Genomic DNA, 54,766 nt, shown 5'->3' with positions numbered 1-54,766 from the left:
TCCCTGATCAGCTGGTACCAGCAGCAACGGCTGCTGAGCGAATTCGAAGCCATGCTGGTCATGGGCAGCTATCTGCTCGGCATGATCCCTGCGCTGATGTTCGGCGGCCCGCTGACTGACCGCTTCGGGCGAAAGCCCTTCACGCTGGCGGCCCTGGCATTCTCGGTGCTCGGATCCCTGGCCCTGATGGGCGGCTGGTACACCGAAGCGGGCCTGTACCTCGGACGCGTCTTCACCGGGCTGGGCATGGGGCTCGCCATGGTGGCAGTCACCAGCTGGGTCAAGCTGATCAGCCCCGGGCCGGCAGGCGCCACCCGGGCGGCGCTGTGCACCTCGGCCGGCTTCGCCATCGGCCCGGCGATCTCCGGCGCGATTGTCGGATCCAGCCAAAGCCCGGAACTCGCCTACGCTGTCCACGCGGTCGCCACGCTGGCCTGGTTGCTGCTGATGCTCACCGCCAAGGAGGAACAGCCAGCCGTCCTGCGCCAGGTGGATCCGGCGGATGCTGCCCCTGCCGCGCACCAGATGCGGACCAGCATGGCGAACATGAAGCGGTTCACCCGGCTGGTGCTGCCCGCAGCCCCCTGGGTCTTCGGGATGGCAGCCACGGGGTTCGCGGTGGTCCCCGCCCTGACCGCCGAACCGGGCCAATCCAGCCTGCTGTATTCCACGATCACCGTGCTGGTCACGATGGGCATGGGCGCAGCAATCCAGCCGCTGATCCGCCGTTTCAACGATGTCAGCCGGGTCGGCCTGCTGCTCTGGGGGCTGGGCGTCGCCTTGGCGGGCCTGTTGCTGATGCTGGTGGTTTCGCTGACCGGCTCCGAAGCCGTGGGCATGGCGGCATCGGTCGTGTCTGGCGCCGCGAACGGAATCCTGCTGGTCGCAGGGCTGAGCCAGGTGCTGGATCTGGCAGGTCCCGCGGATCTGGGCAAGCTGACCGGACGGTTCTACATGTGCTGCTTCATCGGCTTCACGTTCCCCACGCTGTTCGCCCTGTGGCGGCCGATGGCCCACCCGGCGCTGTTCATCGGGCTGCTCGCCATCTGCTGCGCCGCCTCCATGGTCCAGGTATTCAGGGCCCGGAAATACCTGCCCGGACGAATCCCCCAGCATGTAACAGACTAACGGCCAGGCACGCGGTGCCTGGCCGTTGTGAAAGATGCGGGCTTAGTGCTTTTCGCCGCTCAACTTCTTGAGCAGCTCGGTGGTGCGGAACGGAATGACGTCGCGCAGGATCATTGACGTCGAGGTGCGGGTGATGCCCGGGCAGAGGCGAATTTCCTCGCTGACCCGGTACAAGTCGTCGGGGTCCGTGGCGGCTACGCGGATCAGCAGGTCGGTATCGCCGGCAGGAGCCACGCACTCGAGGACTTCTGGGATTTGCCGCAGTCCCGCGATCGCCTCGTTCAGGCGGGCCTGGTCCAGCTCCGCGCTGACGAACGCGCTGACGCCGCGGCCCATGGCCGCCGGCAGAATACGCGCAGTATTCGGACGCAGGGCGCCGGAGTTCGCCAGCCGCTCCAAACGGGACTGCACGGTGCCTCGGGCCAGTCCAAGCTGCTGGGCGAGCATCATGATGGGAACACGCGGATCGGCATCGAGGGCCAGAAGGATACGTCGGTCGGTTTCATCGAGCTGATACGTATCCGAATTCATCTGTGGTCTCCTATGACGGCGTGTGCGTGAAGATCGCGAGTGCTACAAATAGATTTTAGTCAAAATGACCAGTATCTCCCAAGCGTGTTGCACGGACTGACCGGTTTGTTGCGTGCGCGGTGCTCGCAGGGGCAGCAACGGCATAAATTGTGGCGTAGGGAACACGTTATGCACAGGTTGCGTCGAATCAGATCTAACTTCAGCAAATGACAGTAATCTGATGCCATGAGGTTCTTGCGATTAGAAGACGTTGCCGAGGAGCTGAACGTCAAGCTTCCGCAGATCCGCGCGTTGATCAAGAGTGGAGAGCTGCCAGCCATCCAAATCGGAGGCAGGGGAGTGTGGCGCGTGGAACGCGAAAAGCTGGAGGAATACATCCAGACTCGCTATGCCCAAGCGCGCGAGGAAATCGAGAGGGAATCATAGCGGGCGCTCCGGCAGAGTCTTCGAGACGTATGCCGAAGCACCTGATTGCTAGTGCTCCTCTTCATTCATGAACGAATGCAGGGCATCGCGGACGAACGGTGCGTGCCCCTGATAGTTCTTGGCGAAGCGTTCATCAGCGACGTACATGTCGGCAAGTCCCAGCACGTACGCGCGCAACTGCGCCGGGTCGCCGGAAGCGGCCGGGGTGCCCGGTATGGACGCCAGCCACTGCACGTGCCGGGAAGCCAGCAGGCGTGCGGCGTCGCTGTCGGCGGAGATTCCGTCTTCGCCAGCCTGTACCCACGCGTGGTTCAGCTCCTTGACCTGTTCCATCATGTCGGCTCGCTCGGCGCCGCTCTTCGAGCGCCACCATTGATCGGAACGCTCGTAGGCTTCCGAGCCCCACCGGGCGACGACTTCTTCCTTGTATTGCTCGTTGAACCCTTCGAAGGCCGAATCGAGATTCACTGTTTCCCCTTTCGATAGTGCGCTAATGCTGTGGCGCAGGGCCTTGATCTGACGGTCTATGTTTTCCCGCTGCCGATCCAGGTCTTTGACATGGATTTCCAGCGCCTGGATCTGTTCCGTTTTGGAATCGAGCACCTCGGAGATGGTGTCCAGCCGCAGGCCCAATTGGCGCAGCAGCAGGATCCGTTGCAAGCGGACCAGCTCGTGCTGGCCATAATGCCGGTAGCCGTTGTCAGCCACGAATGCCGGACGAAGCAGGCCGATGTGGTCGTAGTGCCGCAAGGTTCTGCTGGTCACCCCGGTCGACTTGGCTACCTCGGAGATGCTGTAACTCGTGTCCGGGTGTTTCTCTCGGCGAATCTTATCCATATGGAAACGCTATAGGTTGACGTTACGTCAAGGTCAACACCGTTCGGAACGCACCTTCCGGGAGGGTTTTCGAGCAGTGCCGGCAAAGTGACGGATCGACGCAAACGAGATGGGCCGAGATTGATCATATTGATCAACCATGATGATGCGTATTGCACACCCTGACTGGTCTGTAGTTGAATAAACGTAGTTGAAGTCGTCAAGAGCTACCGCCGAGAACGACTTTCACCGGCACGTTCCAGACCAAAGTCATCTGTAACGTTGTCGTGCGCTTCGACCACCCGTATCGAACCATGGTGAATAGAATTCGCGAGCGGCTCGCAGGTATTCCACCCTTGAGGGAATGCCTCCGAGCCGCTCGTTTGTCCTGCCATTCCTGCTCCGGGGCTCGCGAAACGCTGGCCTGAAGCCCTACAGGTTGCCCTGAGCTCTGGAAGAATAAGTCCAGAGGAACACTTGGGGACTCGAAGGAGCAATGTTGAGATCAACCGCAGGCGTCTGGCAAAGCTGGTGGATGCAGCTGGTGGCCGGGCTGCTGATCGTGGCGTTCGCCGTCCTTCCGTGGCTGTGGATCGGCTACGAAGACCAAGCAATTCTTCCCTATGCTTCGAACGACGCACTCGGATTGCTGCTCGTCTTCTCCATGGCGACCCTGCTCAGCGCATTCTTCGCCCGCAGGGTTGGGTACGGCGGTACTAAATTCGCCGTGGTGACCGATGTCGGCATGGTGCTCGGGTTTATCGCGCTGGCATTCCAAGCGACGTACGCGCTCGAACCGGGACTATTCGATGGGGAGATCTCTGCGGACTCGGTGCGCCACCTGTATTTCCTTGGCACCCTGTTTGCCGTGTTCCAAGCGCTGTACTACCTGATCGTCAAGCTCAAGCTCATTGCAGCGGCCCCGCTGTTTGCGCTGATCGCCGTGGGCTTCAGCTACTGGCTGCAGGTCGTGGCTTCTCTGGTTTCCGGAGCGCAGTCCTACGCGCAATATCTCTGGTATGCCGGGCCGGTAGTCCTCGGCCTGGTGCTGGGAGTCCTGGGGTTCCTGAAGGCCGCCAATCTGCTGATCTGGATTCTCTCGCTCGTGATCCAGTGGATCACGCCTGCGCTGTTCGAGAGTGTCGCCGCGGTCGGCCAAGGCACGGAGCGCGGTGTCGGGAGCATTCTCGGCGCGCTCGTGAGCGGCACTTCCGATGCCCTAGTTAAGCAAGAATGGCAGATCCCTGTTCTGGTCAGCCTCGCTACTGCCATGCTGACGAGCGTCGTCTTGCTGATTGCCCGCAAGGTCAGGGGACGAAGGTACTAGCCGATCTCGTCGGATGATTATCTCCCTGCGCACCATGAATTACGGAAGGAACTAGCCATGAGCCAGAATACGTCGGATGCGAGCGATTCGGTGCTGATCGCCCGGACAATCCAGGACTATGCCGAACGGAATCCGATCAAGCCCGGCAAGTACGCCGCCAAGCGCATTTTCGCGGGGGAGAAGGCCCAGATCACCGAAATCGCCTTCGATGCAGGGGTGGAGCTTCCGGACCACATGGCGCGCACACCGATCATCGTCCAAGTGATCAGCGGCGAAGTTGATTTCACCGTTGGCGGCGCAACCTCCACGTTGGGCATCGGAGGCTCCATTTTCGTTGAAGCCAACGTCCTGCATGCGGTTTACGCCGCGCAGCAGGCGCGCATTACGGTCACGTTCCTGAGCAGCTAGGGTCAGGGACCCTGCAACCGGTGTCGGTGAGAGGCCCCGCGCGCTTTGAATAGAATGATTCCATGAGTGAGTTGCGCGAACGCGATCCGGATGAACTGGTTCAAGCGATCATCCTGCGGATCGACAAGGAAGATCCGTCCACCGAGGACGAGGGCCTCTCAGCAGTTGCCCGCGCAGCTGTCATCGCCTACCTCCGCTCGCCGCATGAACCTGAATGGCAGACCTGGTCGGAGCAGGCATTTGCCAAATCGGTGCGGCGCGCCAATCCCAAGATGTTCTCCAAGGTGCTGGAGGTGTTCCCCGAAGCGATGGTGAGCCAGGTCGGCAAGGCCCAAGCCGTGGGCCTGCCGCCGTTGCCGGCGAACGACCTGCCGAAACTCATCGCCAAACTACAGGTGTCCGGCACGCAACTGCCCAAGAGCAACGAGGTGCTGGTCGCGGAGGTCAATATCGGCATCAGAAAATCACTGCAGATGTCCACCGGCAAGGCTGCGGCGCAGAGCGCGCACGCGCTGTTCGCCTGGCTGACCGAGGAACAAGGCGAGCGCATCGAACGCTGGTTGTCCGCCCATGCGCCGGTCGGGATCCAGCACCTGTCCGATGAAGACTTCGAGCGGCTCCGCGCACAGGCCGCGGGGCCGGTGATCCAGGATGCAGGGCGAACGGAAATCGAGCCCGGTTCGGAAACCGCGTTTGTATACATCAAAACAACTAAGTGAATTTCGAGTGTGCAAATACTGTATTTTCTCTGGGTATGTCATTCTAGGAGTGGCAGCCGTAACTGGAGGACTACCGACGGGCAGCTGTCGTCCAGTTTCCGACCTCACCGATCAGTGAGGATCTGACCGAAAGAACCCAGATGCCCCGTCGCACTCGCGCGCTAGGCCTTGCCTTGGCGCTGTCACTATGCCTGAGCCCCGTGATCCCGGCCGCTGCCGCGCCGAGCATCGCTCCCGCCCAGGAAGTAGCACTTGCCGCCGCGGTCAAAACCGTCAGCAAGAAAACAATCCAGAACCTGAACCTGCGGCAGAGCGCCAGCGCTTCGTCCAAATCGCTGCTGGTGATTCCCAAGAACGCCACTGTTAAGGTCAGCGCCACGAGCAACGGATGGTCGAAAACCAGCTACGGCAACAAAACCGGCTGGGTCTCGGCAAAGTTCCTCACCAACGTTCCAGCAGCTTCCACCTCGAAGACCAAGACCTACCGCTACCTGAGCTCCTACCAGGTGCTGCGGCAGAGCCCGTCGTCCAAGGCGAAGTCGCTCGGAGCGCTGCAGCGCCGGACCAAGGTCGAGCGCCTGGGCACCTCAGGCTCCTGGACCAAGATCAAGTCCGGCAGCAAGACCGGATTCGTCCCCACGAACCAGCTCAAGAGCAGTGCGCCGGCTGTTGCCTACCGCTGGGCCAAGACCAAGCAGCCGATCTACAAGAGCACCTCGACGAGCTCCGCCAAGGTCGCCACCCTCGCCGCCGGCGCAAAGGTCCAGTGGCTGCGCAACTACGGCAGCTGGAGCTCGGTGTCGGTCTCGGGTAAGACCGGATGGATCCAGAGCAAGCACCTGGGCGCCACCGCACCGCTGAAGGTGATTGGTTCGCGCTGGAGCATCGATACCACCGTTGTCCGCGCGACCCCGTCGTCCAAGGCGAAGTCGCTGGGAAGCATCCCGGCTGGCCAGAAACTGAGTCTGTACTCGACCAGCGGCTCGTGGGCCAAGGTCAAGACCTCCAAGGGAATCGGTTGGGTGCCGGTCTCCGCGTTGGTGGCCACCGCCTACAAGCCGATCGCCAGCAAGTCCTACTGGGCCGGGGCGAATCTCGCCTTGAAGTCGGCGAACTCCTCTGGCAGCAAGAGTATGGGCAGCATCGCCAAGGGGCAGAAGGTCACCGCCATCGGCACCTCCAACGGCTGGACCCGGATCAAGTCCTCCAAGGGCACCGGCTGGGTGCCGTCGAAGAACCTGCTGGCCAAGGCCCCGGTGGTCGAAAAGGTCATCGGCTCGCGCTGGACCATCGACAAGACCGTCGTCCGCGCCACCGCCTCGACCAAGGCCAAGTCCCTGGGTACCGCCTACGCCGGCCAGAAGATGAGCCTGTATTCGACCAGCGGCTCGTGGTCGAAGGTCAAGACCGCCAAGGGCGCCGGATGGGTTCCCACCTCCTCGCTCGTCACCACGGCCTACACGCCGATCTCCAGCAAGTCCTACTGGGCCACCTCCGGCACCACGCTGCGCGCGTCGAACACCGGCAGCTCGAAGTCGCTGGGCTCCCTGGCAAAGGGCCAGAAGGTCACCGCCATCGGCTCCGCCAACGGCTGGACCCGCGTCAATTCCTCTAAGGGGACCGGCTGGGTTCCGGCAAAACACCTGAGCTCCAAGGCCCCGGTCGTGGACAAGGTCATCGGCACCCGTTGGAGCATGGACGCAACGGCGGTGCGCACCACGGCCTCGTCCTCCGCGAAGTCGCTGGGCACCATACCTGCCGGCCAGAAGCTCAGCCTCTACGCAACCAGCGGCTCGTGGTCGAAGGTCAAGACCTCCAAGGGCACCGGATGGGTTCCAACCTCCACGCTGACGAACTCGGCCTACGCCGTGATCGCCAGCAAGCCGTACTGGGCCACCACCAACGTGAACCAGCGCGTCGGAAACTCGGTGAACACCAAGTCATTGGGTGTGCTGTCCACGAATGAAAAGGTCACCGCCCTGGGTTCGGCCAACGGCTGGATCCGCGTGAAGAGCCGGCTCGGAACCGGCTGGGTGTCGGGAGCCTACCTCTCGGCATCCAAGCCGAGCCTGCCGCTGCCATCGGACCCGCCAGCCACTCCCAACGCCAGCTACCGCTGGACCACCGCCAGCGTCAACCTGCGCACCGGTGCGGGCACCCAGTACGCGTCCAAGGGCGTCGTGGCGCTGGGCGAAAAGGTCACCTACCTGAAGACCTCGAACGGCTGGGCCAACGTGGTCACCAGCCTGGGCAGCGGATGGATCAAGGACGACTACCTGAGCACCAAGGCCACCGTTTCGGTGCAGCCCGACACCCAGAAGGTGATCAACGCGGTCAAGGACCGCTTCGCAGACAGCATCAGCGCCATCTATACGTTGCGCAGCGGCTCGATCGGGCACAGCAGCGGCAAGGCCGCGGACTTGATGATCCGCAACTACAAGACCGCAACGGGCGTGGCCAACGGCGACAAGATCGCGCAGTTCCTGCTCGATAACCGCGACCAGTTGGGTGTCTCCTACCTGATCTGGCAGGACGAGATCTGGCTTCCAACCACCGGATGGACTGCCTACTCCACCTCCGGCAAGTACGGAAACCAGTTCACCGGCAACTGGAACGACACCACCCGCCACATGGACCACGTCCATGTCGAGGTCTACGGCAACGCCGCGAACAACAAGCCACTGGACCTCAGCGCCCTGCGTTAGCGGGCCTCGCAGCCCGCACGCTGGGGATGGAACGTGAACAGGTCCCGGAACGACGCCGCTTCAGCCGCGCGTTCCGGGGCCTGTTTTTCTTCTCTGGCTCCCTTGCCCGGGTGGCCTCGGTTCGCGTGGAGGGTTGCCAGTCAGCGCAGTCGAATTGAATGTTTGACCCCTCAAACATTATCCTATGAGGGGGTGAAACGTGAGCCCCTCTTTCGCGGCAACGAGGCCGTGCGAGCGCAGGGAAAAGGATTCGAGGGTTGTTGGTGAAAACTCACTCGCGCCGGCGGCGGGGCCAGGGCCTGCTGCGGCGCCTCGGGATTGTGCCGCTGATGCTGCTGTTTCTCGCGGGCTGCTCCGGCGGCACCGCCGCCGAACCGCAGCCAGTGGAGCCCGATGACCGACCGGTGGTCTTGACGACGTTCACGGTGCTGGCAGATATCGCGCAGAACGTGGCAGGGGAGCACCTGCGGGTGGAATCGGTGACCCGGCTGGGCGCCGAGATCCACGGCTACGAACCGACCCCGGACGACCTGCGCCGGGCCTCGCGTGCTGACCTGATCCTTGACAACGGGCTGAACCTCGAAGCGTGGTTCGCGCAATTCGTGGCCGACAACCCCGCCCCGCACGTCACGGTCAGTGACGGCGTCGAGGTCATCGACATCGCGGACGAGGAAGGCTCGGGGAAACCGAACCCGCACGCCTGGATGAGTCCGCTGAACGTGCAGAAATACGCCGGGCGCATTGCCGAGGCGTTCAGCGAGCTGGACCCGGAACACGCCTCTGACTACCGCGCCAACGCCGCGCAGTACCAGAGCAAGCTCCAGGCCGTGCATGACGAGCTGGCCGCCTCGCTCGCGCAGATCCCCGAATCCCACCGGACCCTGGTGACCTGCGAAGGCGCCTTCAGCTATCTGGCCCGCGATGTCGGGCTGACGGAGAAGTACCTGTGGGCGGTCAATGCGGAATCGCAGGCCACTCCGCGCAAGGTGGCCGCGGCCATCGACGCCGTGCGCGAACGGCAGGTGCCAGCGGTGTTCTGCGAATCCACGGTGTCGGACGCCGCCATGCAGCGGGTGGTGGAGTCCACCGACGCCGTCTACGGCGGGACGCTCTACGTCGACTCGCTGTCGGCCGCCGACGGGCCCGTGCCGACCTACCTCGACTTGATCACCCACGACACCCGCACCATCGCCCGCGCATTGAAGGGAGAGTTGCCATGAGCAGCCAAGCGGAGCATCCATGGGCCATCGACGTCCAGAACGCCACCGTCCACTACGGCCCGGTCCAGGCGCTCGACCACGCCACCGTGCAGCTGGGACGGGGTATGGTCTGCGGGCTGGTGGGCATGAACGGCTCCGGCAAGTCCACGCTTTTCAAGACGATCATGGGCCAGATCAAGCCGGATACCGGCAGCGTCCAGATCAATGGACAGGATCCGCAGCAGGCACGGAAGAAGGGCATGATCGGCTACGTCCCGCAGAACGAGGCGGTGGACTGGGACTTTCCCATCTCCGTGCGGGAGGTGGTGATGACCGGCCGCTACGGGCACATGGGCTTCACCCGCCGTCCGCGCAAGGCCGACCAGCGGGCGGTCGACGAAGCGCTGGATCGCGTCGAGCTGACAGCCTACGCCGGGCGGCAGATCGGCCAGCTCTCCGGCGGGCAGAAGAAACGCGCGTTCGTGGCCCGCGGCATCGCCCAGGAAGCCAGCATCATGCTGCTTGACGAGCCGTTCGCCGGCGTGGACAAGCGCAGCGAGGCGACCATCACCAAGCTGCTGCGGGACGTCGCGGACGACGGCGGAACGGTGCTGGTCTCCACCCATGACCTGCACGCGCTGCCCCAGCTGGCCGACGAAGCCATCCTGCTGATGCGCAGGGTGCTCATGCACGGGGACCCCACCCGCGTGCTGCAACCCGAAAACCTGGCCATGGCCTTCGGCCTGGACCCGATGAAACGAGGCGGACAGTGAACCTGATTGAACTGCTGGTCGAACCGCTGACCTACACCTTCATGCTCCGCGCGTTGGCCGTCACGATCATCGCCGCGGTGCTGTGCGCCATCCTGTCCTGCTGGCTGGTGCTCATCGGCTGGTCGCTGATGGGCGACGCCGTCTCCCATGCGGTGCTCCCAGGCGTCGTGCTGGCCTACATCGTCGGGGCTCCCTTCGCGCTGGGCGCCCTGGTGTTCGGCTTCCTCGCCGTCGCCCTGATCGGAGGAGTGCGCGATACCTCCAGGCTCAAGGAGGACGCCGCCATCGGCATCGTGTTCACCACGCTGTTCTCCTTCGGCCTGGTGCTGATCTCTGTGACGCCGAGCCAAGTGGATCTGAACCACATCATCTTCGGCAACCTGCTGGGCGTTTCAGCTGCGGACCTGTGGCAGGTGCTGATTATCGGTGCCATCACCTTCATGATCCTGATCCTCAAGCGCAAGGACTTCACCCTCTATGCGTTCGACCCCACCCATGCGCACGCTCTGGGCATGAACCCGAAGCTCATGGGCGCAGTGCTGCTGGGCCTGCTGGCCATGACCTCGGTGGTGGCGCTGCAGGCAGTCGGGGTGATCCTGGTGGTCGCCATGCTCATCATCCCGGGTGCCACCGCGTACCTGCTCACCGACCGCTTCGGCACCATGCTGGTGATCGCTCCCGTGCTGGCCGCGTCCGGCGGGGTGCTCGGCGTCTACGTGAGCTACTACCTGGACGCCTCCACCGGCGGCATGGTGGTGCTGGCGCAGGGTCTGATCTTTGTTGCGGTCTACCTCTTCAGCCCGCGCCAGGGCCTGGTCGCCTCGCGGCTGGCGATCCTTCGCCGGCGCAAGGCGCTGTCGACGGCCGGCTAGTTCGGCAAACGCACTGCGGGTGTCTACTCCCGCCCAGCACAACGCAGCACCGCCCCCGAACTCGTTCCAGTTCGGGGGCGGCGCTGCGTTGTTCCGGCAGGTGCCGACGGTTAGACGGCCAGCTTGCGGCGGATGAAACCGGAGGCCTGGTCGACCACGATGATCAGGATCAGCACGATGATGATGTGGGTCAGCATGGTGTCGAACTGGAAGGACTTGATGGCCTGGTTGATCAGCAGGCCGATGCCGCCGGCGCCGACGAGGCCCAGGACCAGCGAGGAGCGGACGTTGACGTCAAAGCGGTAGAGCAGCAGGCCGACGAACTGCGGGATGACCAGCGGCAGCGAGCCGTGGGTGATCTGCTGCAGGCGCGAGGCGCCCGCGGTGGCCAGCGCGTCCTGCGGGCCCTGGTCGGTTTCCTCCATGGACTCCGCCCAGAGCTTGCCCATCACGCCGGTGTTGTGGCAGATCAGCGCCAGCACGCCGGCGAACGGGCCCAGGCCCACGGCGGTCACGAAGATCAGCGCGAACACGATGTCCGGCACCGCGCGGAAGAAGGAGAGGATGGCGCGGGAGATCTGGTAGGCCACCGGGTGCGGGGAGGTGGTGCGCGAAGCCAGCACCGCCAGCAGCAGCGCGCTCGGGATGGACAGCGTGGTGCCCAGCAGGCCGATCCACAGGGTCACCAGCGTGGCGTCCAGGCCGGGCTTGATGACTTCTTCCCAGTCGAGGTTCGGCGGGAAGGCGCCGGAGACGAAGCGGGCCATGCCCTGCCAGCCGTCGACCAGCAGCGTCGGGTCGAAGTCGGTGCCGGCCACCGCGAGCAGGTGCAGCACCACGATCACGGCGGTGGCCGTGCCCCACAGCATGGCCTTGCGCCCGCGGTGCGGGTCGGCGGGAACTGGCAGCTTGGCCGGGGCCGGCGTGCGGACGGAAGCGGACTCCAAGGCGGTGTCCAGCGGGCGGGGAGGAGTCTGGATGCTCATGCCGCGTTCCTTTCGGGGGAGTAGAGGGTGTCGAGCACATTCTGGTTCAGGGAGGCGACCGGGCCGTCGAAGGTGATGCGCCCGTGCATTAGGCCGATCGCGCGGTCAGCGTGGCGCAGCGCCAAATCCGGCTGGTGCAGCACCGCGGCCACCGCCAGGTTCTCGTTGTGGGCCAGCTCGGCGAGCAGCTCCATGACGTGCTCGGCGGCGTTCGGATCCAGCGCGGAGACCGGCTCGTCGGCCAGCAGCACGCTGGCGCGCTGGCACAGGGCCCGGGCCACTGCAACGCGCTGCTGCTGTCCGCCGGAGAGGCGTCCCACGCGGTCCAGCGCACGGTCTGCCATGCCTACGCGTTCCAGGCAGCCCATGGCTTCCTCACGCAGTTCGCGGGAGAAGAACAGCGGGGAGACCGAGGCCAGCGAGTTGACGCGCGCCAGCGCTCCGGCGCAGACGTTGTCCAGCGCGGTGCGGCGCGGGACCAGATGGATCTTCTGGAAGACCATGGCGGCCTTGCTGCGGGCCAGCTGCAGCTGGCGTCCGCTGAACTCGGAGAGCTGGGCGCCCTCCAGCTCTATGCGCCCGGCATCCGGTTCGGCCAGCCCTGCCACGCATTTGAGCGTGGTTGACTTGCCCGAGCCGTTGGCGCCGAGGAAGGCAACCAGCTCGCCGCGCTTGACCTCGAAGTCCACGTCGTCCAGGACGCGGCGCCCGTTGTAGGACTTGGCCAGCGAGCTGACCTTCAGTGCTGCCTGTTCCATTTAGATGTCCTTCTCGGTCAGGCCCATTTCGGAGGCCAGGTCGAACAACGGCTTGTAGGTTTCCTTGGTGACTTCCAGCAGCGGTCCGGCCGGGTCCACGTCCAGGAACTTGCCGACCTGCTCGATGTCTTCCTTCGGCAGGTTCAGCAGGGCGTCCTTGACTGCCTTCTTCAGTTCCGGATCGGCGTCCGGGCGCACGGTGATCGGGTCGTTCGGGATCGGCTCGGAGGTCCAGACCTGGCGGAAGTCCTCCGGGTTGAAGGTGCCTTCGGCCTTGGCGGTGGCCAGCGTCTGGGTGTTGATCTGGGCCGCATCAACGGTCCCGTTGACCAGGGCCAGCAGCGCCTCGGGGTGGCCGCCGGCGTAGTTGATGTTCAGCTCGTCTTCCGGAATGCCCGCGGTCTTCAGCGCGTAGCGCGGGAGCACGTCGCCGGAGGTGGAACCGACCCCGCCCAGGGCCAGGTCCTTGCCGCGCAGGTCGTCCACGGTCTTGATGTCGGAGTCCTTCGGGACCCAGATGCCCGCGGTGTAGGTGCTCAGCTTGCCGTCGGCGGTGCCGAAGGAGACCATCGGCTCGGCGCCTGCCTGCTCGCTGGCGAACACGTAGCCGACCGGGCCGAACTGGCCCAGGTCCAGCTTGCCGTTGCGCATGGCCAGGACTTCTGCGGAGTAGTCCTCCACAACCTGGACCTCGACCTCGCAGCCGAGTTCGCGTTCCATGGCGTCGGCCAGCACTCCGTAGGCCGGTTCCAGCTTGGCCGGATCCTCGAACGGCTCGATGCCGAAGTTGATCGGGCCGTCGGCGCAGTAGGCCGGGGCGCCGGAGGCCTCGGTACTGGTGCTGCCGTTGGCCTCGGAAGCGCCGCAGGCGGTGGTGGCCAGCAGACCGACGGCGACAACTGCCAGGGGAAGTGCGCGGGAAAGCTTCATGGGGATGCTCCTGTATAAGAAAAGTCTGTTGCGAGTGGGGTGGTGCTTAGCGGGCCGCGGCAGCCAGCGGCTGTCGGGCGGTGAGACGGTCGGTGACATTGCGGTCCGCCAGGCCGAAGGACAGGGTCATGCCCACGCCTGCGGTCACCGAGACCACGGTGACGCCGGGGACGACGTCCGCGATCAGCAGCGGGCCGACTTCGCTGGAGGCGTAGACGCCCTGCCAGCGCTCTTCGATTTCCAGTGGGGTGTTCAGGATCTTCTCGATGCTCTGCAGCAGTGAGGTCGAAGTGGTCTCCTTCAGGAACGGGGGTTGGGTCAGGTCGTAGGTGTGCGAGTCGCCCAGCAGCAGCGAGCCGTCCGGCCGCTGGGTGAACATGACGTTGGCTTCCACCTCCAGCAGGTGGGGCTGGTTCTCGCGGACTTCCGCGCGCAGCTTGGCGGCGGAGGGGACCTCGGTGAACGCCTCGTAGCGCAGCATCGAGGTGGCGGTCAGCACCGCCGGGCCGAGGTCCAGCGGCTGGTCCGGGGTCGAACGTGCCATTTGCAGGGCGCAGCGGCGGACCTTGTGGTCTTCGGCCAGCTGCGGGAAGAGGTAGTCGACGTCATGGCCGACGCAGACGAACACCTGGTCCGCCTCGATGGGGCCGCGGCTGGTCTCGATGCGGGCGCGGCGGGCGGAGCCGGCGCCGAAGCCCAGTGCCGCGGTGTTCCACAGCACCGATCCGCGCTCCTGAGCATCCAGCCAGGCGGCCAGCTTCGCCACGGTGGTGCGCGGGTCGACGCGCAGGTCGTCGCGCAGCCGGGCGCCGCCGGCGATTCCCTCGGTGGTGTCTCGGCCGAGCACGCCGGCGACCTCGTCGGCGGAGAGCAGGGTGATCTGCCCGGACTCGCGCACCGCGGCCAGCTCGCTGAGCACCTGCAGCTCGGTGTAGGTCGCGGCCACCACGACGGCCCCGGCCTCGGCGGCCCAGAAGCCTGCGCGCCGGGAGTAGTCGAGCCATAGCGGACGGCCCGCCTGCGCGATGTCGTAGAGGTCGCCGGACTGCGCGGTGATGCAGGCGTGCCCGAAGTTGCGCACCGAAGCGCCGACGGAGCGGTGGTCGCGGTCGATGACGGTGACGGTGTAGCCGGCGTCCAGTGCGCGGGCTGCGTGGGCCAGGCCGATGATGCCTGCGCCGACCACCAGGACGTCGGTCTGGATCGGCTGGGAAGCGGTGGGGAGGGAAGTGTTTTCGTTCATCACGGAATTGATCATCCGTGGCCTGGCCGGGCGATTTCAAGCCAGATTGGCACTTGTTCAGACAAGTTTCCCGAGTGTTCAACTTGGTTAATTTTCGTTAACCTAAGCTTCACCCCGAAGCCGGAAAAACCACTGATTTCACGCCGGATCCACTTGTATGATCAAGTGGTGATCCAGAAAAAGAACCAACCCAAGCACCAGGTGCTGGCCGCGGATCTGCGTGAGCGGATCGCCTGCGGGCAATGGCTGGAAGGGGACCCGATTCCCAGCGAGACGGAGCTGTGCGCCCTGGCGAACGCTTCACGGGGCACCGTGCGCCACGCCCTGGCTACGCTGCGTTCCGAAGGTTTGATCGCAGGCGGCCAGGGCAAGCCCCCGGTCGTTGCCCATGCGGTGCGCTCGCAGTCCTTCAGCACCTTCATGTCCTTCACCGAATGGGCGCATTCGGTGGGACGCGTTCCCGGCCAGCGCACGCTGGAACTGGCGCGCCGCCCCGCCGGGGACGAAGCGGCCGGGCAGCTGGGGCTCGCCCCGGGCACGATGATCGTCCAGGTGCTGCGCCTGCGCCTGCTGGACGGCACCCCGGCAATGATCGAACGCACCAGCTTCGCCCCCGACGCCGGACGGCTGCTTTTCGACTTCGACACGGATTCCGGGTCGATCTTCAACTACCTGCGCGGGCAGGGTGTGGACCTGAGCCGCGGCAAGCACATCATCGATGCGGTGGCCGCCGACGGCGAGGACAGCAGGCTGTTGGAAGTGCCTGCCGGTACGCCGCTGCTGCGCGAACGGCGCATCACCTCATCCGGGTCAGGCGAGGTCAAGGAATATTCCGATGACCGCTACCTGCCCCACCTTGCAAATTTCACCATAGAAAACACCAGCGAGGAACGCGCGGCATTCACTCGCGCGCCAAGCATGGCTTTCCAGAGCTACTAACCCAACCCAAGGAGAAACACCGTGATTGAACTGATCGTTTGCGACATGGCCGGAACCACCATCGATGAGCACGCCGATGTCTACCGTGCGCTGGAGAACAGCGTGCGCGAAACCGGGGCGGAGGTCACTGCGCAGAACCTGCAGACCTGGATGGGCGCCGAGAAGCGCGAAGCCATCACCGCGTTGATCACCCTGGGCGGCGGCGTGCCCGAGAAGCAGCTGGTTGACGCCACCTTCGAGCGTTTCCGCGAGCTGCTGTTCTCCTACTACGAGCAGAATCCGCCGGTCGCGCTGCCGGGTGTTGTCGAAGCCTTCCGGAAGCTCTCCGCCCAGGGCGTCAAGATCGCCTTGACTACCGGGTTTTCCCGCGACGTCGCATCGGTGATCCTGCCGCAGCTGGGCTGGGCCGCAGGCGAGGGCGAACTGCTGGACGCAGTGGTCACCGCGGACGAAGTGGCCGCCGGCCGTCCGGCACCGTACATGATCCACCGCGTGATGGAACTGACTGGAATCCGCGACGTGCGCAAGGTAATCGCCGCCGGCGACACCGTCAACGACCTGCAGGCAGCCAAGAACGCCGGCGTCATCGCCGTGGGCGTGCTGACCGGCGAGCTGGGGCGCGAGGACCTCGAGGTCCACGAGCACGATGTGATCCTGGACGGCGTGGCCCAGCTTCCGCAGTTCATCGCCCAGCTGGAGGTCAAGGCCTAGACTTCGCCAGCCGGAGCGCGGCGGCCGGGGAACCATCTGCGGTTCCCCGGCCGCCGCTCCGCTAAGCTCGACCGATCACCGAGACCCAGACGGCGCTGGTGGCCCGCTGGCCCAGGCGCAGCGGGGCCCCGGTCTTGGGGGAGGCCACCTCGACGGTGTCGGAGAAGGCGTCTCCCGGCTGGATGGACAGCCGTGCGCCAACGGTGATCCCGTGGTCGGAGAAGTACTGCAGCAGCTGGGAATCGTCATCCGAGATCCGCTCGACCTGCACCTGCGAACCATCGGTGATTTCCGTGAGCGAGACCGCCTTCGGGATGCTGATCTGCCCTTCCGCGGTGGGGATGGGATCCCCGTGGGGGTCGCGGGATGGATGGCCGAGCAGCTCGTCGATCCGCGCGATCATGAAGTCGGAGACCGCGTGCTCCAGCTGTTCTGCCTCGTCGTGGACCTGGTCCCAGCGGTAGCCGAGCATCTGCACCAGGAAGGTCTCGATCAGGCGGTGCCTGCGCACCATGGTCACCGCGTAGTCGCGCCCCAGATCGGTGAGGTTCACCGCGCCGTAGGGGGCGTGGTCCAGCAGCCCCTGCTGGCGCAGCTTGGACAGGGCCCCGGAGACCGTCGAGAGCTTCATGCCCGCCTTGCCGGCGATGACGCTGGCGGTCACCGGCTCCTGGGACCACTCGGCCAGGCCGTAGATGATTTTGAGATAGTTCTGCGCGCTGTCCGAAAGCTGATTTACCGACACGCTTCCCATGATAGTCAACGCTCGGCCGTCACGGCCAAGATCCTAGGGCAGCCATTCGCGCGGTCCGGTTCGACACCGCCGCGGACCGGTCATAGGCTTGAGTGTCACATGCTGCATCCTGGCGGCGAATTTTTCTGGTGGCGGGGCCCACGACGGCCCCCGGGAACGGCTGAAAGAGCAAGGCAACCATGCAACATCCACAGGTCACGATCGTCGGTTCAAGCAATGTGGACATCACCGCGCTGATGGCTCGACTGCCCGGGCCGGGGGAAACGGTACTGGCGGATTCCTACCAGCTCACCCCCGGCGGCAAGGGAGCCAACCAGGCGCTCGCCGCCCGGCTGGCCGGCGCGACCACGGAATTCATCGGTGCCGTCGGCCGTGATGCCCATGCCGAGGTGGCGCTGAGCCAACTGGCAGAGGCCGGTGTGCTGCTGGACCGCGTGGCCCGCACGACCCACCCGACCGGGGTGGCCATCATCCAGGTCGACGCTGCCGCGGAGAACTCCATCGCTGTGGTGCCAGGGGCCAATGCCCAGGTCACCGGCGATGCCGTATCCTCCCTCGGCGAGCTGCGCGGAATCCTCGTGCTCCAGGGTGAAATCCCTGCCAGCGGCATCACCGCGGCCATGGATGCCGCCAGCGACCGCGTGGTGCTGAACCTTGCACCGGTCATCGAGCTGCCGCGCGAGTACCTGCTGGCCGCGGACCCGCTGGTAGTCAACGAGCACGAGGCGGCGCTGGTGCTGGCACTGCTTGACGGCACCAGCGAAGTAAGCACCGAGAGCGAACCGGTGATTGCCCGGAAACTGATCGACCACGGGGTCTCCTCCGTGGTGGTGACCCTCGGCGCCCAGGGGTGCCTGGTTGCGCAGGGACAAGGGATTGAGCAGCTTGCCGCAGTCAAGGCGGATGCGGTCGACACCACCGGAGCCGGAGATGCCTTTACCGGTGCGCTCGCCGCCAGGATTTCCCAAGGCGACGACCTGGTGAAAGCGGCCGAATTCGCTGGCAAGTTCGCCGCGCTGACGGTGCAAGCCCATGGCGCGCAGTCCTCATACCCGCGCAGCCTGGAGAACCTCTAGGCTTGGCACCGACGTGAAGCGGAGGGTGTTATCAGGACGCTGACAGGTGAGCCCCGTAGGCTCGAAGGGTGAATCCCCAACCCGAGCCGCAGCCGCTTCCTCGCGACCAGCTGGCCAAGGCCGCCCCCGAATCCGCGCTGCTGCTGGGCGCCGGCCGGGCGATCCTGCTGCAGCTGGCGCATCCGCAGATCGGCCGGGCCATCGCGGAGCATTCGGACTTCGCCTCCAACCCGCTCTCCCGGCTGCTGCACACCCTGGGCTACATCTACGCGCTGAGCAACGGTACCGCCGAGCAGCAGCGCACCGTCATCGACTATGTGGATGAGGCGCACCGTCCCGTGCACGGGACGCGGGACAAAACCACCGGCGCGCCCGCCTACTCGGCGCTGGATCCGCGGCTGCAGTTGTGGGTTGCCGCCACGCTGTTCGACTCGGCTCGGGTGATCGGCGCGCAGGTCCTTCCCGCGTGGGATAAGAACGCGAGCGCGGAGTTGTACCTGCAGTACGCCCGGCTGGGTGATGCGCTGCAGATGCCCACCGACTTCTGGCCGCGCAGCGAAGCCCGGTTCAACGACTATTTCGCCGGGATCACGGCGGACCTCCAGGTGACGGGGCAGATCCGCACGCTGGCCGATGAGCTGTTTGCCGGCTCCCGCGCACCGTGGTGGATCAGGGTGGCGCTGCCGCTGATGCGCGACGTGACCATCGCGCAGCTGCCGCCCCCGGTGCGCGAGCAGTTCGGATACGAGCTGACCCGCAAGGTCGAGCTGCGCAACCGGATGATGGTGCGAGCCGCCTGGGCGGCCTCCCGCGTCCTCCCCAAGGCCATTCGGCACCTGCCCATGAAGCTCATGCTGCGCCATGTGGACCGCATGGCGGCCAGCATGAAGACTCGGTCTCAGCCCTCGTCGTAGGATTCCGGCATGCTGCCGCGGGGAGTGAGCAGCCGTGGCAGCAGTACCAGCAGGAACAATGTTGCGAGCATCAGGCCGCCCCCGACATACACCGAGACCGGCCATCCGACCAGCACCTGGATAACGAACCAGACGCTGCCCGCCACGAGCAGTCCGGCACTGATACCCACGACCTTGACCACGCGGTGGCCCAGCAGCACGGTCGTCGCTTTCAGGCGCTGGCCGAAGAGGTAGCGGTGGACCAGCACCGGCACCAGCATCAGCACGATCAGCAAGGCTGAGAACACGAGCAGTATGACGTAGAGGATTTCCTCCACATCGGTGAGCATGGTGAATCGCGCCTGGAACGGCAGGATCACCAGGAACGCGGCCAGAATCTGAACCCCGGTCTGCATGACGCGGGTTTCTTGGAGGATTTCGTTCCATTGGCGATGCGGAGCCTCGGGGGAGTCATCCGGATGGACGTTATTGGACATTGCTTCTCCTTCTCTCGCACCCGAGCATTTTGAGATCTGCCACCTAGCGTTTGATTCTACTCAGCGACTGTTTGCCGCGGCGGGATCCGCACCGCAGGCTTCGGAATTACGATCGTTGCCGGCGGCAGGAAGTTCTAAAGAATAGAACATATGTACTAATAAATAGAGTAGAGTCTAGATATGTTCGAATTGCTTCGCGGAGTGCTGGGGAAGGGATTCGGCGCGGACGGGCTGGCGGAAAGCCCGGCAGGCTGCGGAATCCACCGGGCCTGGATCTGAGCAGAGCGGAAGGGAGCTGGGAGCCTCATGAGCGCAGCAGGCAATGAGACCGGATTCAACGATGTGGGCGGCGGCCCGCCCGGAGATTCCTCGTGGGTGTGGGCCATGCCGGCCACCGGCATGAGCTGGTGCGAGTGCGACGAGGGGCACGAGCTGAACCGGGAAATCATCTGGAGCATCTCGCGCCAGCTGGGCCTGGAGAGCCGCCGCGAGCTGAGCTACGCGGAGCTCTTCGAGCTGGTCATGGAAGTCTGGCGCTACGACGAGGTGTGCAGCTTCTTCAGGATGGCCGTCGATGATGCCATCGACCGCGTGTACGGCCGGCATGCCAGGCGGTATCCGATGGTCAGCTCCCTGGATATCATCGGCTACTTCTCCAAGCGCTGGCAGGGTTGCCCCGAATTCGATTGCGACGGCTCGTAGGCTCCCGGAACGCGCAGCAGGCCGCCGGCTGATGCCGGCGGCCTGCTTGGTGCCGGAAGCGATCCCCGGGAGTCAGCGCCCGGTGACCAGCGCGAACGGCGGAGTCTGGACGTCATCGCCCACGGCCACCGCCGGGTCGTCGCCCAGGTGGATGATCTTGTTGTCCGCGTCGACGTGCACCACGCTAGGTACGTAGCTGCGGGCTTCTGCGTCTTCCATCTGCGCGTAGCTGATCAAGATGACCAGATCGCCCGGGTGGACTAGATGCGCCGCCGCGCCGTTGATGCCGATGACGCCACTGCCCGGCTCGCCGGCAATGGTGTAGGTTTCCAGCCGAGCGCCGTTAGTGATGTCCACGATGCTGACCAGTTCGCCCGGGAGGATGTCCGAGGCCGCAAGCAGCTCGGAATCAACCGTGACCGACCCGACATAGTGCAGGTCCGCCTGGGTGACCGTGGCCCGGTGGATCTTGGATTTGAACATGGTCCGTTGCATACGATGTTTCTTTCGTGGTTTGGATGCCGTTTCCCGACAATCAAGTTTACGCTCAATCCGGGCCGTTCGGGCGGAAATGTCGGGAAACCAACAGCTTCGGCTATCCCCGGGAAAGATAAGGCTGCAGCGCCTCGTGCACGGCACCGGATTCCAGCAGCTCGCACGCGGCCTCCAATTCAGCCGACAGGAAGCGGTCTTCGCCGGGGCCGGCGACCTTGGTGCGCAGCAGTTCCAAGACGGCACCGGTGGCCGGGCCAGGCTGCAGCGGCGCGCGCAGATCCAGCGCGCGGCCGGCGATGAGCATCTCCACGGCCAGGATGCGGCGCAGGTTCGCGACCGCGGTGCGCAGCTTGCGTGCCGCGTGCCACCCCAGGGACACGTGGTCTTCCTGCATGGCCGAGGAAGGAATCGAGTCTACGCTGGCCGGCACGGCCAGCCGCTTGTTCTCGGCAACCAACCCGGCCTGCGTGTACTGGGCGATCATCATGCCCGAATCCACTCCCGGGTCATCGGCCAGGAACGCCGGCAGCTCCCGCGAGCGGGCTGGATCCAGCATGCGGTCGGTGCGGCGCTCGGCAATCGAGCCCAAGTCAGCGACTGCAATGGCCAGGAAGTCCAGCACGTAGGCCACCGGGGCGCCGTGGAAGTTGCCGTTGGAGGTCACCTCGCCGCTGGGCAGCACCACCGGGTTGTCGATGGCCGCGGCCAGTTCTCGGGTTGCGACCATGCGGGCATGCGCGATCGTGTCGCGCACCGCGCCGTTGACCTGAGGGGAGCAGCGCAGCGAGTAGGCATCCTGCACCCGCCCGTCGCCTTCCTTGTGCGAGGCGACCACGGGGGAGTCGGAGAGGAAAGCGAACATGTTTGCAGAGCTGCGCGCCTGTCCCGGATGCGGGCGCAGCGGCTCGTGCAGCTCGGGGCGGAAGACCTGGTCGGTGCCCATCTGGGCCTCGACGCTCATGGCCGCGGTGGCATCGGCGATGTCCGCCAGCTCGTCCAGGTCCGCCAGCGCCATGAGCAGCTGACCGAGCATGCCATCGGTGCCGTTGACCAGCGCCAGGCCTTCCTTCTCAGCCAGCTGGACCGGGGTGATGCCGGCTTCGGCGAGCAACTCGGGGACCGGGCGCAAGTTGCCCTGGGCATCGGTGGCCTCGCCCTCGCCCATGAGCACCAGGGCGCAGTGGGACAGCGGAGCGAGGTCGCCCGAGCAGCCCAGCGAGCCGTATTCGCGCACGAGAGGGGTGATACCGGCGTTGAGCAGGTCGATCATGGTCTGCAGCACGACCGGGCGCACGCCGGTGCGTCCCGAAGCCAGGGTCTTGGCGCGCAGGAACATCAGTGCGCGCACGACCTCGCGCTCCACCGGAGCGCCCATTCCGGCGGCGTGCGAGCGGATCAGCGAACGCTGCAGCTTGGCGCGGTCCTCGGGCGCGATATGGCGGGTGGCCAGGGCGCCGAAGCCGGTGGAAATTCCGTAGACGGGGGTATCCGAAGAAGCCAGGGCATCAATGTGGGCGCGGACGTTGGCCAGCTCGTCGAGGACCTCGGGGGAGATCTCGATGCGGGCGTCGTGGCGGGCCACGGCGATGACATCGGCGGCGGTGGCGCCGAAGCGCTGCAGGGTGACAGTGGTCGAAAGCTTCACGGTCATGGGAATCCAATCGGTGGGAGGAGTGTTCTTGTTTCCCATTGTTCGCTAGTTTCAGCGGCGCAAGGCCGCGAATCCACCCGTACTGTCTGAAATGCCGGACAAGCCGTCTAGAAGGCCAGCTCCACGCCGTCCAGCGCGTTGCGGCCCAGCGAGTTGCTCTGGCCGCTGTCGGTGACGTGGGTGTCGCCGCTGCGCCATGCCACCACGTTGCCGACGCCGCTGACCTCCACCTGGCGCAGGCTCTTGATCGCAACAATGTTCCCCGCCCCGCTGATGGCAACGGAACGGGCGTTGTTGGCCACGATCATATTGCCAGTGCCGGTGATCGCAACATCCTTGCAGTCTCCGACGAGCAGCAGAATCTGGCCGTCCTCGGAAATATCGGTATCCTGCGAGCATTTCTTCTTCTGCGCGTGTTCCAGGATCTTGTCGAATCCCGCTTGGAAGCTGTCGCCGGCGGTTTCCTTGGGCACGGTGCCCAGGCTGCCTTCGGTGCTGGTGGGATCCTTGGGCAGCGGGGTCGCGGTGCCCTGGATGGAGGCTGTCGCGGTGGGAACGGCCGAGGCGGTCGGCGCGGGGCTTTCCTCCTGCGGCTGGATGCTCACACAGCCGGCCAGCGGGATTGCCAGCATGAGCGCGGCGAGGGTCGAAACGGTGCGTTTGGTACGTGGCGCTGGCATGCTGTTCCTTGTTCGGTTGAATGGTCGTTTCTTCCATCTTGGCCGATTCGCTGGCTCATGTCCTGTTCCACTGCACGGAAGCTTCCAGCCCGTGGCTTGGGGCAGCGGTCTTGCCTACGGGAACCGATAGGATCAATGGCTCCTGTTTCCTAGGTGAGGCCCCGGGGTTTACGGTGCATCCGGGACAATTCGGAGGCAAGGGACTATGCTGTTTGCACCATGGGGAAGCCCGTGGCCGAACGCAGCAATGCAGGGGAGGACATTTGGACAGGTACCCAATCACCGCTCACTGAATCTGCCCACGTACGGCGGGCAGCACCAACGAAGGAGAAGCCATGCCGCACAAGAAGCACTTGGGAATCGGGCTGGTCGTCGGCGGAGCGCTGGTGGCAGCACTATTCCTCTCGTTTATCTATGTGGTGCCCCACGGATCTTCCGCGGATGTTGCACCCCTTTGGCTCGGAGCGATCTGGGCAATGCTGACCATGCTCTGGGGAATCTTCCGGCTGGCCGCCGGACCCAGCAAGCTGGACCATCTTCACGGCGGAACCGATGCCGGCTCCTAGACGCGGAGCACGAAGCGCGGCGCGTCCGACCCGGACGCCCCATACAACTGAATGAAGGGTGGCGGAGTTTTCCGTCACCCTTTCTTCATGAATCCTGAATGTCTCCCGTGTGCTTCCAGGCCGGGCTTCAGTGCTGAAGGCAATGAGGGTAGCGTGCGGAATGTAAGCTGGGGAAACCCGGCAGGATTGACCCTTGAGTCTGCAAAGGAGATCATGTATGTCGAGCAAGAAGAGTACGCCTGCAAGCAAGACTTCGCTGGAGAATGCGGAACATGGATTTGTGGCAACGGAGGTGCTGCGTGATTCGCTGCAGCTTGTTCTGGTGAACATGCTGGACCTGCAGTTGGTCGGCAAGCAGATCCACTGGAACGTCGTGGGACCGAATTTCCGCGACCTGCACCTGAACATTGATGAAGTGGTGGCCATTGCCCGCCGAGGTTCGGACGAAATCGCCGAACGTATGCGCGCCTTGCACGCCACTCCCGACGGCCTCGCGTCCACCATTGCCAAGTACACGCGCATCGAGCAGCCGGTCAACACCGAGGTGCTGACCACTGACGGCGTGGACATCATGGTCAAGGCTGTCCAAGCCACCGTGGATGTCATGCGCCAAGTCCATGACCCGGTGGATGAGGATGACCCGACCACCGCAGACATCCTGCACCAGTACATCGCAGAGCTGGAGCAGCAGGCGTGGTTCCTGAGTGCTGAAACGCGCCGCCCCTAGCGCGCAGCGACCCGGAGGAATATGCCGGGAAACCAGGCCAGCGGGCCGGTCGAATCGTGTGGTATTCGGCCGGCCCGCTGCTGTCTACGGGGGAGCATGGACCGGACCGCTACTGCTTGCGGTGCCCATGCAGCCGGGCAGTCAGCTGGGCCGCGGTGGCGCGGATGGGCTCTAGCAGTTTTTCCCACTGGTCTTCCGGTATCCGGTCGCCCAGGAACGTCACCGCGACGGCAGCCACCGGCCATCCGCTCGCGTCGCGGATCTCCACCGCGAGCGAATTGAAATCGGCGGTGAGGTCCCCGCGTTCAATCGCGTAACCGCGTTGCGCGCTCTGGTCCAATTCGCGCCTCAGCTGTGCATAGCTTGAAATCGTGCTCTGCGTCTCGCGGCCCGAAAAACTCGCAGGGGTCGGATACAACGCCCGCACCTGGGACTTGGGCAGGGCGGCTAGGATGGCGCGTCCGGAGGCGACCAAGTGCGAGGGCAAGCGCACGCCGACATCGGTCACCAGCGAGGGCCGGCCCTTGGCTCGTTCCTCCACGATATACAGCACGTCCGAGCCGTGCAGCACCGCCAGATGGGCGCTTTCGCCGACCTTGTCCACCAGCTGGGCCACCAGTGGCGCGCCCAGCCGGGCCAGCGGCTCTTGCCGTGTGTAGGCGCTGGAGAGCTCGAAAGCCGCAACCCCCAGTCCGTAGGACTTGTCCTCCGGATAGTGCGCGATGAAGCCGTGTTCGTGCATGACCGTCAGCAGCTGGTAGACGCTGGAACGCGGCAAGTCCAACAACCTGGCGATCATCGCCGCGGGCGTCGGGGCCTTGCGGGACGCCAGCAAACCCAGAATCCTCAAGGTGTTGTCCGCTGCCGGGACCTTGCTGCCCACTACTGCCTCCATGGTCGAATGATGCGAAATGCCTGCATCCGAACTCTAGCAACCTATGCCGGGCTCAACCCACCGGGCGAAGGCGCAATGCCTGCATTCCGCCGTCAACCGCCAGGGCAACGCCATTGGTCGAGGAGGACAGCGGGCTGCACAGGTAGGCCACCGAGGTGGCGACTTCCTTCGCGGAGACCAGTCGTCCGTGCGGCTGCCGGGCGTTGAGCGCCTGGCGTTCGGCCTGGGGATTGGCCGCCGAATCCAGCAGCCGGCCCACCCAGGGGGTGTCGACGGTACCCGGGTTGACCGCATTGACGCGGATGCCTTCGCGGATGTGGTCCGCGGCCATAGCCAACGTCAGCGAGTACACGGCGCCCTTCGAGGCGGAGTACAGTGCCCGTTCCGGCAGGCCCGCAGTAGCCGCGATCGAGCAGGTGTTGACCACGGCGGCCGCCTGCGAATCCCGCAGGAACGGCAAGGCCGCCGAGGTGACGCGGGCGATGCCGGTGACGTTGATATTCAGCACCCGGGCCCATTCGTCATCGTCGTTCGCCTCCACGGTGCCCTGGGCACCGATGCCGGCGTTGTTGACCACTAGGTCAATGCCGCCCAGCGCGGCCGCTGCGGCCTGGACCGCTGCGTCCACCGAGGCGCGCTCGCCAACATCGCACTGGAAGGCCAGCTGCCCCTCCGGTACCGAGGAAATATCCAGGTCGAGGATGGCAGTCGACGCGCCGCGCCCAGCCAGTTCCTCCACGACCGCGGCCCCGATACCCGAGGCCCCTCCGGTCACGATGGCCCGCAGGCCCTGCAAGTCTTGAATATGCTGATTCATCGCGCTCCTTAGCGTGCGGTTTTCTGGAAGTAGTCCTGGCGCTGGCGGCCCAGGTGCTCGATCTCGAATTCCCCGATGTCTCCGTGGCTGAGATAGTCGAACCGTCCGGACAGGGCGACGCCCTCAGGGGTGCCGGTGAGGACCAGGTCCCCGGGCTCAAGCAGCATGTACTGGCTCAGGTGTTCCACGATGGAGGGCAGATCGAAGATGAAATCCGAGGTGCTGGAATCCTGTCGCACCTCGCCGTTGATCCAGGACCTGCAGGCCAGATCGTGCCCGTCCACCTCATCGGCGGGGACGAAGAAAGGGCCCACCGGCGTGGAAGCCGGCAACGACTTGCCCTTGGTCCACTGGCCGGCTTCGCCCGGCAGCTGGTAGGCGCGTTCGGAGAGGTCGTTGGCCACGACATAGCCGGCAATCGCTGCCGCTGCTTCCTCCCGGGAAGCCGCATAGCTGGTTTCCCGCCCAATCACGAAACCAAGCTCGACCTCCCAATCGTACTTCTGCGCGTCCGGCGGAATCGGGGCGCTGTCGTACGGGCCTGCGAAGGTGTTGGCGGGCTTGAGGAACACCACCGGAATCTGCGGCGGTTCGGCGCCTGATTCACGTGCATGCGCCGCGTAGTTCATACCGATGCAGATGATGTTTCCAGGCCGGCTGATCGGCGTGCCGATGCGCTCACCGTTCGGGGTGGTTTCGGCTCCGGAGTCCTCAAGTTTCCAGCCCAGGTCCTCCAGGTCGCCGGCGGCCAGTGCGGCACGGGTGCGCTCGATGCCTCCGGAGGCCAAGAATGCCCCGTCGATCTGCGCCGTCAGGGGCTCCAGGTCGTAGGCGCGCAGTGACTCATCGAGCACTACCGGGCGTTCCTCCCCGGGATTTCCGACTCTCAAAAACTTCATCAATGCCTCCAAGCATCCGATCATTCACGCGTTGTGGTTCACAACTCTAGTCAAAAAATAGACTTTGACAAGATAAACATCTGATGTTTACGCTGTGATCGAAGATACATTGATGCACCGGTTGCATCACAGCTCGACAGATGAGATATCTGGACTTAGCCTTCGGGAGGACCTATGAGCCTAATCACCGGCATGAAGACGATTGACGTTCGATTCCCCACGTCACGGGAGCTGGATGGGTCGGATGCCATGAATCCCGACCCGGACTACTCGGCCGCCTACCTGGTGATCAGTACCGATGACGCCGATGGCCTGGAGGGACACGGTTTCGTGTTCACCATCGGGCGCGGCAACGACGTGCAGGCCGCCGCGATCCAGGCGCTGGAGCCCTTTCTGGTCGGGCTGGATGTCGAGCAGGTGCTGGGGGATATGGGGAAGACCTGGCGCGATCTTGTGCATGATTCGCAGCTGCGCTGGCTCGGCCCGGAAAAGGGCGTCATGCACATGGCAATCGGCGCCGCTGTCAATGCGCTGTGGGACCTGAAGGCCAAACGCGCAGGGCTGCCGCTGTGGGAACTGCTCTCCGCGATGACCCCGGAGGAACTTGTCGACTTGGTTGATTTCCGGTACCTGAGTGACGCGCTGACCCGCGAGGAGGCGCTGGAGATCCTGCGCGCCGCAGAACCGGGCAAGCAGGGGCGCCGTGCCCTGCTGCTGGAACAGGGCTACCCCGCCTACACCACCACGCCGGGCTGGTTGGGATACTCCGATGCCAAACTCACGCGCCTGGCCACCGAAGCGGTGGAACAGGGGTTCAGCCAGATCAAGCTGAAGGTGGGTGCGGATCTGCACGACGACATCCGGCGCCTGCGCACTGCCCGCGCGGTGGTAGGGCCCGACATCAAGATCGCCATCGACGCCAACCAGCGCTGGGACGTGGAGCAGGCCGTTGAGTGGGTCAAGGCCCTGGCCGAATTCGACATCGCCTGGGTCGAGGAGCCGACGAGCCCGGACGACGTCTTGGCCCATGCCCGCATTGCCAAGGCTATCGCCCCCATTCCGGTGGCGACCGGCGAGCACTGCCAGAATCGCATCCTGTTCAAGCAATTCCTCCAGGCTGATGCGCTGCAGGTGCTGCAGCTTGATGCGTCGCGGGTGGCCGGGGTGAATGAGAACATCTCCATCCTGCTGCTCGCCGCGAAGTTCGGTGTCCGGGTCTGCCCGCATGCCGGCGGCGTCGGGCTGTGCGAAGCGGTGCAGCACCTGTCGATGTTCGACTTCCTTGCAGTCTCCGGGCAGCGCAAAGACCGCTATATCGAATTCGTGGACCACCTTCACGAGCACTTCCTGGAACCGATCGACGTGCATGACGGCGCCTACTGGCCGCCCAAGTTGCCGGGAGCCGGCTACGAAATCACTGCCGGGACCCTGAGCGACTACGAGTTTCCCATTGGCATGGTCTGGCAGCCGCAGAGCGTCGAGGCTTGAGACCGATGGAAGAAATTGCCCTGCACACGAGGATTAAGCCCGGTTGCGAGACCGGCTACGACGCCGCGCATGCAAGCCTGGCGCCGCGGCTGAACGCGGCGATGGCCAAAGCCGGGGTGTGCAACTGGCGGATCTGGCGCAGCGGACGGGAGCTGTTCCACCTCATCGAGGTCGACGACTATGCCCGGATGCGGCGCCAGCTGGCGCAGGATCCGCACAACCTGGCGTGGCAGGAAGAAATCAATCAATACCTCGAGGTCCAGGACGACTATTCGGGAGACGACCGGGGCCTTGGCCAGGTGTGGGACTTCGCCACCGACTACGAACGGAGCATCGATGCGTGAGGCACTGACCGCGCTGGGTTTCGCGGACCCGGGAACGGGCCGCGGACTCGGCTTCGGCGCGGCAGGAATCGGAAACCTGTACCGTGAGGTCTCCGACTTCCAAGCTTTCGATACCCTGCAGGCGGCCTACGACGCCGGCGCCCGGCACTACGACACCGCCCCGCACTACGGGCTGGGACTCTCCGAACGTCGGCTCGGCGCGTGGCTGCGGGAGAGCGGCGCGCGCGGGGAACTGGTGATTTCCAGCAAGGTCGGCCGTCTGCTCGAACCGCGGGACAACCCGCAGGGTGCGCTGGATGACCAGGGATTCGCGGTGCTGGCAGACACCGTGCGCCGCTGGGATCCCAGCGAAGCCGGGATTCGCCGGAGCGTCGAATCGAGCCTCGAGCGGCTGGGCATCGAGCAGCTGGATATCGCCTACCTGCACGACCCCGATGCCTATGACCTGCGGGAGGGGATCGAGCAGGGGCTGCCCGCGCTGTTGAAGCTGCGCGACGAGGGGCTCGTCGCGGCGGTCGGCGTGGGAACCAACAGCGCGCAGGCCGCAGGCGTTTGCCTTGCCGCCGCAGATATCGATCTGGTCATGCTGGCCGGACGCTACACGTTGCTGGAACAGCCAGGAGCGGAGCTGCTGGCCGACTGCGCCCGTCGCGAGGTGGGCGTGGTCAACGTCGGAGTCTACAACTCGGGCCTGCTGGCCCGGGCCCAGGTGCCGGAGCACGCCAACTACAACTACTCGCAGGCGCCGCAGGAACTGCTGGACCGCGCGCGGGCCATCGCATCGGTCGCCAGCGACTTCGGCACCGACCTGCCCACCGTGGCGGTGCGGTTTGCCGCATCGCATCCGGCGGTCGTCGCCCTGGTTTTGGGGGCCTCCAGCGCAGGCCAGGCAGTGGAAAATGCCCGGCGCTACGAGCGAAGCGTTGACCCTGCGGTATGGGACGCGCTGGCAGCCCGTGGCCTGCTCGATGCCAGCGCGCTGGAAATGTGCGCCCCATGATGCGAATCGACGCGCACCTGCATCTGTGGGAACTGGACGGGCCGGTGCCGCACCCGTGGCTTGGCCCGCAACTGGGCAAGCTGCATGCGGATTTCCCGGCCGTTCAGGCCGGCGACGTGCTGCGCGAGCACGGGATCGACGGAGCAGTTCTTGTGCAGGCCTCCGATTCGGAGGCTGAGACCGAATACCTGCTGGCCGCCGCCGCAACCCATGCCTGGGTAGCCGGTGTGGTCGGATGGGTCGACTTGTCGGATCCGCGTGCCGCGGAAGCTCAATTGGAGCGCTGGCTTCCCGGAGGAATGCTGGTTGGGGTGCGCCATCTGATCCACGATGAGCCTGATCCGGCCTTCATCCTGCGCCCGGCGGTGCGTGATTCGCTGGGCCTGCTGGCCGAGGCAGGGGTTCCACTGGACATCCCCGATGCGTACCCGCGGCACCTGCACCAGGCGCCGGTTCTGCTGGACGCTGTCCCCGGGCTGCGTCTTGTCATCGACCACCTCGCTAAGCCACCGTTCATCCGAGGGGCTGAAGCCATGGCGGACTGGGAACGGATGCTGCGCCTGATAGCAGTGTATCCGGCGGTGACATCGAAAGTCTCCGGCCTTGACTTCGGCCCCGGATTCAGCGCCGAGTCGGTGCGCGTCGCCATCGAGGTGGCGCTTGACTGCTTCGGCGCGGAACGTCTGATGTATGGCGGAGACTGGCCCATGACCGTGGCCGGTCACGGCTATGGGCAAAATCTGCGGGCCATTTCCTCTGCCGTGGACGAGCTTTCGCTGGCTGAGCGGGAAAGCATCTGGTCGGGGACCTGGAAACGGGTTTATGGCCGCAACCGGAGCAACGCAGAAATCATCTGACTGATCTGAACAATTCCGCGAAAAAGTCTTGCAGAGCAACCCAAAGACGGGTAATTTCAATCTAAACATCCGATGTTAGGAGGTGTGGCGTGGAGAATTTGCTGCTTGAAGTAGATGGGGTCAACAAGAGCTTCCCGGGAGTCCGGGCATTGGCCGATATGCAGTTGACCGTGCGCCACGGCGAAGTTCTGGCCCTGGTGGGCGAGAACGGCGCGGGAAAGTCAACACTCATGAAACTGCTGTCGGGCATCTACGCCCCCGACTCGGGATCCTTCCGGTTCGACGGCAGCAACGTCGACATCACGGGACCCAAAATCGCCCAGGAACTGGGGATCAGCATCATTCATCAGGAATTCAACCTGATGCAGGACCTGACCGTCGCGCAGAACATCTACATCGGCCGCGAGCCGATGCTCGGTCCGTTCATCAACGACGCAGCGCTGAACCGCCAGGCCAGCGCACTGTTCGAGAAAATCGGTGTTAACCTCGACCCGGCACAGAAAGTCGGCGAGCTGACCGTTGCCCGGCAGCAAATGGTGGAGATTGCCAAAGCGCTGAGCTTCGACGCGAAGCTGCTGATCCTGGATGAGCCGACCGCGGCGCTAAACGATTCCGAGGTGGCCACGCTGCACGCCATCATCCGCCGCTTCATCACCGATGAAACCGCCGCGATCTACATTTCCCATCGCATGGACGAGCTGAAGGCCATTTCCGACCGCATCACCGTGATCCGCGACGGCGAGTACGTCGACACCCTGGACACCGAGCAGACCACCATGCCGGAGGTCATTTCGCGGATGGTGGGCCGCAAGGTGGCAGCGCAGATACAGATGAAGCCGGTTCCGAAACTGGGCGAGGTACGGCTGTCGGTGCGAGACCTGTCGACCAAGGCGCTGCTGAAGGACGTAGGATTCGATCTCCGCCGCGGGGAGATCCTCGGCTTCGCCGGCCTGATGGGTGCCGGGCGAACCGAGGTCGCCCGGGCCATCGTCGGGGCGGACCGAATCAGCGCAGGCACGATCACCCTGGACGGCGCGGGAGTGAAGATTTCCAACCCGGCCACGGCTGCGGAACTGGGGATCGGCTACCTCTCCGAAGACCGAAAGCATCTGGGGTTGATGCTTGAAGCGGATATTTCCCAGAACATCATGCTCTCCACGCTGGGAAAGCTGAACAAGTTCGGCTTCATGCAGGACAAGATGCTCAACTACATCGCCGGGGAGCAGATCCAGCGCTTGCGCATCAAGACCCCGTCCATGCACCAGGCCGCGAAGAACCTGTCCGGCGGCAACCAGCAGAAGATCGTGATTGCCAAGTGGCTGGTCAAGGACTGCGACGTGCTGATCTTCGACGAGCCCACGCGCGGCATCGATGTGGGCGCCAAGGAAGAAATCTACGACCTGCTCGACGAGCTGGCCGCCAGCGGCAAATCGATCATCATGATCTCCTCAGAACTGCCCGAAGTGCTGCGTATGTCGCACCGCATCGCGGTCATGTCCGAAGGGCGCATCACCGGTTTCCTGGAAAGACACGAAGCCACCCAAGAAAAAATTATGGACCTTGCCACCCGCAGCAATCGAGGAGCGGTATCAGTATGAGCAACACGACCACAGAGCGTCCAACCAAGGACCTGGCTCCGAAGCCGGACTCCGGCGGGACCGCTTCCTCGGAGTTCGTACTGCGCCTGCGCTCGCGCATGCAGCAGCTGATGGCCTTGGCATCCCTGGTGGTGCTGGTGATCATCTTCGGTCTTATTAACCCCTTGTTCCTGACGCCGAACAACCTGTCCGACATTCTCCTGTCAACAGTGGTGATCGGCCTGCTGGCCCTTGGCGCCACCTTCGTGATCATCACCGGCGGCATCGACCTGTCGGTGGGCACCGGAATGTCGCTGACTTCCGTGATGGTCGGCGTGACCCTGACTTACCTGGGCCTTCCGCTGGCGGTCGGCGTACTGGCCGGTGTGCTGGCCGGCGCCGTCATGGGCCTGGTCAACGGCCTGCTGGTGTCCTACCTGCGTATCCCGTCCTTCATCGCCACGTTGGCAATGATGATGGTGGCCCAGGGGCTGGCGCTGGTGATTTCGGGAACCAAGCCGATCTACTTCAACGAAACTCCTGGATTCTCCAACTTGGCCTTGGGCAAGAGCATCCCGGGGCTGATCATCCCGAATGCCGTGTTCATCTTCTTCATCGCCGCGGTGATCGCGGGAGTGATCCTGAGCAAGACCCTCATCGGCCGCTACACCTACTCGATCGGCTCCAACGAGCAGGCCACCGCTTTGTCGGGCATCAACGTGCGCCGCTGGAAGATGTGGATCTACACCCTGGCCGGTTCGTTCACCGGCCTGGCCGGCGTCATCATCGCCTCGCGGCTGAACTCGGCACAGCCGGGGCAGGGCGCGGGCTACGAGCTGCAGGCAATCGCTGCGGTGGTCATCGGCGGCACCTCATTGCAGGGCGGCAAGGGATCGATCGCCGGAACCGTGATCGGTGCGCTGATCATGTCCGTGCTCACCAGCGGCCTGCGCATCATCAATGTTCCGCAGGAGTGGCAGTCCGTGGCTATCGGCTGCGTCATCCTGCTGGCCGTCTACGTCGACATGCTCCGTCGAAAGGACACCTCCGAAGGAAAATGACCCGTTCGGCTGCCGGACGTGTCTTCGCACCACCAACCTCTGCACTATCAACTCGCAATCACCCCACAAGGAGTACTCTGATGTTCCGCAAGAAAGCACTCGCACTGTCCGCCGCAGCCGCGCTGATGGCCCTGTCACTGACCGCCTGCGAATCCACGGCTCCGGCCGGGGACGCCAACGCGGACAGCGGGGAGAAGCCCTACGTCGCGGTGGTCTCCAAGGGCTTCCAGCATCAGTTCTGGCAGTCGGTCAAGGCCGGCGCCGAGCGGGCGGGCGAGGAATTCGGCGTCGAGGTCACTTTCGAAGGCCCGGACACCGAAAAGGACGTGGCCCAGCAGATCGAGATGCTGACCACTGCGCTGTCCAAGAATCCCGATGCAATCGGTTTCGCGGCCCTGGATTCCCAGGCAGCGACGCCTGCTCTGGAGGAAGCGAAGTCCCGCAACATCCCGGTGATCGCCTTCGATTCCGGCGTGGATTCGGACATCCCGATCGCCACCGCAGCCACGGACAACAAGGGCGCCGCGGCCATTGCCGCCGAGCACATGGCAGAGCTGATCGGGGGCAAGGGCAAGGTCGCCATCGTGGCCCACGACCAGACCTCGACCTCCGGCAAGGACCGCCGCGACGGCTTTGTCGAAGCCATCGAGCAGAAGTACCCGGACATCGAGATCGTCACCGTGCAGTACGGCGGCGGCGACCAGCTCGAGTCCGCGAACCTGGCCAAAACCATCATCAACGGCAACCCGGATCTGAAGGGCATCTACGGGACCAATGAGGGCTCTGCCATCGGCGTGGTCAAGGCGGTCGAGGAGCTGGGCATGAAGGACAAGCTGACCGTGGTCGGCTTCGACTCGGGCAAGGCCCAGCTGGACGCCATCCGCTCCGGGGTCGAGGCGGGAGCCGTGACCCAGAGTCCGGTGGACATCGGCTACCAGACCGTGAAGGCTGCCGCCCAGGCGATCAAGGGCGAAAGCGTGGAGAAGGTCATCGATACCGGCGCCATGTGGTACGACGCCAAGAACATCGATGACGAGGAAATCGCCGCGAACCTCTACGAGTAGAAGCTTCCATCTCCCGATGCCAACCGTGTGGGCTTGGCATCGGGAGGTGGTACAAACAGCCCCCGGAGATCAAATGATGCCCGGGGGTTTCGGCTGTGCTCCGATGGTCGTTCGGAAGACTAGGTCGTTGCGCGGCGCAGCCAGGTTTCGACCCCGGAGATGTGAGCGGTCACCAGGGCTCGGGCCAGGTCGGCATCGGCGTTGCGGATCGCGGCCAGGATGGCCTGGTGCTCGTCCAGCGTGCGCTGCACGGCGTTGTCCTGAGTGAGTCCACGCCACACGCGGGCGCGTACGGTCTTGCTGGACAGGGCATCCAGCAGGGTCTCCAGATACGAGTTCTTGGCTGACTGGGCGATGATCGAATGGAACTGCAGATCATGCTCGATCAGTTCCGGAAGCTCTGTTCCAGCATTGACATGGGAAATGGATTCCTCAAGGGCTGCCAGATGCTCCTCGTCCCGACGCTGGGCAGCCAGACCCGCAGCCGAAGGCTCCAGGATCCGCCGGACCTCCAGCAGCTCCAGCACGGAGCTGTCCCGGTGCAGATCCACCACGAACCCCATGGCCTCCGCCAGCAATCCCGGCTCCAGGCTCGTAACATAGGTACCGTCGCCGCGGCGAACATCCAGCACCCGGATCAGTTCCAAGGCCTTGACAGCTTCGCGCAGCGAAGAGCGCGATAGTCCGAGCTTCTCCGAAAGTTCCTTCTCGGGCGGCAAACGATCGCCGGGGGAGAGCTCCCCGTTGAGGATCATCTCTTTGATGTGCGTGATCGCCGCGTCTGTAACAGCCATACTTACCATCATAGACATCCGATGTTTGTGGGGGAATATGTTGTGGCACACAACGTGGCATATCCGCTGGGCGTGTGGAGCATCAACCAGTCGTTAGAACTCGACGGACGACAGGCAGCTCTCGAGCTCGACGAGAGTTGGGGGATTGGCTCCGATTTTCTGGACCGTCAGCGCCGCGGACAGCGAAGCGGTGCGCAGCGCTGACTCCAATGCGTCTTCGTCCAGATTCTCGTTGGACACCAGCGCCTGCAGTAGCGGGCCGTTGCCGATTGCATGGAGCAGCCCGGACATGAAGGCGTCTCCGGCGCCCACGGTGTCTGCGACGCTGACCTGCAAAGACGGCATGGAGACTTCAAGCTGGTCGGTGCGTGCTTCGCAGCCGCGCACCCCGAAGGTCATGACCGCGAGCTTGGCGCCGCGCGCCAGCAGGTGCCCGAGCACCCGTGCGGTATCCCAACCTGGGTAGAGCCACAGGGCATCTTCGTCGCTGAGCTTGACCACATGGCTCAAGGCGCACAGCTTCTCGATGCGGGGAATCACGGCACGGCGCTTGTCCACCAAGGCGGGACGGAGATTGGGGTCATAGCTGCGCAGCTGATGCGCCGGAGAGGCCGCGAAGACTTCATGGATCCGCGAGCAGCCCGGCTCGGCAAAGGCGGCGATGGAACCGGTGTGGAGGATCTGCGCATCGGTGGGGACCACAGATTCTAAGTTCCAATCGAGCTGGAAGTCGTAGGTGGCCTGGCCGGTGGAATCCAGGGACACGGTGGCGGTGCTGGTGGCCGATTCCGTGACCGAATCAGGGCCGAGCAGGACATCCGACGCATTTAAGTGCTCGATGATGGCGCGGCCGTGCTCATCGCCGCCGATTCCGGTCTGGAGTGTCACTTCATGCCCCAGACGTCCCAGTCCCACGGCCACGTTCAGTGGGGATCCGCCTGGATATGCGAGCCCATTGACGATGTCGACCAATGCCTCGCCTGCAACCTGTATTGATGCCATGCCAATGATCCTACGTACGGATGCTTCGAAAGTCCTCTTAACTCCGCCTTGGCGTGGGAGAAGGTTGTCCAGAGCACATATAAACCGTGTTCGTCCGGCTTGCCGGGGCCGGATGCTACAGTCGGTGGCGGCACGACAGCCGCCGCGGGACGGATAATTCGCAGACTAGAGGCAGGGAACCCATGGACTTTCTCTTCGATGACAGCGCGCTGCCGCGCGAGCCGAGGCTACTGCGTCCCGGCGCCTGGCATGTGCCCGGCTGGCTTTCGCCTGAAATGCAGTCCTGGATCATCAACCGGTTCTTCGAATGGGGAAACGGGCCGGTTCCGCCGCATCAGACATTGGTCAACGGGCACCCGATGAGCGTGCAGAGCCTGTGTCTGGGCTGGCATTGGAGCCCCCACAGCTATTCGCGCACGGCCGACGACATCAATGGGGAGCCGGTGGCGCCCATGGAACCTTGGCTGGTGGAGCTCGGGCGCCGTGCGGTCAACGACGCGACGGGGGACCAGGCCAAGGCGCAGTCTTATCTACCGGACGCGGCCATCGTGAACTACTACAACGTCAATGCCACGATGGGTATGCACCAGGATGCCGAAGAACGGATCAATGCGCCGGTGGTCTCGCTGTCCCTGGGCGATTCCGCGACCTTTCGACTGGGTAACACGGAGCATCGCAACAAGCCTTGGCAGGAGGTGCGCCTCGCCTCGGGAGACCTGTTCGTCTTCGACGGGCCGGCGCGCTTCGCCTATCACGCGATAACGAAGATCCATCCGGGGACGGCACCGCAAGAATGCGAGCTGGGCGGCGGACGCATCAATATCACCCTGCGCCAGACCGGCCTGTCCTAGCCGCCGGCCAGGTCCACGGACGCCCGCAGGGCGTAGTGGTCGGAATCGCCGGCAGGAATGCGGTTGAGAGAGGTGCCGGTGACGCCGCGGACCATGACGTGGTCGATGCCGAGCATGGCGAATGGCGTGCGCGGCCAGGTCATCGCCAGACCCCAGGCGCTATAGTGCACATCGTCCAGCTGGTCAGCGACCGGGGCGAAGTGGCGGTCCGTCGAGGTGGCGTTGAAGTCGCCGGCGGCAATGACCTTGGACGAAGGATCCTTGGCCACGTAGTCCGCCAGGGACGCGAGCATGGTGTCGCGCTCATCATGGCCCGTCGGGCGCGCCGAAGCGGCGTGGACCGCGTACACGCGGACCGGCCCGGATTCGGTGTCGACGTCGGCGCGCAGTGCGCGGTCCCAGCCCAGACCCAAGTCCAGCGGTTCGGGGTTGGACAGCGGGTAGCTGCTCCATAGGCCCACGGTGCTCACTGAGTAGTAGTACGGATGGCTCCGCTTCAGGGCGTCCGTCACCAGATCAATCTGGCCCTCGCCCAGTTCCTGGAGCGTGATGACTTCGGCTCCCGATTCGGCCAGGGAGCGGGCCGAGGTCACCGCATCCTGGTGGACGTTCTGCGAAGCGACTACCAAGGGATCCTGGCTATCGACGGGCGCGGAGGGCAAGGCCGCAGACCCGAAAAGAACACCCCAGACAACAGTTGGCACCAGCAGCGCAACGTAGGTTGCGCGGCCGCCGAGGACGATGGTCAAGAGCAGCAGCAGTGGTATGCCCAGGCCGAGCCAAGGGGTTAAATTGTCAAGTATGAGCCCCAGTCCCGCGACGTCGGGAATCTGCTGGTGGAAAGCCATGAGCACGGCAAGGCCAAGGCACAAGAGGATGACCGTGATTCGTGCCAGGATTCGTGATGCCGACAACCGGCGAGGTGATGCTTTGGACATTGGACTTCCACAGTGCCACAGAAAACTGTGGGAATCGTAATTTTCCTCAGCCGTGCCTGCAACTACGATGGAAGTCAGGCGTCGATGAAGCCGTGCCATCTCCAAACTCCCGAGGATCCAAACGTGACTACTTCTGCGCCCAGCAAATACTTGTCCGGCGGCCGGCTGCTGTTGGCGATTCTCGCCCTGTCCATGGGCGGATTCGGCATCGGTGTCACCGAATTCACCCTGATGGGGCTGCTCCAGGAGGGCGCCGCCGACCTTTCGGTGAGCAATTCCCAGATGGGCCTGATGATCAGCGCCTATGCCATCGGCGTCGTGGTTGGCGCCCCGGTGCTGACCGCACTTGCCGCCAAGATTCCGCGCAAGCGCGCGGTCTTGCTGCTGATGCTGTTCTTCACTGTCGCAAACTTGTCATCGGCCTTTGCCCCGGATTACGGAACCATGCTGGCTACCCGATTCCTCGCCGGCCTGCCGCATGGCGCCTACTTCGGCTTGGCCGGAGTCCTGGCTGGTTCGCTGGTGCCCGGAAGCATGCGCGGGCGCGCCATCGCATGGGTGATGCTCGGGCTCTCGGTGGCCAACGTCGCCGGTGTTCCGCTGGTCACCCGTTTGGGGCAGCTGACTGGATGGCGAGCGATGTTCGTTGTTGTCGCTGTGGTTGGCCTGATCACGATGCTGATGATCAGCTTGTTCGTTCCGTGGCACAAGGCTGAACCCGGAGCGAGCATGCGCCGCGAACTCTCGGCGCTGAAGAATATCCAGGTCTGGATGGCCATGGGGACGGGCATCGTGGGGTTTGGCGGCTTCTTCGCCGTGTACTCGTACATTTCACCGACCTTGACCGAAGAAGCAGGGCTCGACATCAATCTTGTTCCCTGGGCTCTGGCGCTCTATGGCTTGGGCATGGTCGTCGGTTCGCTGGCCGGCGGACGCTTGGCCGACTGGTCGATTTTCGGTTCCATCAAGCTGACCAACCTGATCATGGTGGCGGCCATGCTGATTTTCGCCGCCGTGACCAGCTGGATTATCCCCACGCTCGTCATGGTCTTCGTGCTGGGCGCGGTGGGCTCGCTATTGATCCCGAGCTTGCAAACCTTGCTGATGGATTCGGCACCCCATGCCCAGTCGCTGGCCGCCTCCTTGAACCATTCCGCGCTCAACGTGGCCAACGCGTTGGGGGCCGCCCTGGGTGCTGCGGTGATTTCCGCGGGCTTCGGCTACCGTGCGCCGTCCATCGTCGGAGCGGGGCTCGCGGTACTCGGCTTCCTGCTGGCTTGGGCAACCCAAATCCGGGCAAAGAAGATCGGCCTGCTTGTGGGCAGCGAAGCGGTCGCTTCCCGCGAACAGGCCGAGCTGAAATAGCTACGAGCGCACCGCAGAGATATTGAACATCCAGGTGACGCCGAACTTATCGGTGAGCTGACCGAAAGAGTCTCCCCAAGGAGCTGTTGCCAACGGAACATCGATGCGCGCGCCTGCAGATAGTCCATCCCACCACTTCTGCAGCGGCACCGAGTCCGCATCGTCCGTGCCGTCGCTGCTGAAGGACACGGTGCCATTGGGCATGAGATTCATTTCGGGCGGGGTGTCCGAGGCCATCAGGTGCACGCCGCGACTCACGAACAGCGATGAATGCATGATTTGGTCGGTGGTTGCCGGGCGATCGTCATTCATTCCTTCTTTGAAGGTCATCATCGACAGTTCTCCGCCAAATACGGAGTTGTAGAACTCCATGGCCGCGCGGGCATCGCCGGCGAAACGCAGGTACGGGGTCAGTCCAATGCTCATGGGAGTGCGCCTTTCGACTATGTTCTCGGGACCGATCGATCCACGTGGAAGATTCTTCCACCCGCAACCGACAAAGTGAATAGCACCCTGTGACCAGCGTCTCCGAACGCCGATTTGGTGTTTTCTAAACACCTCCGGTAGAGTTTTATCTCGGTTCAGAGGTCGAAAAAACCGAAGAAACCGCATCCTTTTGGGGGTATGGCGCAGTTGGTAGCGCGTCTGCATGGCATGCAGAAGGTCAGGGGTTCGAATCCCCTTACCTCCACAAGATAAATGATCTCGGGTGACTTATGTCGCCCGAGATTTTTTCTTTCCGGTTGCACTTCTGACGCCAACCCACGACTGAACGTGCAAAACATCCAGGATGTTCTCTGACCCGCGCCGTTGTAAACGACGCCAGCACCAAAAATTCTTGATCCGTAGAAGGTTCTTGCGGTATCAAGCACGCGTGGAGCCGTGATGCCGCCTCTGCCGCATTGAGTCCAGGAATACGCCACCTGGACGGCCGGCGTCAGCGTTAATCGCGCCGTGAAGGCATTCGTGCGCTACCTGCTCGGAGTAGACTCTGCGCTTTCTATGCAGGTGCCTCTGCTTTCCGATGGGGCTTTAGCGGAACAGCGGGTCGAGATTCCGGATCTCGACCCGCTGTCCGCGTGGTTATCAGTCGTGAGGCTGCTTACGCGGTTTGCTCCGGCAACTAGGTGTATTACAACTAGGCCGGGCTGGCGGAGCTGTCCTTGCCGCGGACCATACGCTCCAGCTCGTCCTCTTCTGGCTGGGACAGGTAGCGCTCCAATGAATCATCCAGCTCGCGAAGCCACGGGGTGTGGTGCTCGCAGGCCATGGTGCCGGTCATGACCGAACGATAGACCTGGTCGCGGTAGTTCAAGATGTTGTGCTGTTTGTCGTTCTTCCACGCCAAGAAGATGCGGGTTACCTCGTCCAGATCGAACATCGGGTAGTCGGTCTGCTCTATGAGGTCTCGAATGTAGTCGGCCTGGAAACGGACTTCATCTGCTGCGCTGCCTAGATTCGCCAAGCGCTGTGTCCATTGCGCCATGTCAAGTTTCTGCTCGGCCTCGGAAGGAAGCTTCGCATCGCCGAGGATGACATCGCGGACGTACCAGGCCTGGGCATCGAACATGTTGAAGGTGAACCACTGGTCCTGGGCGCCCAGGTAGAACAAGTTGTTGTTCGCTTCGCTGACAACGCCGCGGTACAGGGACTTGGGGTACAAGTTGTTGGGAGAGGACAGCGCCAAATCCGATGGCAGGAACGGGTAGTGGTGCAGGTATCCGGTGCACAGGATGACTGCGTCGAACTGTCGCTCGGTTCCGTCCGCGAAGTGGGCTGTGCTCCCTTCGAACCGCTGGACCAGCGGGCGTTCCTGGATGCCCTCGGGCCAGTCGTAGCCCATCGGGGCAGTACGGTAGCTCATGGTCACCGAGCTGGCACCCATCTTGAATGCCTGGATGCCGATGTCCTCGGCGGAGTAGCTGGCGCCGATCAACAGGACGTTGCGGCCGGCCAGCCGTTCCGCACCGCGGAAATCATGGGCGTGGATCAGCGTTCCCGGGAAGGTTTCGATTCCGGCGAAGTCCGGAACATTCGGGAAGCTGAAGTGGCCGGACCCGACGACGACCTTATCGAATTCGCTGCTTTCCGTTTGACCGGTTTTCAGGTTTTCAATCGTGACGGTGAACTTCTGGGTACCTTCATCGAACTGGACCCAGCGCACGACGGTCGAGAATTGGACGTACTTCTTGACATTCGACTTCTCGGCGCGGCCGTTGATGTAGTCCCACAGCACCGCACGAGGTGGATATGAGGAAATCGGACGGCCGAAGTGCTCATCAAAAGTGTATTCGGCGAACTCCAAGGCCTCCTTGGGACCATTGGACCATAAATTGCGGTACATGCTCGAATGGACTGTCTCACCATACTTGTCGATGCCCGTGCGCCAGCTGAAATTCCATTGGCCACCCCAGTCATCCTGTTTTTCGTAGCAGACGATTTCCGGGACCGAACGACCGGCTGTGCGCGCCGACTCGAAGGCTCGCAGTTGAGCCATTCCGCTGGGTCCTGCTCCGATGATTGCAACGCGTTGTGACAAGCGTACCTCTCCGGCATTTCAGCCTAATAAGTTACTCCTTGCGCGGCGAAAAAATGTTCAAAATCGACTGGGCTGCGCCACGCTGAACCCCAAATAAGCACCAGCCGAAACCCGGCGGGTCACGCTGAAAAAGCTCCCACGCGCCGGGTGTAAATCTCGTCAGGAATCGAGTGCGACGGATCAAGTATAGCAGATCGTCGATGCACTGGATCGTAAAGTCCCAAATCAACGAGTATTTTGCTGCGAATAAAACTTATGGAGTGAATTAAGATGACAAGCTCAGGGTGGCATCCGCTGTCCAACTGGCACCCTTGTGCACCGGGTCGAATTGCGGTCTATTCAAGCCTGAAAAGCCCCTTGTTTTGTGGATCAATTCGCATTTTTCCCGACGTGATATTCCGCTGAAATACACCTGGATTCACCTCACGCGCGGAGGGGCGCGCCTTGCTGGTTGCACCTTTCGTGCGCCGTTGCTTCTGGAGGGTTGCCCCTGGGCGGGTGCAACGTCGCACAGATGGCGAGATCGGATCTTTAAAAACATATTTATTATCGCGTTTAGCTTGTTAAGTCTGTTATATTGGGCGTGGCGACGAGGCCCTCTGTGACGCAGCTGCTTGCTGGTCGGCGGGAGCGTCCGCCGACGACATCTGACATGTGATGGCAGCTTGCTGCCGTCAGAACAGGGAAGCGGGCAAGCATGAGCAATCTATTCGACCTCACGGGCAAACTGGCCTTGGTCACCGGATCATCACGGGGTATCGGCAGGGAACTGGCCCGGGCCTTGGCAGACGCGGGTGCCGACATCGTCCTGCATGGCCGCGACGCCGACCGGCTGGCAACCACGGTCGCCGAATTCACCGAGCTCTATGGGCGAGAGCGTATCCACTCTGCTTGCTTCGACGTGACGGATGACGAGTCGGTCAGTGCCAATATCGAGGACATTGAGAAAGGCATCGGCACTCTGGACATCCTGGTGAACAACGCCGGAATCCAGCACCGCGTCCCCTTGCTTGAGCTCGAGGTCGCGGACTGGCAACGAGTCATCGACACCAACCTCACCAGCGCCTTCCTGGTCGGCCGGGCCGTTGCCCGCGGCATGGTGCAGCGAGGCGCCGGGAAAATCATCAATATCTGCTCCGTCCAGACCGATTTGGCGCGACCGACGATTGCCGCCTACACCGCGGCCAAGGGCGGACTGCGCAACCTCACCCGCGCTATGACCGCTGAATGGGCCGGCTCCGGGCTGCAGATCAACGGCATCGCCCCGGGCTACATTCATACCGAAATGACGCAGAACCTGGTGGACGACGAGCAATTCAACTCCTGGATCCTGGGCCGCACCCCCGCCGGGCGCTGGGGCACGGTCGCGGACTTGGCCGGGCCGGCGGTCTGGTTGGCGTCCGAGGGATCCAACTACGTCAACGGGCAAACTATTTTCATCGATGGAGGCATGAGCGTTGTCGTCTAACCTGAACGAACAAACCTTGGCAGTGGTGGCCCACGCCGCCGGAGACCTCCGGGTGGAGCAGATCCACCTGCCCGCTCCCACCGCGGACCAGGCGCGCGTCGCCATTGCCTACGGCGGCATCTGCGGCTCGGACCTGCACTACTGGAGCCACGGCGCCGCCGGCGAATCCATCCTGAAGGCGCCCATGGTGCTCGGGCATGAAATCGTCGGCACCGTGGTGCAGGCCGCCGCCGACGGCACCGGTCCGCAGGCCGGTGCCCAGGTAGCAGTCCATCCAGCGACCCCTGCGGGCACCGGGGAACCCTATCCGGAGGGCCGCCCTAACCTGTCCCCGGGGTGCACCTACCTGGGTTCGGCCGCCCGCTTCCCGCACACCGAGGGAGCTTTCGCCACCGAAGTGAACCTGCCCGCGCGCATGCTGCGCGAACTTCCCGCCGGGCTGTCCCTGCGCGACGCTGCACTGGCCGAGCCGGCCGCGGTGGCCTGGCATGCAGTCTCCCGGGCAGGGGAGGTGGCCGGCAAACGCGTCCTGGTGATCGGGGCAGGCCCCATCGGCGCGCTGGCCGTCGCCGTGCTCAAGCGCGCCGGCGCGGGGGACATCATCGCGGTGGACATGTACGATGCGCCGCTGCACGTCGCCGCCGAGCTTGGCGCGACCCGCACTCTGCGTGCCCCGGAAGCCGGGGACATCGCCGGCATCCATGCGGACGTGGTCATCGAAGCGACCGGGAACTACCGCGGGCTGGCCTCGGCCGTGCGCGGCGCGGTCCGCGGCGGAAGGGTTGTCATGGTGGGGCTGCTACCTTCCGGCGAGCAGCCGGCGCTCATTTCGCTGGCCATCACCCGGGAACTGGAATTGGTCGGATCCTTCCGTTTCAACGATGAAATCGACGAGGTGCTGCAGGCGCTGGCCGATGGATCGCTGCAGATCGGCGCCGCGGTCACCCATGAGTTCCCCGCGTCCGAGGCCTTGGCCGCCTTCGAAACTGCCAAGGATGCTTCCGTCTCCGGCAAGGTGCTGCTGGACTTCCGGTAGACATCGCAACGCAACGGTCCGCGACATGATCCTGCCGCGGGCCATCGCGTATCCCAGTCAGCCTGCCAGCGCCAGCGGTTGCTTCGCCGCCGGCCCTGCCCCGTGCCTAGAGCGCCTTGTACTGCTGTTCGGAATCAACCGATTGCACGCAGTCGAGGCCCTTGAGCTCCTTGACCCGTTCATCCGGCGCCTGGCCGATCACCTGCCCCAACATGCCCAGCACCTGCTGGACTTGCAGCCCATGGGACTCCAGCTGGGTCACCGCGGCGGACATGTCGCTGGTGTAGGTTTCGGAAATCGTCACGATAAACGTGCGCTGGGAAGCCATGACGCTACGCCTGCTCCTGCACTGGCTCCGGCGACCTGGTCAGGCCCGCTCCGACGTCAACGGAGAACTGCTCCAAACGCCGGGCCTGCTGCACCAGCTCGGCCCACAGCTCGCGGGCGCGGTACCCGGTCGCCTCGGCCAGCAGCGCGGCCACGCCGGCCACGTGCGGGGTGGCCATGGACGTGCCGCTGATCGTGTTGTAGCGCTGCGCGCCCGGCCACGAGGAATAGACCTTGACGCCGGGACCGGAAATGTCCACCTGTCCGCCGCGGCCCGGAAGTGTCCTCGCGGAGAACGGCGCGATCTGCAGGCCGGAGTCCAGCGCGCCGACCGCCATGATGTACGGGCTGTTCGCCGGCGCACCCACGAATCCGGGATCGTTGGAAGCGCGTTTCGCGTTGTTGCCCGCCGCGGCGATGATCAGGGTTCCCTGTTCCAGCGCGCGGCGCCCGGCGGTGACATAAGGCGGATGCACCTCGCGCACGTCCGCGCCGAGGGACATGGAAATGACGTGGCATTCATTCTGCAACGCCCAGTCGATGCCGGCCAGGATCATCGAGTCGGTGCCGGACCCATTGGAACCCAGCACCTTGCCAGCGAAGATTTCCGCGCCGGAGGCGACCCCGTAGCCGCGGCCGCCTTCGACTGCGCGCGGCCCGCAAGCGGTGCCGATGCAGTGGGTACCATGGCCGTGGCCGTCCGCGGCGTCCTCGCCGGCCGCGAAGGACTTGGTGGTGACGCTGCGCCCGGCGAAATCGGGGTGCTGGGTGTCGAAGCCGGTATCCAGCACCGCAACCTTGATGCCGGCGCCGGTGTACTGCGAATTCGCGGCCTGGACCGCTTGCAGCCCCCAGGTGAACTCGTCGTTGTCCGCATAACTCGTGGGTTCGTCATCGGCTTCAGCGAGGATCCGGTAGATCCGCTCCGGGACCACGCGGGCAGGCATGTGCTCGCCTGCCACTCGGGCTGAAAAATCATCCAATTGCTCCGGTGGAGAATCCACCACGGCGATGCCCAGGCGCGGGAAATACTCGGTAGTCCCATAGCCGGCGGCCGACAGCAGATTGGGAACCTTGTCTTCAAGGGCGGCAACGCCAAGGGTGGAAGGATGGGCGGACGTCGGTGAATCGAAAATCAGGACGTAGCGGCCGGGAACTTCTGCGGTGGTTTGGCTTTCCGGGGTAATCATGACGCACTCCTCGCTCGGGTACTTAGCACTGTAGCCCCAGTGCACCGACAGATAAAGGGGTTGGCCCACGCTCGCTGGTCCAGCCGATCAAGGCCATCGGATAACCATCGGCATGGTCTGGCGCGGAAACAACGAAAGCTCCAGAACCGGGAATACTTGATCCCATGACCGCCGCAGAAAACCTGAGCTTCCAGACGCTCGCACGCCGAGGCCACCACGGTTACCGCCAGTACCGCATTCCAGCTTTGGCGGTCACGACCGCCGGCACCGTATTGGCCGCCTATGACGGCCGCCCCAACCTGGACGACCTGCCCAACACCATCGACCTGCTGCTGCGACGCAGCACCGATCACGGACAAACCTGGGAAAACCAGCAGGTGATCCGCACCGGTTCCGGCCTTGAAGGCTTCGGTGATCCCAGCCTGCTGGTTGACGCCGACACCTCGCGGATTTTCTGCTTCCACGCCGCCGGCACCCGCGCGGGATTCTTCGAATCCGCCGAAGGGGCGCAGCCCGTGGACGAGGTGCAGCACGTGGACCTCTCCTACTCGGACGACGACGGGAGGACCTGGTCGCATCGCCGACTGACCGCGCAGCTGAAGCGGCCGGGCATCACCGGCATCTTCGCCGCCGCCGGCGCGGGGATCCAGCTGCGCACCGGCCGGCACGCCGGACGCCTGCTGCAGCAGATGGTGGTGCTGTACCACGGGCGGATCCGCGCCGCCTCGGCCTACTCCGACGACCACGGCGAGAGCTGGCGGCTCGGCGAGCTTACAAGCGCCGAAGCGAACGAGAACAAAGCGGTCCAGCTGCCCGACGGGCGGGTGCTGATGAATTCCCGGGCTCCGGACCAGCGGCTCCAAGCGGTGTCCACCGACGGCGGGCACCGATACGGCGAGCTTGCGCCCGTGACTGACCTGCCGGATCCCGGGGATAACGGAAGCATCTGCGCCCTCCCCTCCGACGGAGGGCAGCTGCTGCTGCTGACGAACAACCGCGACGCGGCCCTGCGCCGCAACACGGTGTTAAGTGTGTCCTTCGACAACGGAGACCACTGGAGCCCGGTCCAGTCGATCTGCCCCGGCAGCAGCGCCTACTCCACCGCCGCGCTGCTGGCCGACGGCTCGCTGGGGGTGCTGTTCGAACGCGACGGCTACCAGGACATCGTCTTCACCAAGCTCGGACCCGGGAGTCTTGCCCCGACCGCGCTCGCCGAGGCCGCCGCGCGGTACCGGGAGGATCCGGGCAGCGAGTTCACCATGGTGCTGCGCTCCATCACCCCGGCACGGCCCGAGCGCTGGACCAGCATCGGCGAGGAGCACGTCATCAGCGCCACGGCGGGGGACTGGGCAGGGCACATCTGGAAGGAAATCGGCCAGGGGTACCAGGACGGAGTGCAGGTCCTGGGATCCCGCGAAGCGCAACTGGCCAACTATGGCCCGGTGCTGCCGGGGTTGCGCGCCGGGGACATGCTGGCATTCACCGGGCGGTTCGTCAATTCCTCCGAGCGGGCTCTGGAGGTGGAACTGCTCGGGAACTACGACCGTGCCCCCGGCACAGGATTCGGGCCCGCCAGCGTACCGGCCGGCGGCCAGCGGCTGTTCTTCACCCCCACTTACACCGTGACCGCCGAGGACCTGCGCGCCGGCCGCGCCAGAGTGGGCTTCGAGGTCCGCGGCGGCTCAGGAAGCTGGAGCCAGGAGTTCGAGGTGGACACCGCCGCCGGCACCATCCGGTCGCTTCCGGCGCGCTGAGCACCGGAGCTTCGCTGGGAGCCGGCCGCAGTGATTGCCAGCGGTGCGCCGACATGTGAGGATCGAAGGACACCTACGCGTGAAAGGCGATCGATGAATCCGGAAACGATTGTTGTCATTGGCGCGGGGCTGGCCGCGGCCACCCTGGTCTCCGAGCTGCGCTCCCGCGGGTACGACGGGGTGCTGCGGCTGATCGGGGACGAAGCCTCGCTGCCCTACGAACGCCCGCCGCTGTCCAAGGGCTACCTGCAGGGCAGTGACACGGTGGAGGACTTCACCGTGAATACCGCCGCCTGGTACGCGGAAAACCATGTGGATCTGCGCCTTGACACGCACGCCATCAGCATCGACCGCAAGCACCAGCACGTGGTGCTGGCTGACGGCACCACCATGGACTACGACGCGCTGGTGCTGGCCACCGGCGCGCGCTCGCGGCTGGGCGGGGAGGAGCCAATGGCCGGGCACGACCTGCCCGGGGTGCATACGCTGCGCAGCCTGGCGGACGCGGACGCGCTGAAAACCGAGATCACCCAGGGCAAGCAGGTCGCGGTGGTCGGCTCGGGCTGGATCGGTATGGAAGTCGCCGCCAGCGCCCGCTCGCTCGGGGCGCGGGTGACCGTCTACTCCCCGGACGAGGTGCCGCTGGCCAAGGTCTTCGGCGAACGCTTCGGCCACCACCTGCTGGAGCTGCACCAGGGCCACGGCGTGGATGTGCGCACCGGCACCCGGGTGCAAGGCATCGAGCTGGCCGACGGGCACCTGCAGGTCATCTCCGACATCGGCAGCAGCCGCGCCGACGTGGTGCTGCTGGCCATCGGCGCGGTGCCCAACGTGGAGCTGGCCGAAACCGCGGGGCTGGACGTCGACCGCGGCGTGGTGGTGGACGCCTCGCTGCGCAGCAGCGACTCGAAGATCCTGGCCATCGGGGACGTCGCCCAGGCGTTCAATACCCGGCTGCGCCGCCAGCTGCAGGTGGAGCACTGGGACAACGCGATCCGCCAAGGCAAGCTCGCGGCCGCCACGCTCACCGGGGCGGACCAGGCCTACGACTGGCTGCCCTACTTCTTCACCGACCAGTACGACCTGGGCATGGAGTACGTCGGGAACGCCGCGCCGGGGGACGAGACCGTGCTGCGCGGCTCCGAGAACGAGTTCATCATCTTCTGGCTGCGCGAAGGCCGGATCACCGCCGCCGCGAACGTGAACATCTGGGATGTGAACGACACACTGCGCGGGCTGGTGGGCCGGCAGATCGATCCGGCGCGGCTGGAAGACACGGCCATCGAGCTGGGGGACCTGTAGGCGTGCCGGCCCCAGGCGACCTGGAGGTCACCGTCCCCGGGGTGTCGATCGGGCACTGGAGCACCGAGGGCACCGGGTGCACGGTCGTGTTGTTCGACCAGGGCACCGTCGCCTCCGTGGAGGTGCGCGGCGGGGCCCCTGCCTCCCGCGAGCTGGATGTGCTGGGCCCGCTGATGACCGTGCAGCAGGTCGACGCGGCGCTGCTCACCGGCGGGTCGGCCTTCGGGCTGGCCAGCGCGGACGGGGTCATGCGCTTCCTGCAGGAACAGGGGCGCGGGGTGCAGACCCCCGCCGGGCGGGTGCCCATTGTGCCCACCTTGGGCCTGTTCGACCTGGCCGAGGGCACCGCGCGGCCGGATGCCGAGTCCGGCTACCTGGCCGCCGCGGCCGCCGCCGCGCCCGAATCCGCCGGGAGGGTCGCCGTCGGGGCGCTGGGCGCCGGCACCGGGGCCCGCGCCGGACGCTGGCGCCGGGAGGACTCCTACCCGGGCGGGCTGGTCTACGCGGAGCAGCGCCTCGGCGAGCTGGTCGTCGGCGCGCTGTGCGCGGTCAACGCCTTCGGCGACGTGCTGGCTCCGGGCGAGGAGCCGTCCCTGGACTCCGTACCGGTGTTCGAGGCGCTGGCCGCGGCGGCCCGCAGCGGCGGGGCGCAGCCCCCGCGCACCAACACCACCATCGGGGTGGTGTTCACCAATGCGAAGCTGGACAAAACCGGCTGCCACCTGATCGCCCAGGGCGCCCATGACGGCCTGGCCCGCGCCCTGCAGCCGCCGCACACCAGGCTGGACGGGGACGCGTTCATCGCCGCCGCCACCGGACGGGTGGACGCGGACGTGGACACGGTGCGCCTGCTGGCCCTTTCTGCCACCGCCCGCGCCATCGCCTGCGCGGCGCGCAAAGATGCCTGATGGCGGGGAACAGGGTAATTTGGTAGTCAGAACGAAGGAGCGCCAATGAGCACTGTTGTAGTCGGCATCGAACCCGGCCAAGCCCCATCCGTCCTGGCCACCGCCGCGTCGATCGCCGCGGACCTGAGGGCCAAGGTCCAGGTGATCTACGCGGATTCCGGCCGGTACGTCACCGAACGCCTTCCGGAAAGCAACGTGCTGGGCACCGCAGAAGCCGACTTCCCGGCCGAGCTGGCCGAACTGGTCGCCGAGCACCTGGCCGGCGTGGACTACGAGCTGCACAACGTGCCAGGCGATCCCGCCAAGGTGCTGATGGCAGTGGCCGAGGAGGTCGACGCACGCATGATCGTGATCGGCACCCGCCGCCCGGGCATCCGCAACAAGCTGGCCCAGTTCATCGACGGCTCGATCGCGGTGGCGCTGGCGCAGAAGCAGACCCGCCCGGTGCTGGTCGTCCCGCAGCAGATCATCAACCTGCCGGAGGCCTAGGCCGTGGATTTGGCGATCGTGGGCTCCGGCTCGGGCAACTCGTTGCTCACCCCCTTCTGGGACGGCAAGCAGGTCGCGATCGCCGAATCCGGCGTCTTCGGCGGCACCTGCCTGAACGTGGGATGCATCCCCACCAAGATGTTCGTCAGGCCCGCCCAGCTGGCGCGCACCTGGCAGGAAGCCGAGAAGCTCGGGATCCAGCTGCCCCCGGGACGTGCCGACTTCGCCGCCATCCGCGACCGCATCTTCGCGCGCATCGACCCGATCTCCGCCGGCGGGCTGGACTACCGCCAGCAGGCGGACAACGTCCGGCTGTTGGGCCGCGTGCAGCTGCTCGACGAGCACACCCTGCTCACCGAGGAGGGCGAAAAAATCCACGCGGAGCAGATCGTGCTGGCTGCCGGATCCTCCCCGGTGCTGCCGGACATCGAGGGCATCGACCTTCCCGGGGTGCACACCTCGGACACCATCATGCGCATCGAGCAGCCCCGGCGGTTGCTGGTGATCGGCGCCGGATTCATCGCCTGCGAATTCGCGTCGATCTTCGCCGGGCTGGGCACCGAGGTGACCCAGCTGGTGCGCGGGGACAAGCTGCTCAAATACCTGGACGAGGAAATCTGCGAGGCTTTTAATACCCAGGTTGACTGGGACGTGAAGCTGCATGCGGAGCCGCGGTCAATTGCCGCCGGGCCGCAAGGGCTGAGCGTGCGCACCGAGGCCGGGACCTTCACCGCGGACGCCGTGCTGGTCGCCACCGGACGCCGCCCGAACACCGAGTTCACCGCGCCGGCGGGCCTTGACTTGCACCCGGACGGCCGGCTGCAGGTGGACCAGTTCCAGCGGGTGATGCGCAGTGGGGAACCGGTCCCCGGCCTCTACGCGCTGGGAGATATCAGCAGCGAGCAGCAGCTGAAGCACGCGGCCAACCACCAGGCGCGCGTGGTCGCCCACAACCTGGAGCACCCCGGGGACCTGCGCGAAGTCTCGGAAGCCGACATCCCCGCCGCGGTCTTCACCCACCCGGAAATCGCGCATATCGGGCTGACCGAGGCCCAGGCCCGCGCCGAAATCGGCGAGCATGCCACGGCCAAGACCCAGAAGTACGCGGACACCGCCTACGGCTGGGCCATGGAGGACGAGCAGGGCTTGTTCAAGGTCGTCGCGGACAAGCGCGACGGACGCATCCTGGGCGCCCACGTGCTCGGCTACGAGGCGGCGAACCTGATCCAACCGCTGGTCACCGCCATGAACCTGGGCATCGACGCGCACACCCTGGCACGCGGGCAGTACTGGATCCACCCGGCGCTCATGGAAGTCGCGGAGAACGCGTTGCTGGGGCTGGAGGTCCCGGAGTCAGGAAGGCTCTAGGGCCGCAGCGGCGGCTCGAAGTACAGCGGGGCGTGCGCCTTGCACCCGGGGTTGAACAACGCCTGGCAGGCCGGGCAGGACCCGGTGCCCAGGTATTCGGCCGCTGTCATCTCGTGCCCGCACACCCCGCAGAGCACCGCCGGTTCGGTCCCGCGCGCCGCCGGCCACGGCACCGCCGGGTGGTCGGCCAGCTCCCGGTGGCACAGGTGGCAGGGGTACCAGGCATCGCAGCAGGCATGGCGCAGCGCGATGACGTCGATGAGCTGGCGGTAGTGCGCGCAGCGGGTCTGCGAATCCATGTCCACCCCGCGCACCTGCCGGGATCCGCTAGCCACGCAGCATGACCTTCAGGCAGGTGCGCGCCTCCATGGCCGCGTAGCCCTCGGCCACCCGGTCCAGCGGCAGCACGCTGTCGAAGACGCGGCCGGGGTTGGCCCGCCCTTCCAGCACCCCGGGCAACAGGTCGCCGATGTAGCTGCGCACCGGGGCCACCCCGCCGGTCAGGGTCACGTTGGGGCCGAAGAACTCGCGGCCCACCGGCCCGGTGGCGTACTGCGGCACACCCACCCGGGAGATCGTCCCGCCCGGGCGCACGATGCCGATGGCCTGCTCGAAGGCCGGCAGCAGCCCCACGGCCTCCAGCACCTTGCCCGCGCCGTGGCCGGTCATCTCGCGCACCGTGGCGATGCCTTCCTCGCCGCGCTCGGAGACCACGTCGGTGGCCCCGAACTCGCGGCCCAGATCCGTGCGGTCCGCGTGCCGGCCCATGAGGATGATGCGCTCGGCGCCCAGCTGGCTGGCAGCGAGCACCGCCAGCAGCCCCACCGCGCCGTCGCCGATGACCGCCACGGTGTCGCCTTCGCGGACCCCGGCGCTGCGCGCTGCATGGTAGCCGGTGCCGTAGACGTCGGACAGCGCCAGCAGGCTGGGAAGCAGCGCGTCGTCGACGGCGGCGTCGACCTTGAACAGCGTGCCGTCGGCCAGCGGGACACGGATGGCCTCGGCCTGGCAGGCGGAGTCCCGGGAGTTGGTGCGGCCCCAGGAGCCGGCGCGCAGGCAGGAAGTGGTCAGCCCCTGCAGGCAGAATTCGCAGCTGCCGCAGTTGATGGTGAAGGGGGCGATCACGAAGTCGCCGGGCTTGAGAGTGGACACTGCGGAGCCTACCTCGGCGACCCGGCCGACGAATTCGTGGCCGATCGGGCGGGCGGCGACCGCCGGGCCGTGGTAGTGGTGCAGGTCCGAGCCGCAGATGCAGCTTGCGGTGATGTCGACCAGGGCGTCGGTCGGCTCCAGCAGCACCGGATCCGGCACCTCGCGCAGTTCAACCGCGCAGTCTCCGAGCAGATAGGTGGCGCGCATGATGCTCCTTGCGTTGGCATGGGTTGCTGGTTCAAGCCTAGGATGTGAGCATGTTCCTTTCCAACCTCCGTGAAGCAGGGGGAATGCCCGCCGCGGGCGGGCGCATCGCCGCCGGGGTGCTCTTCCGCTCCGCCGCCCCGCATCTGGTCGACCAGCAGCTGGCCGACTGGGTGGCGCAGCAGCGCATCGAGCGCATCTACGACCTGCGCAGCACCCAGGAGACCGCATACCTGCCCGGTTTCCCTGCCAGCTTCGCCGGCACCATCCGCACCCACCTGCCGCTGCTGGAAGGCGCGGTGGGCCACCTGTCCACGCTGGATGAGATCTACGAGCCGCTGGTCGAGCTGCACGGCCCCACCTGGGCCACGCTGGCCGCGGGCATCGCCGAATCCGGCGCCACCCTGGTGCACTGCACCGCTGGCAAGGACCGCACCGGCGTGGGCGTGGCCATGGTGCTGATGGCGGTGGGCGCGGACAAGGACGCGGTCATGGAAGACTACGCCGCCTCCACCGCGGCGCTGTCCGGGGACTGGCTGGCGGCCATGACCCGGCGCATGGGCGAGCACGGGGTGGCGATGACCGAGCAGATGCGCACGCTGCTGGTCGGCACCTCCGTGGCCGGACTGGACAAGGCGCTGGACGCGGCCCGGCGCACCGGGTCGATCGCCGACTACCTGCTCTTGCACGGGCTTGGCCGCGCGCAGCTCGAAACCCTGGGCGAGAAGCTGGTGGTGGCCAGTTGAGCGCTGAGAACGCGGGTCCACGGGCCTTGGCGGCGCTGACCGACGAACGGGTGTTCGGGCTGCTGGCCCAGGCCCCTGCCACGCGCACCGAGATCTCCGCGCGGCTTGGCATCTCCAAGCCCACCGCGTCGCAGTCGATCCTGCGCCTGCAGGAGTTCGGGCTGGTGTCCGAGGGCCGTTCCAGCGCCGAGGGCAAGCGCGGTCGCATTCCCGAACGCTACGCCCTGCGCACCGCCTACGGGCACGTGCTGGGGGTGGATCTGAGCGCCGAGCGGCTGGCGCTGCGTGCGAGCGACGTGACCGGCACCGTGCTGGCCGAGCGCATCAGCCCGGTGCAGACCTCCACCGGCGCCGAGCAGCTGCTGGACACCGCCCGGGCGCTGCGCGACGAGCTGCAGGCCGAGCTCGGCTCGCCGCGGCTGGCCGCGGGCATCAGCCAGGCCGCCCCGGTGCTGCACGGCGAGGACGGCACCACGCGGGTGGTGCCCACCCCGATCTTCGCGGCGTCCGGCGCCGATCTGGCCGGGCTGTTCGATTCGCCTGCCACGCTGCTGGACAACGACGTGAACTGGATGGCCGTGGCCGAATACTCCCGGCGCGCCGGCTCCATGCTGCTGCTCTACCTGGGCGCGGGCCTCGGCTCCGCGCTGGTGATCGAGGGCCGGGTGTACCGCGGGCGCCATGGCCTGGTCGGCGAGCTGGAAACCCAGCGGCTGCAGGGACGCACCCTGCTGGAGCACCTGGATTCCGGGGGACTGGTGGGAACCAGGGTCCTGTTCGAGAAGCTGAGCGATCCGCGGATGTGGCCGGCGCTGCTTG

Annotated in this window: 57 protein-coding genes and 1 tRNA gene (2 of these 58 only partly in view); 35 read left to right on the top strand and 23 right to left on the bottom strand. The window is 65.1% G+C overall.

The genetic code is table 11. The features are described 5' to 3' along the window. On the top strand, positions 1-1,128 hold the 3' portion of the coding sequence (locus C1H84_RS07115; RefSeq protein ID WP_113606968.1) for an MFS transporter. 108 nt of this gene lie to the left of the window's left edge; only the last 1,128 of its 1,236 coding nucleotides appear in the window; its start codon lies beyond the left edge, outside the window; its stop codon occupies positions 1,126-1,128. 42 nt (positions 1,129-1,170) lie between these two features. Here the strand turns inward: C1H84_RS07115 and C1H84_RS07110 are convergent, their stop codons facing one another. Continuing rightward, positions 1,171-1,659, bottom strand: coding sequence for an Lrp/AsnC family transcriptional regulator (locus C1H84_RS07110; RefSeq protein WP_047120065.1), 489 nt, complete (start codon positions 1,657-1,659; stop codon positions 1,171-1,173). 225 nt (positions 1,660-1,884) lie between these two features. On the opposite strand from C1H84_RS07110, the gene C1H84_RS07105 reads away from it, so the two are divergent. Further along, the gene (locus tag C1H84_RS07105) at positions 1,885-2,085 is read left to right on the top strand and encodes a helix-turn-helix domain-containing protein (RefSeq protein ID WP_047120064.1); all 201 of its coding nucleotides are present in this window, start codon (positions 1,885-1,887) and stop codon (positions 2,083-2,085) included. A 48-nt stretch (positions 2,086-2,133) separates the two neighbouring features. Here C1H84_RS07105 and C1H84_RS07100 read toward each other — a convergent pair whose 3' ends face one another. Continuing rightward, positions 2,134-2,922: a MerR family transcriptional regulator gene (locus tag C1H84_RS07100; RefSeq protein WP_047120063.1), complete on the bottom strand. Its 789-nt coding sequence runs from the start codon at positions 2,920-2,922 to the stop codon at positions 2,134-2,136. A gap of 475 nt (positions 2,923-3,397) precedes the next feature. Between C1H84_RS07100 and C1H84_RS07095 the strand changes: the two genes are divergently transcribed. The 7 genes from C1H84_RS07095 to C1H84_RS07065 all read left to right on the top strand — a co-directional run bounded on the left by C1H84_RS07095 (position 3,398) and on the right by C1H84_RS07065 (position 10,904). Continuing rightward, positions 3,398-4,228 (top strand): hypothetical protein, encoded by an 831-nt coding sequence (locus C1H84_RS07095; protein ID WP_113606967.1) that lies wholly within the window; start codon positions 3,398-3,400, stop codon positions 4,226-4,228. Between the two features lie 57 nt (positions 4,229-4,285). Further along, on the top strand, positions 4,286-4,636 hold the full coding sequence (locus C1H84_RS07090; RefSeq protein ID WP_052772483.1) for a cupin domain-containing protein: 351 nt from the start codon (positions 4,286-4,288) through the stop codon (positions 4,634-4,636). Positions 4,637-4,707: 71 nt separating this feature from the next. Then, entirely contained in the window at positions 4,708-5,355 is a 648-nt protein-coding gene (locus tag C1H84_RS07085; RefSeq protein ID WP_181728064.1) for an aminoacyl-tRNA hydrolase, read from the top strand. 140 nt (positions 5,356-5,495) lie between these two features. Then, entirely contained in the window at positions 5,496-8,060 is a 2,565-nt protein-coding gene (locus C1H84_RS07080; RefSeq protein WP_113606965.1) for an SH3 domain-containing protein, read from the top strand. A 329-nt stretch (positions 8,061-8,389) separates the two neighbouring features. Further along, positions 8,390-9,280: a metal ABC transporter substrate-binding protein gene (locus C1H84_RS07075; RefSeq protein ID WP_047120909.1), complete on the top strand. Its 891-nt coding sequence runs from the start codon at positions 8,390-8,392 to the stop codon at positions 9,278-9,280. Beyond that, the gene (locus C1H84_RS07070; protein ID WP_047120059.1) at positions 9,277-10,032 is read left to right on the top strand and encodes a metal ABC transporter ATP-binding protein; all 756 of its coding nucleotides are present in this window, start codon (positions 9,277-9,279) and stop codon (positions 10,030-10,032) included. The genes C1H84_RS07075 and C1H84_RS07070 overlap by 4 nt, the downstream gene beginning before the upstream one ends. After that, positions 10,029-10,904, top strand: coding sequence for a metal ABC transporter permease (locus tag C1H84_RS07065; RefSeq protein ID WP_047120058.1), 876 nt, complete (start codon positions 10,029-10,031; stop codon positions 10,902-10,904). The genes C1H84_RS07070 and C1H84_RS07065 overlap by 4 nt, the downstream gene beginning before the upstream one ends. 110 nt (positions 10,905-11,014) lie before the next feature. Here the strand turns inward: C1H84_RS07065 and phnE are convergent, their stop codons facing one another. From phnE to C1H84_RS07045, 4 genes are read right to left on the bottom strand one after another with little or no spacing between them, the layout of a single operon-like run. Continuing rightward, complete coding sequence (gene phnE, locus C1H84_RS07060; protein ID WP_082123979.1) at positions 11,015-11,890, bottom strand: phosphonate ABC transporter, permease protein PhnE; 876 nt, start codon at positions 11,888-11,890, stop codon at positions 11,015-11,017. After that, positions 11,887-12,648: a phosphonate ABC transporter ATP-binding protein gene (locus C1H84_RS07055; RefSeq protein ID WP_047120057.1), complete on the bottom strand. Its 762-nt coding sequence runs from the start codon at positions 12,646-12,648 to the stop codon at positions 11,887-11,889. The genes phnE and C1H84_RS07055 overlap by 4 nt, the downstream gene beginning before the upstream one ends. Next, positions 12,649-13,578, bottom strand: a complete 930-nt coding sequence (locus C1H84_RS07050) for a phosphate/phosphite/phosphonate ABC transporter substrate-binding protein (protein ID WP_047120056.1) — start codon at positions 13,576-13,578, stop codon at positions 12,649-12,651. Between the two features lie 46 nt (positions 13,579-13,624). Continuing rightward, positions 13,625-14,821, bottom strand: coding sequence for a TIGR03364 family FAD-dependent oxidoreductase (locus C1H84_RS07045; RefSeq protein WP_047120907.1), 1,197 nt, complete (start codon positions 14,819-14,821; stop codon positions 13,625-13,627). 168 nt (positions 14,822-14,989) lie between these two features. Here C1H84_RS07045 and C1H84_RS07040 point away from each other — a divergent pair, with 168 nt between their 5' ends. Both C1H84_RS07040 and C1H84_RS07035 read left to right on the top strand, forming a co-directional pair. Then, positions 14,990-15,760 carry a GntR family transcriptional regulator gene (locus tag C1H84_RS07040; protein ID WP_181728063.1) on the top strand — a complete coding sequence of 257 codons (771 nt, stop codon included), beginning with the start codon at positions 14,990-14,992 and terminating at the stop codon, positions 15,758-15,760. Between the two features lie 21 nt (positions 15,761-15,781). Continuing rightward, positions 15,782-16,471, top strand: coding sequence for a phosphonatase-like hydrolase (locus C1H84_RS07035; protein ID WP_047120055.1), 690 nt, complete (start codon positions 15,782-15,784; stop codon positions 16,469-16,471). A 61-nt stretch (positions 16,472-16,532) separates the two neighbouring features. Here C1H84_RS07035 and C1H84_RS07030 read toward each other — a convergent pair whose 3' ends face one another. Then, entirely contained in the window at positions 16,533-17,216 is a 684-nt protein-coding gene (locus tag C1H84_RS07030; RefSeq protein ID WP_047120905.1) for a metal-dependent transcriptional regulator, read from the bottom strand. 188 nt (positions 17,217-17,404) lie between these two features. Here C1H84_RS07030 and C1H84_RS07025 point away from each other — a divergent pair, with 188 nt between their 5' ends. Both C1H84_RS07025 and C1H84_RS07020 read left to right on the top strand, forming a co-directional pair. After that, the gene (locus C1H84_RS07025) at positions 17,405-18,301 is read left to right on the top strand and encodes a ribokinase (protein WP_047120054.1); all 897 of its coding nucleotides are present in this window, start codon (positions 17,405-17,407) and stop codon (positions 18,299-18,301) included. 68 nt (positions 18,302-18,369) lie between these two features. Further along, positions 18,370-19,215, top strand: coding sequence for an oxygenase MpaB family protein (locus tag C1H84_RS07020; RefSeq protein WP_113606964.1), 846 nt, complete (start codon positions 18,370-18,372; stop codon positions 19,213-19,215). Here the strand turns inward: C1H84_RS07020 and C1H84_RS07015 are convergent. Next, complete coding sequence (locus tag C1H84_RS07015) at positions 19,200-19,691, bottom strand: DUF6328 family protein (protein WP_047120053.1); 492 nt, start codon at positions 19,689-19,691, stop codon at positions 19,200-19,202. The two genes, C1H84_RS07020 and C1H84_RS07015, sit on opposite strands and share 16 nt — an antisense overlap. Before the next feature lie 306 nt (positions 19,692-19,997). Here C1H84_RS07015 and C1H84_RS07010 point away from each other — a divergent pair, with 306 nt between their 5' ends. After that, positions 19,998-20,393: a hypothetical protein gene (locus C1H84_RS07010; protein WP_113606963.1), complete on the top strand. Its 396-nt coding sequence runs from the start codon at positions 19,998-20,000 to the stop codon at positions 20,391-20,393. Positions 20,394-20,465: 72 nt separating this feature from the next. On the opposite strand, the gene panD is transcribed toward C1H84_RS07010, so the two are convergent. The 3 genes from panD to C1H84_RS06995 all read right to left on the bottom strand — a co-directional run bounded on the left by panD (position 20,466) and on the right by C1H84_RS06995 (position 23,219). Then, positions 20,466-20,888 carry an aspartate 1-decarboxylase gene (panD, locus tag C1H84_RS07005; protein ID WP_047120051.1) on the bottom strand — a complete coding sequence of 141 codons (423 nt, stop codon included), beginning with the start codon at positions 20,886-20,888 and terminating at the stop codon, positions 20,466-20,468. A 100-nt stretch (positions 20,889-20,988) separates the two neighbouring features. Beyond that, positions 20,989-22,539 carry a histidine ammonia-lyase gene (gene hutH / locus C1H84_RS07000; protein WP_113606962.1) on the bottom strand — a complete coding sequence of 517 codons (1,551 nt, stop codon included), beginning with the start codon at positions 22,537-22,539 and terminating at the stop codon, positions 20,989-20,991. Positions 22,540-22,646: 107 nt separating this feature from the next. Then, positions 22,647-23,219, bottom strand: a complete 573-nt coding sequence (locus C1H84_RS06995; protein WP_047120049.1) for a DUF3060 domain-containing protein — start codon at positions 23,217-23,219, stop codon at positions 22,647-22,649. Positions 23,220-23,554: 335 nt separating this feature from the next. Here C1H84_RS06995 and C1H84_RS06990 point away from each other — a divergent pair, with 335 nt between their 5' ends. Then, on the top strand, positions 23,555-23,785 hold the full coding sequence (locus tag C1H84_RS06990; RefSeq protein ID WP_047120048.1) for a hypothetical protein: 231 nt from the start codon (positions 23,555-23,557) through the stop codon (positions 23,783-23,785). Positions 23,786-24,002: 217 nt separating this feature from the next. Further along, positions 24,003-24,512, top strand: a complete 510-nt coding sequence (locus C1H84_RS06985; RefSeq protein WP_113606961.1) for a Dps family protein — start codon at positions 24,003-24,005, stop codon at positions 24,510-24,512. A 109-nt stretch (positions 24,513-24,621) separates the two neighbouring features. On the opposite strand, the gene C1H84_RS06980 is transcribed toward C1H84_RS06985, so the two are convergent. From C1H84_RS06980 to C1H84_RS06970, 3 genes are read right to left on the bottom strand one after another with little or no spacing between them, the layout of a single operon-like run. After that, positions 24,622-25,407, bottom strand: coding sequence for an IclR family transcriptional regulator (locus C1H84_RS06980; RefSeq protein ID WP_047120046.1), 786 nt, complete (start codon positions 25,405-25,407; stop codon positions 24,622-24,624). Between the two features lie 52 nt (positions 25,408-25,459). Then, positions 25,460-26,224 carry an SDR family NAD(P)-dependent oxidoreductase gene (locus C1H84_RS06975; RefSeq protein ID WP_220124889.1) on the bottom strand — a complete coding sequence of 255 codons (765 nt, stop codon included), beginning with the start codon at positions 26,222-26,224 and terminating at the stop codon, positions 25,460-25,462. A gap of 8 nt (positions 26,225-26,232) precedes the next feature. After that, positions 26,233-27,123: a fumarylacetoacetate hydrolase family protein gene (locus C1H84_RS06970; protein WP_113606960.1), complete on the bottom strand. Its 891-nt coding sequence runs from the start codon at positions 27,121-27,123 to the stop codon at positions 26,233-26,235. Between the two features lie 174 nt (positions 27,124-27,297). Here C1H84_RS06970 and C1H84_RS06965 point away from each other — a divergent pair, with 174 nt between their 5' ends. The 7 genes from C1H84_RS06965 to C1H84_RS06935 all read left to right on the top strand — a co-directional run bounded on the left by C1H84_RS06965 (position 27,298) and on the right by C1H84_RS06935 (position 34,514). Then, positions 27,298-28,611, top strand: coding sequence for an L-fuconate dehydratase (locus tag C1H84_RS06965; protein WP_113606959.1), 1,314 nt, complete (start codon positions 27,298-27,300; stop codon positions 28,609-28,611). 5 nt (positions 28,612-28,616) lie between these two features. Beyond that, entirely contained in the window at positions 28,617-28,955 is a 339-nt protein-coding gene (locus C1H84_RS06960) for an L-rhamnose mutarotase (RefSeq protein WP_047120043.1), read from the top strand. Next, entirely contained in the window at positions 28,948-29,955 is a 1,008-nt protein-coding gene (locus C1H84_RS06955) for an aldo/keto reductase (RefSeq protein ID WP_047120042.1), read from the top strand. The genes C1H84_RS06960 and C1H84_RS06955 overlap by 8 nt, the downstream gene beginning before the upstream one ends. Further along, entirely contained in the window at positions 29,952-30,812 is an 861-nt protein-coding gene (locus C1H84_RS06950) for an amidohydrolase family protein (protein ID WP_181728062.1), read from the top strand. The genes C1H84_RS06955 and C1H84_RS06950 overlap by 4 nt, the downstream gene beginning before the upstream one ends. Before the next feature lie 89 nt (positions 30,813-30,901). Beyond that, positions 30,902-32,410, top strand: a complete 1,509-nt coding sequence (locus C1H84_RS06945) for a sugar ABC transporter ATP-binding protein (RefSeq protein ID WP_244910837.1) — start codon at positions 30,902-30,904, stop codon at positions 32,408-32,410. Further along, positions 32,407-33,450: an ABC transporter permease gene (locus C1H84_RS06940; protein ID WP_082123977.1), complete on the top strand. Its 1,044-nt coding sequence runs from the start codon at positions 32,407-32,409 to the stop codon at positions 33,448-33,450. Before C1H84_RS06945 ends, C1H84_RS06940 begins: the two co-directional genes overlap by 4 nt. 80 nt (positions 33,451-33,530) lie before the next feature. Continuing rightward, positions 33,531-34,514 (top strand): ABC transporter substrate-binding protein, encoded by a 984-nt coding sequence (locus C1H84_RS06935; protein WP_047120039.1) that lies wholly within the window; start codon positions 33,531-33,533, stop codon positions 34,512-34,514. Between the two features lie 119 nt (positions 34,515-34,633). Here C1H84_RS06935 and C1H84_RS06930 read toward each other — a convergent pair whose 3' ends face one another. Beyond that, positions 34,634-35,308: a FadR/GntR family transcriptional regulator gene (locus C1H84_RS06930; protein WP_047120038.1), complete on the bottom strand. Its 675-nt coding sequence runs from the start codon at positions 35,306-35,308 to the stop codon at positions 34,634-34,636. 93 nt (positions 35,309-35,401) lie between these two features. Continuing rightward, a complete protein-coding gene (locus C1H84_RS06925; RefSeq protein WP_113606957.1) occupies positions 35,402-36,310 on the bottom strand; it encodes a carbohydrate kinase family protein in 909 nt (302 codons plus the stop codon). Positions 36,311-36,492: 182 nt separating this feature from the next. On the opposite strand from C1H84_RS06925, the gene C1H84_RS06920 reads away from it, so the two are divergent. Beyond that, positions 36,493-37,161 carry an alpha-ketoglutarate-dependent dioxygenase AlkB family protein gene (locus C1H84_RS06920; RefSeq protein WP_113606956.1) on the top strand — a complete coding sequence of 223 codons (669 nt, stop codon included), beginning with the start codon at positions 36,493-36,495 and terminating at the stop codon, positions 37,159-37,161. Here C1H84_RS06920 and C1H84_RS06915 read toward each other — a convergent pair. Further along, positions 37,158-38,099, bottom strand: a complete 942-nt coding sequence (locus tag C1H84_RS06915) for an endonuclease/exonuclease/phosphatase family protein (RefSeq protein WP_146955944.1) — start codon at positions 38,097-38,099, stop codon at positions 37,158-37,160. The genes C1H84_RS06920 and C1H84_RS06915 overlap by 4 nt on opposite strands. An 84-nt stretch (positions 38,100-38,183) precedes the next feature. On the opposite strand from C1H84_RS06915, the gene C1H84_RS06910 reads away from it, so the two are divergent. Then, positions 38,184-39,464, top strand: a complete 1,281-nt coding sequence (locus C1H84_RS06910) for an MFS transporter (protein WP_047120035.1) — start codon at positions 38,184-38,186, stop codon at positions 39,462-39,464. Here the strand turns inward: C1H84_RS06910 and C1H84_RS06905 are convergent, their stop codons facing one another. After that, a complete protein-coding gene (locus C1H84_RS06905) occupies positions 39,465-39,890 on the bottom strand; it encodes a VOC family protein (RefSeq protein WP_053798744.1) in 426 nt (141 codons plus the stop codon). Positions 39,891-40,082: 192 nt separating this feature from the next. On the opposite strand from C1H84_RS06905, the gene C1H84_RS06900 reads away from it, so the two are divergent. Further along, positions 40,083-40,155 (top strand) — tRNA-Ala (locus C1H84_RS06900). A 447-nt stretch (positions 40,156-40,602) separates the two neighbouring features. Here the strand turns inward: C1H84_RS06900 and C1H84_RS06895 are convergent. Beyond that, a complete protein-coding gene (locus tag C1H84_RS06895) occupies positions 40,603-41,961 on the bottom strand; it encodes an NAD(P)-binding domain-containing protein (RefSeq protein ID WP_053798743.1) in 1,359 nt (452 codons plus the stop codon). Between the two features lie 739 nt (positions 41,962-42,700). Here C1H84_RS06895 and C1H84_RS06890 point away from each other — a divergent pair. Further along, positions 42,701-43,471 (top strand): SDR family oxidoreductase, encoded by a 771-nt coding sequence (locus C1H84_RS06890; RefSeq protein ID WP_047120032.1) that lies wholly within the window; start codon positions 42,701-42,703, stop codon positions 43,469-43,471. Beyond that, positions 43,461-44,507 (top strand): L-idonate 5-dehydrogenase, encoded by a 1,047-nt coding sequence (locus C1H84_RS06885; protein ID WP_047120031.1) that lies wholly within the window; start codon positions 43,461-43,463, stop codon positions 44,505-44,507. Before C1H84_RS06890 ends, C1H84_RS06885 begins: the two co-directional genes overlap by 11 nt. 106 nt (positions 44,508-44,613) lie before the next feature. Here the strand turns inward: C1H84_RS06885 and C1H84_RS06880 are convergent, their stop codons facing one another. Further along, entirely contained in the window at positions 44,614-44,835 is a 222-nt protein-coding gene (locus C1H84_RS06880) for a hypothetical protein (protein WP_113606954.1), read from the bottom strand. Between the two features lie 4 nt (positions 44,836-44,839). Beyond that, complete coding sequence (locus tag C1H84_RS06875) at positions 44,840-46,024, bottom strand: S8 family serine peptidase (protein WP_113606953.1); 1,185 nt, start codon at positions 46,022-46,024, stop codon at positions 44,840-44,842. A gap of 164 nt (positions 46,025-46,188) precedes the next feature. On the opposite strand from C1H84_RS06875, the gene C1H84_RS06870 reads away from it, so the two are divergent. The 5 genes from C1H84_RS06870 to C1H84_RS06850 all read left to right on the top strand — a co-directional run bounded on the left by C1H84_RS06870 (position 46,189) and on the right by C1H84_RS06850 (position 51,845). After that, positions 46,189-47,778, top strand: coding sequence for a sialidase family protein (locus C1H84_RS06870; protein WP_053798738.1), 1,590 nt, complete (start codon positions 46,189-46,191; stop codon positions 47,776-47,778). A 93-nt stretch (positions 47,779-47,871) separates the two neighbouring features. Next, positions 47,872-49,080, top strand: coding sequence for an NAD(P)/FAD-dependent oxidoreductase (locus C1H84_RS06865; RefSeq protein ID WP_113606952.1), 1,209 nt, complete (start codon positions 47,872-47,874; stop codon positions 49,078-49,080). A 2-nt stretch (positions 49,081-49,082) separates the two neighbouring features. Then, positions 49,083-49,988 (top strand): P1 family peptidase, encoded by a 906-nt coding sequence (locus C1H84_RS06860; protein ID WP_220124888.1) that lies wholly within the window; start codon positions 49,083-49,085, stop codon positions 49,986-49,988. A 45-nt stretch (positions 49,989-50,033) separates the two neighbouring features. After that, positions 50,034-50,477, top strand: coding sequence for a universal stress protein (locus tag C1H84_RS06855; RefSeq protein ID WP_047120026.1), 444 nt, complete (start codon positions 50,034-50,036; stop codon positions 50,475-50,477). A gap of 3 nt (positions 50,478-50,480) precedes the next feature. Continuing rightward, positions 50,481-51,845, top strand: coding sequence for a mycothione reductase (locus C1H84_RS06850; RefSeq protein WP_047120025.1), 1,365 nt, complete (start codon positions 50,481-50,483; stop codon positions 51,843-51,845). Here the strand turns inward: C1H84_RS06850 and C1H84_RS06845 are convergent. Both C1H84_RS06845 and C1H84_RS06840 read right to left on the bottom strand, forming a co-directional pair. Beyond that, positions 51,842-52,180, bottom strand: a complete 339-nt coding sequence (locus C1H84_RS06845; protein ID WP_342352849.1) for a CHY zinc finger protein — start codon at positions 52,178-52,180, stop codon at positions 51,842-51,844. The genes C1H84_RS06850 and C1H84_RS06845 overlap by 4 nt on opposite strands. Further along, entirely contained in the window at positions 52,173-53,204 is a 1,032-nt protein-coding gene (locus C1H84_RS06840; RefSeq protein ID WP_113606951.1) for an alcohol dehydrogenase catalytic domain-containing protein, read from the bottom strand. Before C1H84_RS06840 ends, C1H84_RS06845 begins: the two co-directional genes overlap by 8 nt. Positions 53,205-53,254: 50 nt before the next feature. On the opposite strand from C1H84_RS06840, the gene C1H84_RS06835 reads away from it, so the two are divergent. Both C1H84_RS06835 and C1H84_RS06830 read left to right on the top strand, forming a co-directional pair. Beyond that, a complete protein-coding gene (locus tag C1H84_RS06835; RefSeq protein WP_047120023.1) occupies positions 53,255-53,947 on the top strand; it encodes a tyrosine-protein phosphatase in 693 nt (230 codons plus the stop codon). Next, positions 53,944-54,766 carry the 5' portion of an ROK family transcriptional regulator gene (locus C1H84_RS06830; protein WP_113606950.1) on the top strand. Its footprint extends 248 nt past the window's final position, so only the first 823 of its 1,071 coding nucleotides appear in the window; the start codon lies at positions 53,944-53,946; its stop codon lies off the right edge, out of view. Before C1H84_RS06835 ends, C1H84_RS06830 begins: the two co-directional genes overlap by 4 nt.

It is taken from the genome of Glutamicibacter soli (genome assembly GCF_003309065.1).
GTDB lineage: Bacteria > Actinomycetota > Actinomycetes > Actinomycetales > Micrococcaceae > Glutamicibacter > Glutamicibacter soli.
The sequence above is the reverse complement of the archived record's forward strand: the minus strand, read 5'-3'. Positions and strand labels throughout refer to the sequence as shown.

Excerpts from the sequence above, each read along its gene's own strand:
- C1H84_RS07110 (WP_047120065.1), bottom strand. The coding sequence starts at position 1,659 with ATGAATTCGGATACGTATCAGCTCGATGAAACCGACCGACGTATCCTT.
- C1H84_RS07105 (WP_047120064.1), top strand. The coding sequence starts at position 1,885 with ATGAGGTTCTTGCGATTAGAAGACGTTGCCGAGGAGCTGAACGTCAAG.
- C1H84_RS07100 (WP_047120063.1), bottom strand. The coding sequence starts at position 2,922 with ATGGATAAGATTCGCCGAGAGAAACACCCGGACACGAGTTACAGCATC.
- C1H84_RS07095 (WP_113606967.1), top strand. The coding sequence starts at position 3,398 with ATGTTGAGATCAACCGCAGGCGTCTGGCAAAGCTGGTGGATGCAGCTG.
- C1H84_RS07090 (WP_052772483.1), top strand. The coding sequence starts at position 4,286 with ATGAGCCAGAATACGTCGGATGCGAGCGATTCGGTGCTGATCGCCCGG.
- C1H84_RS07080 (WP_113606965.1), top strand. The coding sequence starts at position 5,496 with ATGCCCCGTCGCACTCGCGCGCTAGGCCTTGCCTTGGCGCTGTCACTA.
- C1H84_RS07075 (WP_047120909.1), top strand. The coding sequence starts at position 8,390 with ATGCTGCTGTTTCTCGCGGGCTGCTCCGGCGGCACCGCCGCCGAACCG.
- C1H84_RS07070 (WP_047120059.1), top strand. The coding sequence starts at position 9,277 with ATGAGCAGCCAAGCGGAGCATCCATGGGCCATCGACGTCCAGAACGCC.
- phnE (WP_082123979.1), bottom strand. The coding sequence starts at position 11,890 with ATGAGCATCCAGACTCCTCCCCGCCCGCTGGACACCGCCTTGGAGTCC.
- C1H84_RS07055 (WP_047120057.1), bottom strand. The coding sequence starts at position 12,648 with ATGGAACAGGCAGCACTGAAGGTCAGCTCGCTGGCCAAGTCCTACAAC.
- C1H84_RS07050 (WP_047120056.1), bottom strand. The coding sequence starts at position 13,578 with ATGAAGCTTTCCCGCGCACTTCCCCTGGCAGTTGTCGCCGTCGGTCTG.
- C1H84_RS07045 (WP_047120907.1), bottom strand. The coding sequence starts at position 14,821 with ATGAACGAAAACACTTCCCTCCCCACCGCTTCCCAGCCGATCCAGACC.
- C1H84_RS07025 (WP_047120054.1), top strand. The coding sequence starts at position 17,405 with ATGCAACATCCACAGGTCACGATCGTCGGTTCAAGCAATGTGGACATC.
- C1H84_RS07015 (WP_047120053.1), bottom strand. The coding sequence starts at position 19,691 with ATGTCCAATAACGTCCATCCGGATGACTCCCCCGAGGCTCCGCATCGC.
- C1H84_RS07010 (WP_113606963.1), top strand. The coding sequence starts at position 19,998 with ATGAGCGCAGCAGGCAATGAGACCGGATTCAACGATGTGGGCGGCGGC.
- panD (WP_047120051.1), bottom strand. The coding sequence starts at position 20,888 with ATGCAACGGACCATGTTCAAATCCAAGATCCACCGGGCCACGGTCACC.
- hutH (WP_113606962.1), bottom strand. The coding sequence starts at position 22,539 with ATGACCGTGAAGCTTTCGACCACTGTCACCCTGCAGCGCTTCGGCGCC.
- C1H84_RS06995 (WP_047120049.1), bottom strand. The coding sequence starts at position 23,219 with ATGCCAGCGCCACGTACCAAACGCACCGTTTCGACCCTCGCCGCGCTC.
- C1H84_RS06990 (WP_047120048.1), top strand. The coding sequence starts at position 23,555 with ATGCCGCACAAGAAGCACTTGGGAATCGGGCTGGTCGTCGGCGGAGCG.
- C1H84_RS06985 (WP_113606961.1), top strand. The coding sequence starts at position 24,003 with ATGTCGAGCAAGAAGAGTACGCCTGCAAGCAAGACTTCGCTGGAGAAT.
- C1H84_RS06980 (WP_047120046.1), bottom strand. The coding sequence starts at position 25,407 with ATGGAGGCAGTAGTGGGCAGCAAGGTCCCGGCAGCGGACAACACCTTG.
- C1H84_RS06975 (WP_220124889.1), bottom strand. The coding sequence starts at position 26,224 with ATGAATCAGCATATTCAAGACTTGCAGGGCCTGCGGGCCATCGTGACC.
- C1H84_RS06970 (WP_113606960.1), bottom strand. The coding sequence starts at position 27,123 with ATGAAGTTTTTGAGAGTCGGAAATCCCGGGGAGGAACGCCCGGTAGTG.
- C1H84_RS06965 (WP_113606959.1), top strand. The coding sequence starts at position 27,298 with ATGAGCCTAATCACCGGCATGAAGACGATTGACGTTCGATTCCCCACG.
- C1H84_RS06960 (WP_047120043.1), top strand. The coding sequence starts at position 28,617 with ATGGAAGAAATTGCCCTGCACACGAGGATTAAGCCCGGTTGCGAGACC.
- C1H84_RS06955 (WP_047120042.1), top strand. The coding sequence starts at position 28,948 with ATGCGTGAGGCACTGACCGCGCTGGGTTTCGCGGACCCGGGAACGGGC.
- C1H84_RS06950 (WP_181728062.1), top strand. The coding sequence starts at position 29,952 with ATGATGCGAATCGACGCGCACCTGCATCTGTGGGAACTGGACGGGCCG.
- C1H84_RS06940 (WP_082123977.1), top strand. The coding sequence starts at position 32,407 with ATGAGCAACACGACCACAGAGCGTCCAACCAAGGACCTGGCTCCGAAG.
- C1H84_RS06935 (WP_047120039.1), top strand. The coding sequence starts at position 33,531 with ATGTTCCGCAAGAAAGCACTCGCACTGTCCGCCGCAGCCGCGCTGATG.
- C1H84_RS06930 (WP_047120038.1), bottom strand. The coding sequence starts at position 35,308 with ATGGCTGTTACAGACGCGGCGATCACGCACATCAAAGAGATGATCCTC.
- C1H84_RS06925 (WP_113606957.1), bottom strand. The coding sequence starts at position 36,310 with ATGGCATCAATACAGGTTGCAGGCGAGGCATTGGTCGACATCGTCAAT.
- C1H84_RS06920 (WP_113606956.1), top strand. The coding sequence starts at position 36,493 with ATGGACTTTCTCTTCGATGACAGCGCGCTGCCGCGCGAGCCGAGGCTA.
- C1H84_RS06915 (WP_146955944.1), bottom strand. The coding sequence starts at position 38,099 with ATGTCCAAAGCATCACCTCGCCGGTTGTCGGCATCACGAATCCTGGCA.
- C1H84_RS06910 (WP_047120035.1), top strand. The coding sequence starts at position 38,184 with ATGAAGCCGTGCCATCTCCAAACTCCCGAGGATCCAAACGTGACTACT.
- C1H84_RS06905 (WP_053798744.1), bottom strand. The coding sequence starts at position 39,890 with ATGAGCATTGGACTGACCCCGTACCTGCGTTTCGCCGGCGATGCCCGC.
- C1H84_RS06895 (WP_053798743.1), bottom strand. The coding sequence starts at position 41,961 with ATGGCTCAACTGCGAGCCTTCGAGTCGGCGCGCACAGCCGGTCGTTCG.
- C1H84_RS06890 (WP_047120032.1), top strand. The coding sequence starts at position 42,701 with ATGAGCAATCTATTCGACCTCACGGGCAAACTGGCCTTGGTCACCGGA.
- C1H84_RS06880 (WP_113606954.1), bottom strand. The coding sequence starts at position 44,835 with ATGGCTTCCCAGCGCACGTTTATCGTGACGATTTCCGAAACCTACACC.
- C1H84_RS06875 (WP_113606953.1), bottom strand. The coding sequence starts at position 46,024 with ATGATTACCCCGGAAAGCCAAACCACCGCAGAAGTTCCCGGCCGCTAC.
- C1H84_RS06870 (WP_053798738.1), top strand. The coding sequence starts at position 46,189 with ATGACCGCCGCAGAAAACCTGAGCTTCCAGACGCTCGCACGCCGAGGC.
- C1H84_RS06865 (WP_113606952.1), top strand. The coding sequence starts at position 47,872 with ATGAATCCGGAAACGATTGTTGTCATTGGCGCGGGGCTGGCCGCGGCC.
- C1H84_RS06855 (WP_047120026.1), top strand. The coding sequence starts at position 50,034 with ATGAGCACTGTTGTAGTCGGCATCGAACCCGGCCAAGCCCCATCCGTC.
- C1H84_RS06840 (WP_113606951.1), bottom strand. The coding sequence starts at position 53,204 with ATGCGCGCCACCTATCTGCTCGGAGACTGCGCGGTTGAACTGCGCGAG.
- C1H84_RS06835 (WP_047120023.1), top strand. The coding sequence starts at position 53,255 with ATGTTCCTTTCCAACCTCCGTGAAGCAGGGGGAATGCCCGCCGCGGGC.